General features: G+C 43.4%; 56 protein-coding genes. 26 read left to right on the forward strand and 30 right to left on the reverse strand.

What is annotated here, in order from left to right:
* The first annotated feature begins 224 nt into the window (after positions 1-224).
* Positions 225-1,994: a DUF3732 domain-containing protein gene (locus ANME2D_RS16250; RefSeq protein ID WP_157834184.1), complete on the forward strand. Its 1,770-nt coding sequence runs from the start codon at positions 225-227 to the stop codon at positions 1,992-1,994.
* Positions 1,995-2,287: 293 nt separating this feature from the next.
* Here the strand turns inward: ANME2D_RS16250 and ANME2D_RS16255 are convergent, their stop codons facing one another.
* From ANME2D_RS16255 to ANME2D_RS18900, 3 genes are all read right to left on the reverse strand, one after another.
* Positions 2,288-2,857: a plasmid pRiA4b ORF-3 family protein gene (locus ANME2D_RS16255; RefSeq protein ID WP_048094043.1), complete on the reverse strand. Its 570-nt coding sequence runs from the start codon at positions 2,855-2,857 to the stop codon at positions 2,288-2,290.
* 85 nt (positions 2,858-2,942) lie between these two features.
* A complete protein-coding gene (locus ANME2D_RS16260; protein WP_048094044.1) occupies positions 2,943-3,356 on the reverse strand; it encodes a DUF3024 domain-containing protein in 414 nt (137 codons plus the stop codon).
* A 22-nt stretch (positions 3,357-3,378) separates the two neighbouring features.
* Positions 3,379-3,507: a hypothetical protein gene (locus ANME2D_RS18900; protein ID WP_277812957.1), complete on the reverse strand. Its 129-nt coding sequence runs from the start codon at positions 3,505-3,507 to the stop codon at positions 3,379-3,381.
* 369 nt (positions 3,508-3,876) lie between these two features.
* Here ANME2D_RS18900 and ANME2D_RS18300 point away from each other — a divergent pair, with 369 nt between their 5' ends.
* Positions 3,877-4,038, forward strand: a complete 162-nt coding sequence (locus ANME2D_RS18300; RefSeq protein ID WP_157834185.1) for a hypothetical protein — start codon at positions 3,877-3,879, stop codon at positions 4,036-4,038.
* A 149-nt stretch (positions 4,039-4,187) separates the two neighbouring features.
* Here ANME2D_RS18300 and ANME2D_RS16270 read toward each other — a convergent pair whose 3' ends face one another.
* The 9 genes from ANME2D_RS16270 to ANME2D_RS16310 all read right to left on the reverse strand — a co-directional run bounded on the left by ANME2D_RS16270 (position 4,188) and on the right by ANME2D_RS16310 (position 12,517).
* The gene (locus ANME2D_RS16270) at positions 4,188-6,461 is read right to left on the reverse strand and encodes a type IV secretory system conjugative DNA transfer family protein (protein WP_052369009.1); all 2,274 of its coding nucleotides are present in this window, start codon (positions 6,459-6,461) and stop codon (positions 4,188-4,190) included.
* On the reverse strand, positions 6,462-7,115 hold the full coding sequence (locus ANME2D_RS16275) for a hypothetical protein (RefSeq protein WP_048094046.1): 654 nt from the start codon (positions 7,113-7,115) through the stop codon (positions 6,462-6,464).
* Positions 7,116-7,344: 229 nt separating this feature from the next.
* Positions 7,345-8,445 (reverse strand): tetratricopeptide repeat protein, encoded by a 1,101-nt coding sequence (locus ANME2D_RS16280; RefSeq protein ID WP_048094047.1) that lies wholly within the window; start codon positions 8,443-8,445, stop codon positions 7,345-7,347.
* A gap of 37 nt (positions 8,446-8,482) precedes the next feature.
* The gene (locus tag ANME2D_RS16285) at positions 8,483-9,292 is read right to left on the reverse strand and encodes a hypothetical protein (RefSeq protein WP_048094048.1); all 810 of its coding nucleotides are present in this window, start codon (positions 9,290-9,292) and stop codon (positions 8,483-8,485) included.
* On the reverse strand, positions 9,273-9,506 hold the full coding sequence (locus ANME2D_RS16290; RefSeq protein WP_048094049.1) for a hypothetical protein: 234 nt from the start codon (positions 9,504-9,506) through the stop codon (positions 9,273-9,275). The genes ANME2D_RS16285 and ANME2D_RS16290 overlap by 20 nt, the downstream gene beginning before the upstream one ends.
* A gap of 181 nt (positions 9,507-9,687) precedes the next feature.
* A complete protein-coding gene (locus ANME2D_RS16295) occupies positions 9,688-10,065 on the reverse strand; it encodes a MarR family transcriptional regulator (protein WP_048094050.1) in 378 nt (125 codons plus the stop codon).
* 857 nt (positions 10,066-10,922) lie between these two features.
* Positions 10,923-11,429, reverse strand: a complete 507-nt coding sequence (locus ANME2D_RS17180; RefSeq protein WP_052369010.1) for a type IV pilin — start codon at positions 11,427-11,429, stop codon at positions 10,923-10,925.
* A 49-nt stretch (positions 11,430-11,478) separates the two neighbouring features.
* Positions 11,479-11,988, reverse strand: coding sequence for a type IV pilin (locus ANME2D_RS17185; protein WP_052369011.1), 510 nt, complete (start codon positions 11,986-11,988; stop codon positions 11,479-11,481).
* A 328-nt stretch (positions 11,989-12,316) separates the two neighbouring features.
* Positions 12,317-12,517 carry a DUF5371 family protein gene (locus ANME2D_RS16310; RefSeq protein WP_048094051.1) on the reverse strand — a complete coding sequence of 67 codons (201 nt, stop codon included), beginning with the start codon at positions 12,515-12,517 and terminating at the stop codon, positions 12,317-12,319.
* A 719-nt stretch (positions 12,518-13,236) separates the two neighbouring features.
* Between ANME2D_RS16310 and ANME2D_RS16315 the strand changes: the two genes are divergently transcribed.
* The 8 genes from ANME2D_RS16315 to comE all read left to right on the forward strand — a co-directional run bounded on the left by ANME2D_RS16315 (position 13,237) and on the right by comE (position 18,790).
* Complete coding sequence (locus ANME2D_RS16315) at positions 13,237-13,437, forward strand: protein translocase SEC61 complex subunit gamma (protein WP_048094052.1); 201 nt, start codon at positions 13,237-13,239, stop codon at positions 13,435-13,437.
* Positions 13,434-13,898 (forward strand): transcription elongation factor Spt5, encoded by a 465-nt coding sequence (locus ANME2D_RS16320; RefSeq protein WP_048094053.1) that lies wholly within the window; start codon positions 13,434-13,436, stop codon positions 13,896-13,898. Before ANME2D_RS16315 ends, ANME2D_RS16320 begins: the two co-directional genes overlap by 4 nt.
* A gap of 25 nt (positions 13,899-13,923) precedes the next feature.
* Entirely contained in the window at positions 13,924-14,406 is a 483-nt protein-coding gene (locus ANME2D_RS16325) for a 50S ribosomal protein L11 (protein WP_048094054.1), read from the forward strand.
* Between the two features lie 62 nt (positions 14,407-14,468).
* Entirely contained in the window at positions 14,469-14,804 is a 336-nt protein-coding gene (locus ANME2D_RS16330; RefSeq protein ID WP_048094055.1) for a hypothetical protein, read from the forward strand.
* Positions 14,805-14,852: 48 nt separating this feature from the next.
* On the forward strand, positions 14,853-15,023 hold the full coding sequence (locus ANME2D_RS16335; RefSeq protein WP_048094056.1) for a 4Fe-4S binding protein: 171 nt from the start codon (positions 14,853-14,855) through the stop codon (positions 15,021-15,023).
* Positions 15,020-16,198: an NAD(P)/FAD-dependent oxidoreductase gene (locus tag ANME2D_RS16340; protein WP_048094057.1), complete on the forward strand. Its 1,179-nt coding sequence runs from the start codon at positions 15,020-15,022 to the stop codon at positions 16,196-16,198. Before ANME2D_RS16335 ends, ANME2D_RS16340 begins: the two co-directional genes overlap by 4 nt.
* 151 nt (positions 16,199-16,349) lie before the next feature.
* Positions 16,350-17,675, forward strand: a complete 1,326-nt coding sequence (locus ANME2D_RS16345) for a cysteate synthase (RefSeq protein WP_081810358.1) — start codon at positions 16,350-16,352, stop codon at positions 17,673-17,675.
* A complete protein-coding gene (gene comE / locus ANME2D_RS16350) occupies positions 17,672-18,790 on the forward strand; it encodes a sulfopyruvate decarboxylase subunit beta (RefSeq protein ID WP_241763396.1) in 1,119 nt (372 codons plus the stop codon). The genes ANME2D_RS16345 and comE overlap by 4 nt, the downstream gene beginning before the upstream one ends.
* A gap of 163 nt (positions 18,791-18,953) precedes the next feature.
* Here the strand turns inward: comE and ANME2D_RS16355 are convergent, their stop codons facing one another.
* The 6 genes from ANME2D_RS16355 to ANME2D_RS16380 form a co-directional block, all read right to left on the reverse strand.
* Entirely contained in the window at positions 18,954-19,598 is a 645-nt protein-coding gene (locus ANME2D_RS16355; RefSeq protein WP_048094058.1) for a MarC family protein, read from the reverse strand.
* Positions 19,589-20,158, reverse strand: coding sequence for an archaeoflavoprotein AfpA (gene afpA, locus ANME2D_RS16360; protein ID WP_048094059.1), 570 nt, complete (start codon positions 20,156-20,158; stop codon positions 19,589-19,591). Before afpA ends, ANME2D_RS16355 begins: the two co-directional genes overlap by 10 nt.
* Before the next feature lie 21 nt (positions 20,159-20,179).
* Complete coding sequence (locus ANME2D_RS16365) at positions 20,180-20,800, reverse strand: flavodoxin family protein (RefSeq protein WP_048094060.1); 621 nt, start codon at positions 20,798-20,800, stop codon at positions 20,180-20,182.
* A gap of 18 nt (positions 20,801-20,818) precedes the next feature.
* Positions 20,819-21,205: a 5-(carboxyamino)imidazole ribonucleotide mutase gene (purE, locus tag ANME2D_RS16370; protein ID WP_048094061.1), complete on the reverse strand. Its 387-nt coding sequence runs from the start codon at positions 21,203-21,205 to the stop codon at positions 20,819-20,821.
* 118 nt (positions 21,206-21,323) lie between these two features.
* Positions 21,324-21,581 (reverse strand): hypothetical protein, encoded by a 258-nt coding sequence (locus ANME2D_RS16375; protein WP_048094062.1) that lies wholly within the window; start codon positions 21,579-21,581, stop codon positions 21,324-21,326.
* A gap of 1 nt (position 21,582) precedes the next feature.
* Positions 21,583-21,720, reverse strand: coding sequence for a DUF5371 family protein (locus ANME2D_RS16380; RefSeq protein ID WP_157834186.1), 138 nt, complete (start codon positions 21,718-21,720; stop codon positions 21,583-21,585).
* A gap of 318 nt (positions 21,721-22,038) precedes the next feature.
* Between ANME2D_RS16380 and ANME2D_RS16385 the strand changes: the two genes are divergently transcribed.
* Genes ANME2D_RS16385 through ANME2D_RS18580 form a run of 3 tightly spaced genes read left to right on the forward strand, consistent with a single transcriptional unit; the run spans position 22,039 to position 23,123 of the window.
* Positions 22,039-22,797: a fumarylacetoacetate hydrolase family protein gene (locus ANME2D_RS16385; RefSeq protein WP_048094064.1), complete on the forward strand. Its 759-nt coding sequence runs from the start codon at positions 22,039-22,041 to the stop codon at positions 22,795-22,797.
* Complete coding sequence (locus tag ANME2D_RS18305; protein WP_157834187.1) at positions 22,798-22,950, forward strand: hypothetical protein; 153 nt, start codon at positions 22,798-22,800, stop codon at positions 22,948-22,950.
* A gap of 35 nt (positions 22,951-22,985) precedes the next feature.
* Positions 22,986-23,123 (forward strand): hypothetical protein, encoded by a 138-nt coding sequence (locus ANME2D_RS18580; protein WP_206741782.1) that lies wholly within the window; start codon positions 22,986-22,988, stop codon positions 23,121-23,123.
* An 8-nt stretch (positions 23,124-23,131) separates the two neighbouring features.
* On the opposite strand, the gene dph5 is transcribed toward ANME2D_RS18580, so the two are convergent.
* A complete protein-coding gene (dph5, locus tag ANME2D_RS16390) occupies positions 23,132-23,920 on the reverse strand; it encodes a diphthine synthase (RefSeq protein WP_048094065.1) in 789 nt (262 codons plus the stop codon).
* Positions 23,921-24,013: 93 nt separating this feature from the next.
* Here dph5 and ANME2D_RS16395 point away from each other — a divergent pair, with 93 nt between their 5' ends.
* Entirely contained in the window at positions 24,014-24,982 is a 969-nt protein-coding gene (locus ANME2D_RS16395; RefSeq protein ID WP_048094066.1) for a class I SAM-dependent methyltransferase, read from the forward strand.
* A 34-nt stretch (positions 24,983-25,016) separates the two neighbouring features.
* Here ANME2D_RS16395 and ANME2D_RS16400 read toward each other — a convergent pair whose 3' ends face one another.
* Entirely contained in the window at positions 25,017-27,344 is a 2,328-nt protein-coding gene (locus tag ANME2D_RS16400; RefSeq protein ID WP_048094067.1) for a transglutaminase domain-containing protein, read from the reverse strand.
* Between the two features lie 173 nt (positions 27,345-27,517).
* Between ANME2D_RS16400 and nifS the strand changes: the two genes are divergently transcribed.
* Genes nifS through ANME2D_RS16415 form a run of 3 tightly spaced genes read left to right on the forward strand, consistent with a single transcriptional unit; the run spans position 27,518 to position 29,407 of the window.
* A complete protein-coding gene (nifS, locus tag ANME2D_RS16405) occupies positions 27,518-28,669 on the forward strand; it encodes a cysteine desulfurase NifS (RefSeq protein ID WP_048094068.1) in 1,152 nt (383 codons plus the stop codon).
* 4 nt (positions 28,670-28,673) lie between these two features.
* On the forward strand, positions 28,674-29,057 hold the full coding sequence (nifU, locus tag ANME2D_RS16410) for a Fe-S cluster assembly scaffold protein NifU (RefSeq protein ID WP_048094069.1): 384 nt from the start codon (positions 28,674-28,676) through the stop codon (positions 29,055-29,057).
* Positions 29,054-29,407: a transcriptional regulator gene (locus ANME2D_RS16415; RefSeq protein ID WP_048094070.1), complete on the forward strand. Its 354-nt coding sequence runs from the start codon at positions 29,054-29,056 to the stop codon at positions 29,405-29,407. Before nifU ends, ANME2D_RS16415 begins: the two co-directional genes overlap by 4 nt.
* Positions 29,408-29,426: 19 nt before the next feature.
* Here the strand turns inward: ANME2D_RS16415 and ANME2D_RS18530 are convergent, their stop codons facing one another.
* The 9 genes from ANME2D_RS18530 to ANME2D_RS16460 all read right to left on the reverse strand — a co-directional run bounded on the left by ANME2D_RS18530 (position 29,427) and on the right by ANME2D_RS16460 (position 41,547).
* Positions 29,427-30,662: a hypothetical protein gene (locus tag ANME2D_RS18530; RefSeq protein WP_048094071.1), complete on the reverse strand. Its 1,236-nt coding sequence runs from the start codon at positions 30,660-30,662 to the stop codon at positions 29,427-29,429.
* Positions 30,662-32,008, reverse strand: a complete 1,347-nt coding sequence (locus tag ANME2D_RS16425) for a glycosyltransferase family 2 protein (RefSeq protein WP_081810360.1) — start codon at positions 32,006-32,008, stop codon at positions 30,662-30,664. Before ANME2D_RS16425 ends, ANME2D_RS18530 begins: the two co-directional genes overlap by 1 nt.
* A gap of 157 nt (positions 32,009-32,165) precedes the next feature.
* On the reverse strand, positions 32,166-33,446 hold the full coding sequence (thiC, locus tag ANME2D_RS16430) for a phosphomethylpyrimidine synthase ThiC (RefSeq protein ID WP_048094073.1): 1,281 nt from the start codon (positions 33,444-33,446) through the stop codon (positions 32,166-32,168).
* 616 nt (positions 33,447-34,062) lie between these two features.
* Positions 34,063-35,703, reverse strand: coding sequence for a thermosome subunit alpha (thsA, locus tag ANME2D_RS16435; RefSeq protein WP_052369012.1), 1,641 nt, complete (start codon positions 35,701-35,703; stop codon positions 34,063-34,065).
* A 116-nt stretch (positions 35,704-35,819) separates the two neighbouring features.
* Positions 35,820-37,370: a M36 family metallopeptidase gene (locus ANME2D_RS16440; RefSeq protein WP_048094074.1), complete on the reverse strand. Its 1,551-nt coding sequence runs from the start codon at positions 37,368-37,370 to the stop codon at positions 35,820-35,822.
* 40 nt (positions 37,371-37,410) lie between these two features.
* Entirely contained in the window at positions 37,411-38,031 is a 621-nt protein-coding gene (locus ANME2D_RS16445; RefSeq protein ID WP_048094075.1) for a hypothetical protein, read from the reverse strand.
* 34 nt (positions 38,032-38,065) lie between these two features.
* Entirely contained in the window at positions 38,066-39,031 is a 966-nt protein-coding gene (locus ANME2D_RS16450) for a S1C family serine protease (RefSeq protein ID WP_048094076.1), read from the reverse strand.
* Between the two features lie 193 nt (positions 39,032-39,224).
* A complete protein-coding gene (locus ANME2D_RS16455) occupies positions 39,225-40,538 on the reverse strand; it encodes a tripartite tricarboxylate transporter permease (protein ID WP_048094077.1) in 1,314 nt (437 codons plus the stop codon).
* Between the two features lie 67 nt (positions 40,539-40,605).
* Positions 40,606-41,547, reverse strand: a complete 942-nt coding sequence (locus tag ANME2D_RS16460) for a beta-ribofuranosylaminobenzene 5'-phosphate synthase (RefSeq protein ID WP_048094078.1) — start codon at positions 41,545-41,547, stop codon at positions 40,606-40,608.
* 140 nt (positions 41,548-41,687) lie between these two features.
* Between ANME2D_RS16460 and ANME2D_RS16465 the strand changes: the two genes are divergently transcribed.
* Both ANME2D_RS16465 and trxB read left to right on the forward strand, forming a co-directional pair.
* The gene (locus ANME2D_RS16465) at positions 41,688-42,800 is read left to right on the forward strand and encodes a DUF1264 domain-containing protein (protein ID WP_048094079.1); all 1,113 of its coding nucleotides are present in this window, start codon (positions 41,688-41,690) and stop codon (positions 42,798-42,800) included.
* A 142-nt stretch (positions 42,801-42,942) separates the two neighbouring features.
* The gene (gene trxB / locus ANME2D_RS16470; RefSeq protein WP_048094080.1) at positions 42,943-43,869 is read left to right on the forward strand and encodes a thioredoxin-disulfide reductase; all 927 of its coding nucleotides are present in this window, start codon (positions 42,943-42,945) and stop codon (positions 43,867-43,869) included.
* A 20-nt stretch (positions 43,870-43,889) separates the two neighbouring features.
* Here the strand turns inward: trxB and ANME2D_RS16475 are convergent, their stop codons facing one another.
* On the reverse strand, positions 43,890-44,558 hold the full coding sequence (locus ANME2D_RS16475) for a TIGR00266 family protein (RefSeq protein ID WP_048094081.1): 669 nt from the start codon (positions 44,556-44,558) through the stop codon (positions 43,890-43,892).
* 371 nt (positions 44,559-44,929) lie between these two features.
* Here ANME2D_RS16475 and ANME2D_RS16480 point away from each other — a divergent pair, with 371 nt between their 5' ends.
* The 7 genes from ANME2D_RS16480 to ANME2D_RS17195 are packed head-to-tail and all read left to right on the forward strand — an operon-like array spanning position 44,930 to position 53,206.
* Entirely contained in the window at positions 44,930-48,388 is a 3,459-nt protein-coding gene (locus tag ANME2D_RS16480; RefSeq protein WP_198527465.1) for a molybdopterin-dependent oxidoreductase, read from the forward strand.
* Positions 48,385-49,524 (forward strand): 4Fe-4S dicluster domain-containing protein, encoded by a 1,140-nt coding sequence (locus ANME2D_RS16485; RefSeq protein WP_048094082.1) that lies wholly within the window; start codon positions 48,385-48,387, stop codon positions 49,522-49,524. The genes ANME2D_RS16480 and ANME2D_RS16485 overlap by 4 nt, the downstream gene beginning before the upstream one ends.
* Positions 49,487-50,056 (forward strand): TorD/DmsD family molecular chaperone, encoded by a 570-nt coding sequence (locus ANME2D_RS16490; RefSeq protein ID WP_048094083.1) that lies wholly within the window; start codon positions 49,487-49,489, stop codon positions 50,054-50,056. The genes ANME2D_RS16485 and ANME2D_RS16490 overlap by 38 nt, the downstream gene beginning before the upstream one ends.
* Positions 50,057-50,917, forward strand: a complete 861-nt coding sequence (locus ANME2D_RS16495) for an ethylbenzene dehydrogenase-related protein (RefSeq protein ID WP_048094085.1) — start codon at positions 50,057-50,059, stop codon at positions 50,915-50,917.
* Positions 50,914-51,363: a cupredoxin domain-containing protein gene (locus tag ANME2D_RS17190; protein WP_052369013.1), complete on the forward strand. Its 450-nt coding sequence runs from the start codon at positions 50,914-50,916 to the stop codon at positions 51,361-51,363. Before ANME2D_RS16495 ends, ANME2D_RS17190 begins: the two co-directional genes overlap by 4 nt.
* Positions 51,360-52,772: a 4Fe-4S binding protein gene (locus tag ANME2D_RS16505; RefSeq protein ID WP_048094087.1), complete on the forward strand. Its 1,413-nt coding sequence runs from the start codon at positions 51,360-51,362 to the stop codon at positions 52,770-52,772. The genes ANME2D_RS17190 and ANME2D_RS16505 overlap by 4 nt, the downstream gene beginning before the upstream one ends.
* 23 nt (positions 52,773-52,795) lie before the next feature.
* Complete coding sequence (locus ANME2D_RS17195) at positions 52,796-53,206, forward strand: cupredoxin domain-containing protein (protein ID WP_052369014.1); 411 nt, start codon at positions 52,796-52,798, stop codon at positions 53,204-53,206.
* The last annotated feature ends 200 nt before the right edge of the window (positions 53,207-53,406 follow it).

Here is a 53,406-nt window from a genome sequence, read left to right on the forward strand (position 1 = left end):
GTTACACTATTCACTTTTCGCTATTAAAACTTAGTAATGAGGCAAAATATTAGGAGCTAAACGGATCTAAAAAAACCTGAGTAGATACAATAAATGTTATTACTGGTCAAAGCCAAACAGGAAAATCCGCTCTTATACCCATTATTGATTATTGTTTAGGCAGCGAAAAGTGTGCAATTCCTGTTGGTCCAATAAGAGATAAAACTGAGTGGTTCGGCTTACTGTTGCAATTAGAGAAAACCCAAATGCTTGTAGCTAGATCAGAGCCAGGGGATAAGTCTCAAACTACAGACATGTACATGAATGAAGCTGAGACAGTAGAGATTGTTAATCATCCATATAAGACCTGCAATACTGACGCGCTTAAAAACAGATTGAATCAATTAGCAGGCTTACCAAGCTTGGATTTTGCAGGAGGGGAAGTAGAATCGTCATTTAAATATCGTCCTAGTATACGAGATATGGCTGCATTTGAATTCCAACCCCAGCACATTGTAGCTAATCCATACACGCTCTTTTTCAAGGCAGATACCTTCGACCATAGAGAAAAACTAAAGACAATCTTTCCATTCGTATTAGGTGCAATTACTAATAAAATACTTGCTTTAAGACGAGAACTTAAGGAATTAGTAAAGGAATTTGAATTAAAAACAGAAGAGTTGAATAATAGAAAAGCAGCTGCGAATGCATGGATTATAGATATTAAGGCTTCATATTCCAAGGCACGAGAATTTGGTCTTTTGAGAGAAGCGCCGAATCCTCAGACTGATTGGGATATTAACAATTACATCCAAATCCTTCAGAAGGTTCCTAAATCATCTGAATTGAACCTTCCAAAGATAGAAGAAGGCAGTACGGAGCGCGCTGTAAAGGAATTAAATGCGCTCAAGAACGAGGAAGAAGGTATTTCTCATTCTATTGGAGTACTGCGTAATAAACTCTCCAAACTGGAGAGCCTATCTTATTCTGAGGAACAGTATGGGAAAGCACTAAATTTTCAAACAGAAAGATTAGATAGCGTCGGTTGGTTTGAGGATAAAATCAAGGATAAAACACTATGCCCGTTTTGCGGCTCAGAAAGCAGATCAGCATCAGATGAGATTAGTAAGCTTCTTGAAGTAACAAAGAATGTACAGCGAACATCACAAGCTGTTACGAGTGCACGTGAAGTCTTGGATAAAGAAATTGCGGATATCAAAAAGCAATTACGTGACCTAGAGGGTAGGCTAAATGTTGTTCGTGATCATCGCCAATTACTGGAATCTAAATCTGAGGATTTAAGAGCAAGAAGACAGACATTAAATGAAATATATCGATTTGTCGGTAGGCTTGAGCAATCACTTGATAATTTAAATATAGTTCAAATCGATAGTCGTCTAGTTGAGGAGTTAAAACTACTTGAATCTCGCATTAAGGATATAAAGGTGAAACTTAATCCAGAAGAGGAGAAAAGAAGGCTAGGCAATGCTCTAAATTATATATCATCCTACATATCTCACTATGTTAAGTTCATTGATGTTGAACGTCCAAATGATCCTATTCATCTTGATACTACTAACCTGACAGTTCAGGTACTATTGAAAAATAGATCCCGAAAAGATTATTTGTGGGAAATTGGTAGCGGGGCAAATTGGATGGGATACCATATTTCTACTCTACTAGCTTTACATGAATATTTTTTATCCCTAAATATAAGCCCAGTTCCCAATTTTCTAGTTATCGACCAACCAAGCCAGGTATATTTTCCAGAACGCTGGCCTGGTGACCTAGATCCTAAGAACCCCAGTAAACTTCCTGAGGAGCCGAGCTCTGATGATATTGAACGAGTAAATAAGATATTCAGAACACTCTCAGAAGGGCTTTCTCGTACAAAAAATAAACTTCAACTGCTTGTGATAGAACATGCTGATGAAATTACTTGGCAAGGAATTAAGGATATTAACCTTGTGGATAGGTGGCGTGATGGTAGAGCACTGATTCCGCAGGATTGGTAATAAGTGCATCTACTTTTGAAATCACTTTCCTCACCTACCCCCACTTCAAACCATTCTTTAAAACCGCTCTGCTTTAACTCGTCTATGGCGGCTATTTTCTACTACCAAATCTTTATTAGGCTTCTCTTTTCTTATCCATAGCCCTCAGACCTTTTATCCTTTGTGGCAGATATTGTTTCATTTCTTCAAGGAGAGTCCCACTTCCCTTCTTTGGTTTCATACAGGATTGTATTCCTCTGAAAGATTATAGTTTTATTCCTCTGCGGCTTGATATTCGAATTTCCTATAAGTTTTCATCTGACTTTTCTCAATTCTCGGTTGATTTCATCAAGATCAAAAGCTTCGGGATCAAAACTACCGCCCACCCACTCAAGCATGTGATCATGCTCTGGGTTGTCGGGATCCTGAATTGCCTTTAGGAATTCGTAATAGCCCCAGATTCCGCCGCAATCTTCGGGAGGACAGGCGCGTTTGCCTTTAAGGCAGATAGGATAGTGCTTATCTGGTTCCAGGGGCAGGATCTTTTCAACCAGGATTTTATGATACCAGTAATCTCCAAAATCGTAGATATAGGCAAATTTAGCCCCTTCTTCAAAAACCACTTGACCCAATTTCACGGTTTTTTCATTTCTCATTTTAAAGTCATAATCAGGGCTCGGTTCACCGTAATGCATATCATCGATAATGAATTCGTGAAGATGGTAATCGTTCCATCCCATGACTACCTGCAAAATCTTGTGAAGCCTATATAATGTAGCGGCGCTCGTAACCTGAATCCTTCTCCAGATCGGCGGTTTGCTATCTTCGAGAGTTACCTTCATCTGATAAACGTAAATATCTGTGGGCTGTTTCATTTTAGCCATGTTCGTTTCTCCTATAGATAATTAGCCCACAATCATTAAAACTTTACCAAAAAAAGTGAATAGACACTGGCAAATTATTCTTCCTTCACGGCATGAAGTGAGGATCATCTCTGATAGTTGCCAAACATTCATCTACAGAAAGATCTGTAAAAAGTTCAAGCCATTGCCCTGTGTATCTCATGTATGAGAGGTTAAAAAGGCCGTTTCCAACATACTCCATACGGGCGAACTTTGTTTCAAAAAATGGCGATATGCAATTCGGAGCGGGGCAGCAGTACTTCGCATAGAAGTGAAAGTAGCTGCGATACCATTTTGCGTAAATATCCACTATGTAACTGAAATGCTTATCTTCAGGCGGAGGCTTGATGTAAGTTGGCTTTAGATACGATTCGATAAGCTCACTAGCTTTTGTTTCCACCTCTATCTTGATATTTTCTGGCACCTTTGGCTTGGGAGGTTTTGGTGGACGAAATACCCAGACTTTTTGTCTTCTTTTCATGGTGTTCTTGTCGATATCGAATCTAAGTTCTGATGCTTTTACTCAGGATAATAAAACTGGCTTTCGTGGACATGCCATACCTGTACCTGCCCACAAAAAGGGCAAGCGCCTTTAAAGTTTTGAATCTTAGCAGCTTGTTCAGGAATGACATGACCGCATGCTTCCCCTTCAATCACACACAGCTCGGGTCGTTTATAGTGTTTTGAGACATCGTGACGTTGCATTTCTTTGTAGTGCATATTTTAAATTTCCCTCCTCTCAGATAGTTGATATATTAATAGTAAACCTCCCTGGAATTAATAACTATAGCTTAAATCTGGTGGCAAGCAAGTCATCATTGGATTGGAGGCTTGCTGTAATTAGCAATCTATTAGCTGAAGGTTAAATATCACCATGTAATGAATCCTTCGCTGACCGTATTTTTACGGTTATGGCACCCTCACTTGTTCCCCACCTCATGCCAGTCTTTTAAAAATTTTCTGTTTGAGTTCATTAATCATATTAGGTTCAAAATTGCGAAATGATTTTTGATTTAAAGGATAGGTGGATTTCCCCCTTTTTGCCTGTGGGAACAGGAAAAATAGTTTTTGTGGTGGATGGCGGGGGAAATCCGTATGATTTTTTAGGATTTCATGTATTTAAACAGAGGTGTGAGATAGGTGTGATCTATAATGCAATATGAAATAGGTTTAAACTTTCGCTATTGTCTGTTAACCCCTTTATTTCTTCTGGAAAAATTAAATTATGTTGATGATGGTAATCATGAGAGACCAAATAAAAAAATCCAGTTATGTTATGGTCTTTTCTTGTAGTATGAATGTCTGCTATCGCTTACCTATTCCCCACCTCGAACCAATCTTTGAAGCCGCTCTTCTTAAGTTCGTCTATTGTGGCTATTTTAACCACCAGATCTTTATTGGGCTTCTCCTTCCTTAACCGAAACATTGTCTTCAGGGCAACCTGAATCAGTTTCTTTTTGGCTATCCCGTCGCTGGCTATCTCATAGAGAATATCAGAATATTCAAGGTTCTTCCTGATATTCTTCTCAATTTGTTCTTTTGTTGTGCGGTGCTCAATTTCGATTCTTAGAATCTGGCCATCCTTTTCTGCCACAAGGTCGGTGTATCCTCTTTTACTCAGGTTAAGATCAGTGTCAATCCCGTCTTCCTTTCTCACTTTGTATCCTTCTGGCTCAAGCCAGTTCTTGATGATCTCCAGGGATACTGCCTTTCCAAGTTTTCCCCCGCCTCCAAGCTCGTTTATTGCGCGGTCAGAAGGGACGCTGAATTTCTCGGCAAAAGCCATCTCTCCCCATTGGGAGAGCCAGTAGCAGGAGCTTTTCCCTCTTTTTACGAACTCAACCAGTCCTTTACCTTCAGGAGGGAGCTTGGAAAGTTCATAAAACTTCTTCTTGAATTCGGAGTAATTGCTGGTCGAGGCTCCCAGGGATTTCAATTTCTTGTTTGCTGCCTCATATATGTCCGAGGCCAGATAGTTACCAGTGCCGATTGCCCAGAGCATTGCCTTTTCCAGGTGAGTAAGAGAGGCAGTGATCTCTTCCAGAGTTCTTGATTTTTTAAGCTCATGGCTGGTCTCGCTTTGTGGAATTTCTTCTTTTGGCTCTGCTGTTTCTTCGGATTGGGGTTTCTTACCCTTCTCTTTTGCCTCTTCCAGTTGCGGCTTTCCTCTTGGCTTAAGATACTTGAGACCGAAGTGGTAATCTGCAAGAATTTCATCATATGTTACTTTATTAACTTCGGCTAATTCATGGCCAGGAACGATGTTATCTGTCTGAAGCGGGATTATTCCGCCCTCTATCTTGTGCTTTACGTAAAAGAACCTGTTCGGCAGGGACTGTAGTTCCTGAAAATTCCATTCCCATTCTTCTTGGTAGGAATAGAACTGGGCTTTGCTGGATTCTGGAGAGATTGAAAAGTGCTTGATCTCTGTGCCTGTAGTTTCAAAGAATTCCTTTGCCATTGTTTCCGCGTCTTTTCTTGAGATCCTGAAGCAGGCCTGGATTCCGCAGTTAGTGAGGATAGAGTCCTGGAGATCCTCTGGCAGTTGAGAAAGGTTCTGGTGAGCCAGTACCAGGGACAGGCCATATTTTCTGGCTTCTGAAAGTAGCTCAATGAAAGTTTTGGTGGCAAAGTTCTGGAATTCATCGATGTAAAGGTAGAACCGGGTTCTCTGTTCTTTTGGGACCCCTGAGCGGGAGAAGGCAGCAAGCTTAATCTTGGTCATGAAGAGGGAGCCGATAAGGTCAGCGTTTTCCTTGAGCCTTCCCCGATCAAGCTTCAGGAGAAGGATTCGGCTGTTATCCATTACTTCCCTTAAGGAGAATGAGGATCTCTTGAATGAGAACATCTCCCTCAGCCTGTCGTCTGAAAGAAAGGCATTAACCTTGTTCAGGGTTGATTCCATCCATTCGTCCCTTGTTTTTGGGGAGAGGTTGTTGAAACGCTGGAAATACTGCTTTGTGATTGGGTGTTTTACTTTTTCCAGGGTATTTAATCTAAAGTCCTCGTCTGTCAGGAAACGTGGAAGATCAACCAGGGTGAGTTCGGCTTCTATGAGAGCAATCATGGTGTTCCTCAGGAGATCCTCCATCCTTGCTCCCCAGGAGTCATGCCAGATTTTCTTGAAGGCTTCAATAAGCTCGGCTGAGATTTCAGATGAAGAGATGCCTTCTGTTTTCTCAAGGGGATTGAAGGCTATGGTGTATCCTTCGTTTGCAGGGTCAACATAGACTATCCTTTCCTCTGTTTCTTCTTTTGATAGATATAAGGCAAGAAAGCCTTTGATTTCTTCTACCAGATCGCCGTGAGGGTCTATGAGGCCGAATCCCTTTTGGTTCAGGATATCCTGCCTGATCAGGAACTCCAGGAACTTGGATTTTCCTGCACCTGAGGCTCCTACCACGTAAAGATGGGTACGCCTATCCTTTTCCCTGATTTTAGCCATCTGCAATTCGTCTTTGCTCTCGCTCCAGTACCAGCCAAGATCCAGGGCATCCTCTTCAGGGATAACTTCGGTCTCTTCCTCCTCTAGTATGGTCTCAGCTTCTTCCTTTTTGTTTCCTCTGAGCCAGTCTAAAAGCCACATTTAGGATATGCCAAGGAATCCTTTTGATTTCCTTTCGATCTTGGAGGGGTCTTGATCAAGAGCAAGCATGAGCTTTCCCACTGATTTCAGAGTGGAGTGGTGGCAGACCGTGGTATAGGCAGTCAAGTCCTGCAACTCAAAAAGGTCAAGTTCGCTTAAAGCAATAGACGATGCCCCAGGACGGAACAGGAGAAGCAAAGCCTCAAAAAGTGAGGGTCTGTAGGTCAAATACCAGGAGACATCAAGATTGTTGCCATAGTCCCTTGCATTAATGAAAATTTGATAGGGACTGAGCATTGAGCTTTGTTGGTCTTTAACCATTAAGAAATCTCTTTTGGCGCTAAAGAAACTTCCGATTATTCCTGGTGACATCTTTTCTTTCCTTATCCCAAGAGACGGGGCTTTGCTTTCCTTGATGAAATCCTCGGTATCTTTGAAAATCTCGTTGAACTTGCCCTGACCGTTCTCAATTAACATTCCCCAGCTATCCAGAACCTGCTCTTTTCTTAATATCCCGCCTAGCCTTAAACCCAGATAGAGACCGGCTCCAATGAGGATAAGCCCTAAGTAAAAAAGAATATCGGACACAAAAGAACCGATCAGTAAAAGGAGAGTGCCAAAAACTATCAAAGCCCAGATTTGTGCTTTTGACATCTTATCCTCCTGATTCTTCTACAATTAAGAGATTACAGTTGTCTATTACCTGTTCCTTGGAAAGAATTCCTGTCCCAACCATGTTTTTCACTCACCTATCCGTAGGTACTGGCATTTAAAAAGAAAAGCTTTATTTAAATAGTTTTTGGTTTCTACTTGGCTGTAGATTTCTGCTATTTAACAATTGATTTCTAAGTTGCCGTAGAATTACATATACAGCCAATTCTTTCTATTTTTGTACTACCGTAATTTTATCCATAATAGTTGCGCTAGCAGGTAATGGTATACCAGGATAATTCCCTGTTTTGTCTCCTGTTCTTCTATAATTCCAGAGATATTGATCATCCTTTTCGTTCACTAAAATGATAGCAATATCAACATTGGATGTCGTGTTACCAATCCAAACTTGCATATTCCATTGTCCTTTTTTGGGCTCAACTCGCAACCCTTGTGGCCACCATAAACTAGGGGTTATTTGGGGATTTACGAATACCCACATATATCGCTCTTCTGGCAATTTTCCAGAAAAGGTTCCGCTAACCATGGTAGAAACTGAGACTTTATCACCCTCTCTTGGAGCAATGATTTTTATTTCAGGTAATTTAAATAAACTTTGGAAGCATTCTTCTGCTTTCTCTTTAGATCCTATTTTTCGATATGATACACATTTACCATACCATGCAGAATATTTAATTTCTACTATCGGTGAATCTTGTCTATATGAAGAAGTATCATCTATAACAGTCACTACTTCTTCAAACTCTGAAATCGGATTATAACCGGAAGAATTAGAAAGATAAAGGCTAGCTATCCCTTTGTAAAGTAAAGCTTCAAAATCTTTTGGATTGCTTTTATATGTCTGATCAAAAGAATAGTATGCATTCTCAAAAGCATCTTGGTTTATAATAATGGAGTCATCAGATGAATTATAAAATTCTATTAGCGATCTTGCGTTGCTATATGCTCTGGTTAGATTAATTATTAAACTTTCGTTGTTAATCCCTATATTAAGATAAGCAAAGCCCTTCTTTCTCCAAGCGTTTCCATTTTCCTTATCAATATCCAATGATCTACCATAATTTTTAACGGCTTCTTGATAATCTCTCTTTTCATAAAAATTATTTCCTCTCTCTACTAGCTCATCACTTGAATATGGTAGAGGTGGATGAATGTAAGTAATTGCTCCTAAAAATAAAATAAGCGCTGTACAAATTGCTACTATTCTGTTGCTACTAACCCCACGACCAATTTGATTACAAACTTTGGTTATCTTATACGAAAAACTCCTCAAAAATCTCGACACTATACCAATTACTAGAGTAATTCCCATCCAAACGCCTACTAGTATTGATTTTAAATGTTACATATTACTCGTAACTTATATCATCTAAGTAAATAATGCTACCTTGTGGATTCTGTTCTTTGTTTGTGACCCATAAAAATCCCCCGATGACATGACTTAAGTCCTTGCCTTTTAAATCAATAGTGTATTGTTGCCATTTATCTGACAAAGAAATTATACCTGTGGAAACTGGTGGTTGGATTGAGTCTGGATATTGACCAGTTATACCGCCTACTTTGAACTCTGCTTTTTCTCCCCCTTTCTCGCCTCTTGCCCAGAATGTTAGTTTGGTTGCTCCAGTCAAGTTCATGCCCTCAGGTTTGTCCCCCCAATTCTTAGCCGGATATTGCCAATAAATTCCAGCCCATCCTTCTCCTTGTGAACGTGCTGCAGAGTAGTTGATTTTTATACTTATTGGCTTTGAATAGAAGTCTTCTGTTGAGCTTTCATCTAACTTTATATCACCCCAATCTCCCATCCAGCCAGAAGGATAAAAAGCATCAGGAATATATATCGGAGTGAATGAGTAGGTTTGTGTTATTGTAGATGTTGGTGTTGGCGTAATTATAGGAGTAGATGAAGGTGTTGGTGTAGGAGTTGGAATAGATGTTGTTATTGGTGTTGGCTTAATCTCAGGAGGTAGGAATATCCCTATGGATGGCGCGATTAATCCAAGACCAAGGAGACTAACACCGACTATTCCGAGAAATTTAGCTTGATTTTCGTCAATTGATGTTTCGAGCTTACCGCTAATATTTCTAACTATTGCTATAAAAAGGAATATTAACCCAGCTATAACAAGTATAGTTGGAATATCAGATATATTTAAAACCATATCTTTTTTCCTCCATTTTTATCGTCTGATTTCTATGCTTTGGATTAATGGAAAAACTGAAATCAGGCAGAGGTGGATTTAACCAAAATGCCCATATAGCCCTTACTATAACTGCGAGTGTTGTTGCTGCTGTAGGAGTTACTATTGTAGATCTTATGTACCATGTTGTATTATAAGACATTTTTAGGATATTCTTCTCACCGACACTTTGCATGGACAAATATTACCACCGTCCAATCCGTAGCTTGCTATATTTAGTAACACGGATAAACTTTTCGATTGCGCCTTACAAATATTTACTTAGAGGGATGGGGGAAGAGCAGAAAGAATTGGGAATTGGCTAGAGATTAATTACATAAATTTTTATAAGGTAAAAGGATCGGTTCATGTTCGTCTTAATATCCCTTTAATATCTTCAACCGCTCAATCTTTTCCTGCGATTTATCTACAACCTTTTTCTGTTGCTCTTCAAGCTGGGCTACTATCTCGTTAAAACCTATTTTAAGTGAGTATATCTTATACGGCCTGCCTTTGCCTGTTTTCTTCTCATCACGCTCGTTTATCCAGTCACGTTCCTTTAGCTCTCTCATAGCAATGCTGACTTCAGGCTGGCGCAATCCGGCTCTTCTCTCAAGCTCTATCGCTGTAGCCTCGTTCACACCTTGAAGATAGCCTAACGCCATAGCAACAGGTCTGCTTATTCCCAAGGAAATAAGAGTATCTGCGATTTCTTCTTCCTTCTTGTTGAGTTGTTTGACAGTAGTAGTTATCATTATTAACTCCCAAGCAATGTTATGCATTGTTATTATTTTAATCTTTTGATGGCAAAACCTTGAGTGAACTACATGTCGCTGTTAGCTAAATGAAGAGAGGAGGATAAAACCACTCCCACCCCCTCTATAACCACTTCCCAACCTGCCGATCTGCCAGGTACATGTGTACAATCTATGTGTACGATGCATATGTACGATCTACATAAATATATATTTATCCATGTAAATAATAATCTTAAGCATTATGATTATCATGTAATTTTTGGGTATACAATCAATTGGGTGGGGTTTGAGATCCCGTGCCTCTTTCATATAAAAGCTCGAATTCGTATATTAATAGAATATCAAAGCGAGCCCGAGCGCAAGCGAGGGCGAGCGAGAAGGGTACACCATATATATGGTCTTTGAGATATTTGGCAATTCTCACTGTTGTAAATATGGAAGCAAGAATGAATGGGTGGGGGGTGGAAGGTTAGAGAACGAAAGGCAAAACAAGCTTTCATATTCTTCCATATCGGTATTGGAGTTTTCATATTATTCTATATTCTTTCATATTGCTTCCATTTTCTTTTATATCCAAAAAATATCGTAAAAACCCTGGATTTTGGTATGCGGTAGCTAAGTATACCTTTATAACCAATTAGCTCATAACTGAAATTACCACGCTTCAAACTTCGAGTTCGGCGTGAATCAAAATAGAGGTGAGTTGTAAAAGGCAAATAAATCAAAGCTATCCAAAAACATGGAGGTCTATAGACACCATGATGTAAAATAAGGCTTTCATTTACAAATAGTGCTCAGCAAAGCTTCTGTTAACGACACAAAAATAAAAAGATGCCTCTGGTATCCAGCCTACCCTACCTTACTTCGACCACGGTATCAAGCACCATGTTCTTGAACGGGTACACGATTATCTTAACATCGTACTTCTGACCCGCTACAAGTCTCGTCACAGCAGGGTCATCGCCAGCCGTTATATTGACAACAGAATTGGTCACATTATACACAGCGTTTGGATGATTGGTCACGTTCATGGTCATTATCTGATCCCCGACCTTGAGATCAGTAAGTGAGCGCTGATATACAGGAGGCTGTCCGACAGGGACTATGGATAAACTCCAGTCACCTCCTACCAGCCTGTCCCCGCCTTTATGCTGTATCTTCAGGTCAGCAACCCCGATTGTATCAGGAGCATTCTCAACTGTAATGGCCGCAGTCGGTCCTTTTGATTCTGTTGCGCCAAAACTGAACCCGAACACAGCGACCAGTGCTGCAATCATAACAGTAATAACCACTGTCAGGACAACGCCTATGATGGGTGATACCGCATCCGCATTCTTGAGAAAAATGCTTATAAGTTGCATTTTAAAAAGGAAAAGACCCCTGAAAAAGGGAATGGGGCCTTTGATAGCTCTACCTTACTTCAACGACTGTGTCAAGCAGCATGGCGTTGGATGGGATGTGAACCAGCTTAACGTCGTACTTGGTATTTGTTAATAGCGATCCACCAGGAACAGTAAGTATTGTGTTGTTTACGTCACAGGTGGTAGAAGTACATGGAGTTGTTACATTAGTTATTTTGATCTGGGCTCCAACTGATAATTCACCAAATGTTGAATTTGAGATTACAAAAACCGGTGCGGTATCAGATCCACTTGCGTTGACTACGGATAATTTCCAGTCTCCACCTTTCAGTGTATCTCCGCCTTTATGCTGTATCTTCAGATCGAATTCATTGGGTGTATCTGGGTTGTTTGATGCTGTTATGCTCGCTGTCGGTGCTTTTTGCTGTTCGCCGCCTATCTGGAACACAAATACAGCGATCACAGCCGCAAGTATGACAGTGATCGCCACCATCAGGATAACACCGATGACGGGCGATACTGCCTCTTCATTTTTAGTTATTCTTTCCTTTATTCTCATATCAATTCACCTTCTTTTTATTTTTTGGTGTCCACATCCCCTGGATTATATTGAATCGTCAGCTCTGACGTAAATCTGACTGCTTCCTGGTCTGTAGGACACTAAATCAACGACTGATAAAATGCGCACAAAGGATATAATCATTATCCTTATGATAATGAGGTAATTATGTTAGGACAGGGGCGAATGTAGAAATTTAAAAGTGCTACTATCATGTACTGCAGGGACTGCAGAAAATTGCTCACGGAATGCACCGCAGGTGTAGCCTTCAGGAGTGTCTGGCTGGAGACACGATGAGGCAGGAGGCCCCGTCCTTAAGTGTTGTAGTTCACCTTTCTTCCTGTTTTCGTCTCACAACATTTTCAATCTTTTTTGCCCACATATCTTCTACGTGTGTGTACTGGCATTCAAGAAAATGATGAACGGCTTTTGCTAGAGCTTCTTTGGTGCTTCCCTCTCCTGTCTTCTGCTTTAAAGCCTCGATATCTTCCATTGAAAGAACTGTCTGCACATGCATTATTTTTGCCATTTTCCTTTTCCATCTCCTTATTTGAGATGATGCCCGCACAACATGAACTGCAGTACAACCATCTCATCTTATAATCATCATATGATTATGATAATCAGTATTTAAAGGTTGCGGGTGCAAAAAGCCCATCCACTAATTCAACATACGATCTTCATTGAATAAATCACCGCAAAGTCGGCTATGAACTGGTTCATAGATAACAATAAAAAGGACGATTAACAACGAACTCAAAACGAACTTAAACGAACTCCAGCCCGAGTTCGTATCGAGTTCGTACCAGTTCGTTGTTTATATTAGCTCAACCACATCCGAGTCTAAGATGCGATATATATTGAACTTTTTCATACCAGGACGCAAAGTCGGCTATGAACTGGTTTATAGATGACAATGAAAAAGACGATTAACAACGAACTCAAAACGAACTTAAACGAACTCATAAGTCCGAGTTCGTATCGAGTTCGTACCAGTTAGTTGTTTATATTAGCTCAACCACATCTGAGTCTAAGATGCGATTCCGTGTCATCCTTGCAATCAGTGTTCAATCGCATTTATCCTGCCAGGCATGTATGGATTCCTATGATGTCTAATTGCTCATGTAAAGACTGGATGGGTTCAATTAAGGCGAAAACTATTTTTATATTGAGTATAATTGGGGACTGCTATTATTTTGGGATAGCTTTTATCACTTATTACTACCATTTAAGTGGATGTGAAAGATATTGTTAGAAGACAAGCAAATACCAGGGAATATACCTTTAAAATTCAGTGAGTACCTCAGGATACTCAAGTTGACAAGGAAGCCCACAAGAGAAGAATTTACCGTGATCGCAAAAGTCGCGGGAGCAGGTATACTATTAATAGGATTTATCGGATTTATCATATATTTACTTGTGACTGTAATGCCAGGATGGTTTAAATGAATGATGAATCTGCTATCTACGTTGTCAAGACGACAGCAAATCAGGAAAGAGCTGTGGCTAACCTTATTGAGAAGGTAGCAAGAAAAGAACACCTTGATATCCTCTCGATCCTTGCGCCTGATGAATTAAGAGGATACATTCTTGTTGAGGCGGCAGGCCCTGAGATAGTGGAACAGGTTATCCATACCCTGCCTCATGCACGTACCGTGGTGAAAGGCAGATCCAGTTTTGCTGAGATCGAGCATTTCCTTACACCAAAGCTTACAGTTACGGGTATCACTGAGGGCAGTATAGTAGAGCTTATATCCGGTCCTTTCAAGGGTGAAAAGGCAAGAGTAAAACGGATTGATGAGGCTCGTGAAGAGATCACGGTTGAACTCTTTGAGGCGATGGTTCCTATCCCTGTTACAGTTCGTGGTGACAATGTAAGAGTATTGAAACGAGAAGAGATCGAGAAATAATCATTATTTAATATAGGAGATAAAAATGGTAAGCGTTGTAGAAGCACTGGTTGTTGGCGGTCAGGCTACCCCGGGCCCACCACTGGGTCCAGCACTTGGTCCGCTTGGTGTAAATGTAAAAGCGATCATAGATAAGATCAATGAACAGACAGCGGACTTCAAGGGAATGCAGATCCCTATCAAGATCATAGTTGACGATAAAAAACAATTCACAATCCAGGTCGGGACCCCGCCTACATCCGCGCTCATTAAGAAAGAAATAGGAACTGAGAAAGGCTCAGGAACCCCTGGCACACAGGTAGTTGGTAATCTTACTGTGAAGCAGGCCGTGAAGATTGCGCGCATGAAGAAGAACGGTACCCTCTCAAAATCATTAAAGAATATAGTAAAAGAGGTCATTGGCTCATGCGCTCCTCTGGGTGTGACTTTTGAAGGTATGAATCCCAAAGAAGCTACTGCGGCTATTGACAGCGGAAAATTCGACTCGGAGCTATCCGAGCCGCTTTAATTTATTTTTTTTGATTATTTGTAAGCGTAAATTTAATATTGTTCAGGATGTATGATTTGACTATGCAGACCCGGATAAAAAGATACAATATCTTATTACCGCATATATTCAGCAGGGTGGCAACTGATAATTATTATGAATTTAGTAAAAAATTTGATATTGGTATAGACCTGCTTGATGGAATAAAAGCAGATACCGGGGAGATGAAAGGTACGCTTGGAGAGATGAGTGGTACGCTTGGAGAGGTGAGTGGTACGCTTGGAGAGGTGAAAGGTACTCTTACTAAAATGAACACAACGCTTGAAACGTTTGTAATAAATCAAGACGAGCACAACCGGTGGATGAAAGAGCATAACCAGCGCCTTGAGAGAATCCTTGAAAAACTGGCAGAGAAATAGCAACTTAATAAAATTTATATGTGCTAACTGCGTTAGCAGCAAAGACCTATGAGCCTTAATGTAAACCGTTATAAGTGTGGATACTGCGGGGCATGTGTTGGTGTCTGTCCCGCAGGTGCGCTTGAACTGATAGAGACCTGGGTAGAGGTGGATAATACCTGCACCAGTTGCGGTATCTGTGCAAAGATATGTCCTGTGGGTGCGCTGGAGGTTAAATGAGGGACAGGTATGACGTGATCGTTGTTGGGGCAGGGCCTGCAGGCTCGATAACTGCAAAAACCTGCGCTGAGGCAGGGCTGGATGTCCTGCTCATTGAAAAAAGGCAGGAGATAGGAGACCCTGTAAGATGTGCTGAAGGGGTGGGGAAAGATGCCCTGAAAAAGCATATAGAACCTGACAATAGATGGATAGCTGCAGAAGTAAAAGGTTCCTTGCTGATTGCTCCAGATGGGACTGAGATTAAGATATCTGAAGATACATCCAGCATGAAAGCGGGTTACGTGCTTGAGAGAAAGGTCTTTGATCGCGCATTAGCCCAGATGGCCGCTATGGCAGGTGCTGAGGTCATGGTGAAGACAAGGGCGACAGGGTTACTCAGATCAAATGGAAGAGTTGCCGGGATCGAGGCCATGTATCTGGGGGAGACTTATAATATTAAGGCTGATATAGTCATAGGAGCAGATGGCATAGAATCAAAAATAGGAAGATGGGGCGGGATAGACACCTCATTAAAACCTGCTGATATTGAGACCTGTGCACAATTCTTGGTCTCAAACATTGACCCGGGTGAATACAGTACGTTCTATCTGGGCAATAATTATGCCCCTGGTGGGTACTTATGGATATTCCCAAAAGGCGGGCATATGGCAAATGTTGGGATCGGTATTCTCGGAAGCAAGTCCGGGGATGTAAGAGCAATATCACTCCTCCAAAGATATATACATAATAACATGCCTCAGGCTAAAATCGTGGAAATGGTAGTCGGCGGCGTACCTGTCAGCGGACCGATAGAACAGACAGTTACCGATGGTCTTATGCTTGTGGGTGATGCGGCCAGGCAGTCCGACCCTCTGACTGGAGGCGGCATTACCAATGCAATGGACGCAGGGAAAATGGCAGGAGAAGTCTGTATAAAAGCAAAAGAAATAGGAGATTATTCTGTTAATACTTTAAAGGAATACGAGGATAAATGGCGCGCCACTATAGGAAAAGAACTCGGTAAGTCCCTTCAGGTCAAAAACCTGCTTATTAAACTAACAGATGAACAGTTAAATAAGCTTGCATACTCGCTTAAAGGTGTGGATGTCAGTAATATGGCATTGCCATCGTTATTGTTTATTCTGTTTAAGAAGAATCCTAAAATGCTCTGGGAACTCAGGACGTTGTTCAAGTGAAAGTGAACTATCCCTCACTTATGTGTAATATTTAGAAAACAATTTTTAAGACGGACAAAAGTATTATGAAAATAATTTTGTATCCTGTTCTGGAAAAAAATATGCTTTAAATGGAAAGACATAAATACTCACCTAAGTTAAATAATTAATTATGATATATAGTAGATCTGCATGTGGTGATCATATTTTACAATTGCACTCAGGGATTCTATCCGGGGATTCAAAATATAACCTTGTCTGCACAGGCTGCTCTGGCATTTATTCTGATGATCGTCTGAAATGCCCGACAGACAGCGCACTGCTACGGACGAATTACAGTAACAGGCAGATCATATTAAAAGACGTTCCTGGAATGGGAAAATTCCATGACTGGCTGCCTGTACATGAGATAATAACATCAAATGCAGGTTCGATTACATATAAAAGCATAGATCTTGCCTCTGAACTGGGATTAAATAACCTGTATATCTCTTTTAATGGTTACTGGCCTGAGAGGGGGGCTTTTATAAAAACATGCAGCTTCAAGGAACTGGAAGCTTTCCCGACTATCCAGAGACTTAAGAATTCAGGAGGCTCACTTGTACTGGCATCGGCAGGGAACACAGCGCGCGCTTTTGCCCATGCATCGGCCCTGACAGGGATAGAGGTCTATATCATAGTTCCAGAGAGCGGAATACCAAGGATGTGGCTTCCAGAGGAGCCCTCTGATTCTGTACATCTTATACAGATGGGAAAGAACTGCGATTATACAGATTCGATCCATCTTGCTGAGCGGCTTGCATCCCTTCCGGGCATGGTGGCAGAAGGCGGTGCGAGGAATGTGGCACGCAGGGATGGGATGGGGACTGTAATGCTCGATGCTGCATTTCATATGAAACGAATGCCTGATCATTATTTCCAGGCTATCGGCAGCGGAACAGGCGGTATTTCAGCATGGGAAGCATCACTGCGGCTTATCGTGGATGGACGGTTCGGCATGAGATTGCCAGAGCTTCATCTTGCCCAGAATTTGCCTTTTACTCCCATGCTCAACGCCTGGAAGGCGGGAAGGCGCGAGATAATCAAGGATATCGATATGCCCGATCCCAAGAAACTCATCCATGAGATGTATGCTGATATCCTCTCAAACAGAGAACCGCCGTACTCCATAGGAGGCGGTGTGTACGATGCACTGTGTTCAACAGACGGGACAATGTACGGGATCTCAAACAATGAAGCAAAAGCTTCCCAGAAGCTGTTTGAACATCTTGAAGGTATAGATATTTTCCCGCCTGCAGGTGTGGCGGTCGCATCTCTAATAAAGGCTGTGGAGAACCGGCAGGTGGAAGTTGATGACCATATCCTGCTGAATATAACAGGCGGTGGTGTAAAACGTCTTGAGATGGATTATTCCCCATACAAGATAGAGCCGACAGCATATGCAGAGAATGCAAATATCCCGCTTGAGGAAATAATCTGCGAAAAGGTACTGGCTTGATAGATAGTCCTGAACACAGGGTAGTTGAGATCCTCAAAAACAACAGCATCGATATTGCCGCAACGCTGCCGTGCGACAGGATAAAAGTGCTTCTACCGCAGATCAGCAGAAGCATAAAGACTATTCCCCTTACACGCGAGGAGAACGGCGTTGGGATCTGTGCAGGCGCGTACCTTGGGGGCAAAAGACCTGTAATGGTTATCCAGAGTACAGGTATCGGCAATATGATAAACGCGCTTCTCTCCCTCAATCTCACCTATGGCATCCCGCTGCCTGTACTTGTAAGCTGGCGCGGTGTTTATAAGGAGTCAATAGAAGCCCAGGTGCTGTCTGGAGAAAGGATGCCTGCTATCCTGGACGCTGCAGGTATAAATCTCACAAAGATCGAATCAAGGGATGAACTTGATAAGATAGATCCTGCAATCAGGGATGCTTTTAAAAATGAGAGGCCGCATGTTGTTCTTATATCCCCTGCTGTGTGGGAGGGATCTCCAGGCGAAGTTCCTGCACCTTTAGAGATAATCCCGAGGGTCTCAGAATTGAACCTTGCAGCAGAAATTAAAGAACCTGTGATGACGCGGTACGAGGCGATTAAGGTATTAGCATCCACAGCAGGTGAGGATATTATACTCTCAAATCTTGGTATCCCTGCTAAAGAATTATATGAGATCAGGGACAGGGAGCTTAATTTCTATATGATGGGTTCTATGGGACTGGTATCGCCTATCGGGTTAGGGCTGGCTATGGCACAGAAAAGGCATGTGTATGTGATCGATGGCGACGGAAGCCTGCTCATGAACCCCAATGCTCTGAGCTGCATCGGGGCTTATAAACCGGGGAACCTGAGTGTAATAGCGGTCGATAATGCAGCGTACGGCTCAACAGGAAACCAGGAGACCTGTACACGCACACAGGTTGATCTTGAACTTCTGGCAGTGGCGAGCGGGATAAAAAATACCGCAAAGGCAAATACAGAAGAGGAATTGAAGCAGGCCTTACTGCGTAAGGCGAATCTTATTCATGTGGTTGTAAAGCCTGTAAATGCTGCTTGCAGGGAGATCCCTCTTTCTGCCAGGGAGATCAAGCAGAGGTTCATGAAAGCGATAGGATCGTGATCAAGCGTACACATTGAGAATTGATTTAATGAGTGGATTTTCCCCCCTTTTTGCCTGTGGGACAGGAAAAATAGTTTATATGGGTGGAGTGGGGAAAATCCAGGCATCTTTTTAAGGTTTTATGTATATAAACAATGGTGTGAAAAAAGTGTGATGTTTTTCCCTAAACCTGAATCCTCGGACTTATATTTATTATTGCCTCTTCGATCCCGGCGATAATGAACTGTACAGATATGGCTGCAAGAAGTAATCCCATTATCCTGACAATGACCATCGTGCCTGTGTAACCCAGGATTTCAAAAGCCTTATCAGATCTGGACAGGATATAATATGAAACAAGATATACAAGAATAATACTTACAAAAAGGAGAGCCTGATCTGTTACTTCTTCTGCCGTGTTGAAGAGAACTATACTGGTTGTAATAGCCCCCGGCCCTGTGAGAAGGGGTATCGCAAGCGGCGTAACGGCTACATCCTCCTTATGTATAGCCTCTTCTTCCTCTTTGGCAGTGCTCTTGGTGCTTGGTCTCATGCCGAAAAGCATCTCGAGGGAGATTATAAATAAAAGAAAACCCCCTGCTATTCTGAAAGAGTACATCTCTATACCGAGGTAGCGAAATATCGCATTTCCTGCAAGCGTAAATATAATCAGGATAATAACTGCAATAATTACTGCTCTCTTCACCATAGCCCTGCGTTTCTTCTTGCTGAAATCAGCAAGAATTGCCATGAATATCGGCACGTTTGCTACAGGGTCCACTATTATGAAAATTGCAATAAACGAGTATAAAGCGAAGTTTAAATCCACGATGATCTCTTGCCCTCGATATGCTTTTTAACGATTTCCCTTATTTCATCAGGATGCCCCATCACAGTTATCCCGTGCATTTTTCTAAGTTTATCCACAGCCTCGATATCTATATCCCGCATTGTGAGCGTGAGTTTTTTGCCACCAGGCAGATCCGTGGTGATTTCGCCTTCTCTCTGGTCTGCTGGAAAAATATAGACCGGCACTTTTGCTTTCATGGCCAACGCTGCCGCATTCGACAGAAGGGTATCCGAAATTCCGGCAGCGATTTTTCCCACTGTGTTGGAGGTGGAGGGCAGGATCAGGAGAAAATCGTATTTGCCAAGCTGAAGGTCACCCGCCAGAAACGGGATGTTCGGTGATTTTTCAACAAAAGTCCTGGGAAAACTGGATTTTAGATCATTAAAGAGCTTATACCATTTTACGACCATCTCACCTGCCTGTGAGAGAAATACCCTTACCTCAAGGTCATGCTCTCTAGTTACCTCTTTCATTATCTCAAGGCTTTCTTTTAGATAATCGCCGCAGCCTGTAATTCCCCATGCGATTCTTAAAGTCATAGCATTACCAGTGGTTATATCTCAATCCTTTATGCTCTTTAGCATTAAAGCCATTTTCATCAATTTATTTACAGTCCTGCGCATGCTCTTCAAGCCTTCCTCATCATCTCTAACGCCATTCGCTCCCAGGTCTTTTGACCACAACGTACCGCCCAGATTCGCCCCGAAGGAACCGCCACCCACCGGGATTGCCCCGTTTATGATATAAAAGTTGAGTATTGCCTGTATAGAAGGCTCCTGCCCGCCTATCCTGTCTCCCCCGACTGCGATCGCGCCACCCGGTTTATTCATGATAAAATGCGGATACTGCGCAGCTATGGCCCTGCACCTGTCCATTATCACCTTTATCTGGCCGCTCACCATCCCCTGATATACGGGCGTGCCGATTATGAGTGCATCAGCCCATTTAAGTTTTTCATAGACCTGCTGCATATCATCGTTATGGATACAGCCGCTCTTTTCTCGTATACAGTAATCGCAGTGGATACAGAAGTTTAATTTCTTTCCCTGGGCAGAGAAGTATTCAGTTTCTACAGGGTATTTTTCTGAAGCGTATCTCAGTGACTCTCTCACTATGTAATCAGTTGAGGCTTTTCTTGGACTGCCTGAGATCCCGAAAAGTTTTATTCTTTCCACTCCCAAAATGTTCACCTGCTGAGTTCACTTCGTACCGAGTATCCTGAGGGCAAGGTGTGCTGCATTCTCACCATTGTCTATCCCTACGCAGGCTACAGGGACGCCTTTTGGCATCTGGGCTATGGATAAGAGAGCATCAAGACCTCCGAGTTTAGAACTTACAGGAACGCCGATAACAGGTTTTTTTGTTCTTGAGGCAATTGCTCCAGGAAGTGCTGCTGATAAACCTGCAATTCCTATAAAGATCTCTGCATCACTGTCTGATATATAACTATCTAACTCCAGTGGATTCCTGTGCGCAGAAAGTACACGTATCTCATAATTCACTCCCGCCTCATCAAACACATTCGCTACTCGCTCTGCAATGTGCCTGTCTGACTCTGAACCAATCAATATTGCTACGGTCACCATAGTTCATTAATAGTTAATTAATACTTAAAACCTTTTTAATTCCAGGTTCTAAGTGGAGAGGTGTGGGGGATGACCGGTCCCCCAGCTTTATGGCTCCTTATTGGTTCATTGTTGCCATTTAATCATCATCTTCAAATGCCATTTTTATATGCCTTGAGAACATGGATAGCCACATCGAGTATTTCCCGCTTGCCAGCAGTCCACTGTTGGGAAAAGCGTCATCATTCATATAATTTGAACTCTGCTCAAGTTCGACAGAGTCTCCAAAATATATACCAATTGCTCCATTTTTATCAGAACCCAGGGATATATTTATATATCCTGTTTGCTGATTTTGAATTGGAATTGATGTAATATATCTGGGAGCATACTTCATATTACTCCTCCTTATTACATTTTAAATAATGATACACTGCCTTTGAAATTGCCTCTTTAATGGAGGACTCACGCGCCTTTTCCTTCAATGCAACTACATCATCCTGTGGAAGTACAGATTGAACATGGACTATTTTCATTTTGTTATCTCCTCTGTATGCCAATAGAACCATAATAATGATGATTATAATAATTCGCATTATGTATATACTTTTCTGTTTTTAAACTATTATTTAATTTATATATTAATTTACTAAAATTAAGATTACCGTACGGATGGTGTTACTAAGCATAATAATATTAATATGCATGATCATATATACATTAAGAGACTTTGAAGGCGATCACTTAAACAGTATTAAATAAGAGTGTCGTCTTCATGCCTATATTTATATGATATACATTAATTAGTGGCATGATAGTACATAAAGAACATATAAATAAGAGGATATGAGTTTATGATCGGCAGATTCAAACACGGTAATGAGATATTCGATGGTGAAGTGAGAGGCAGCAGTGTTGTTGTTAACAGGGGATTGTACTCTGATACATATCTACTTTCAGATATACTATTATTACCACCAGCACAGCCCAGTAAAATAATATGTGTGGGACTTAACTATAGAGATCACGCCAGAGAGCTAAATATGCAGATACCTGATAAACCAGTACTCTTTTTGAAGCCTCCATCTGCGGTTATAGGTAATCTTGGGAAGATCATATATCCTGATTCAACCAGCCATGTTGATTATGAGGGAGAGCTTGCTGTGATAATCAGTAAGCGTTGCAGGAATATCCGCGCAGCCGATGCCGGCAGCGTGATAATGGGCTATACATGTTTTAATGATGTAACCGCAAGGGATCTTCAAAAGGAGGATATACAGTGGACGCGTGCCAAGTGTTTTGATACGTTCGCGCCTGTTGGTCCTTATATTGCAGATCCGGGGCTGGATGTAAGCAATCTTGCTATTAAAACAAGGGTGAACGGAAAACTGCGGCAGGACTCAACGACAGCCAACCTCATTTTTGATGTGCCGCAGCTAATTGAGTTTATCTCTGGCATCATGACCCTTGAGCCAGGTGATATAATATCTACCGGTACACCGCCCGGGGTGGGTAAACTGTCAGTAGGGGATGAAGTAGAGATAGAGATAGAAGATATAGGTATATTGAAAAACACTGTAGTTGCTCAAGATTATACTGAGAAGGTGAATTGAATGTCTGATGTATATGAGAATATCTGGGAAAACCGAAAACATAAACCTCCCAAGAGAGAAGAGAAAAAGCTTCCTGAAGCAAAAATGCCATCCAGTGACCATGATAGGTTAAAGGATTCAATAGAAAGAAGAAGAAAGAAGTATATGGGTTAGATAGTTTAAATATTTTCAATTAAGAGGTATAGAACATGTCAATGTCGAAAAAGATTATGGAAAGAAAAGAGCGTGAGCGTAAGGAAAAAATAACAGAGCTTGAAAAACTGGCAGCTTCAGGAAGCGGTGATGCAAAAAAGAAGCTTGCAAAAGAAAAAAGAAAGATGAAATAAATATTATTTCATTTCATGATGTCCTGGGGTGCACCGCACAGTTTCACCAGCGCTTCAGCCTCAATAAAATGGAGTTGAGCAGGAATAATAAGAGTATGGAGAGGCCTGCCAAAATCATAATCTTTTAGTTTTTCAAGATAATCAGCATGTGCTACAGGAGAATCCGACCCTGCCCTTGCGATACCCACAGCCAGCGCATTTACAAGTACGCCCTCACCCCGTCGCTCTTCCATCTCCATCAGTATTGATACAGCTTCTCCGATTCTCATAAATCCCTTCTCCCTGTCTATATCAAGAAAAACAAGTGTATGGAGGTTATTTCTCCTGTTCATTTTGATAGTATCGTATGGAGCCTCTGATATGATGGTCTTATCTCTCCGTGTGTAGGGGAACGGAATAGTTGTTGATTTGCCGAACCTGTAGTTCTGTAACCCGCTCAATCCCGAGACTGCGGATGAGATCGACGGAGCATGTATAATCGCTGTATCAATACCCATATCGATTGCGCGAAGACGCAGGTCTATATGTGTGGTCGCCACCATGGCATCCCCGCCTGTCAGGAACACCACGTTCTTTTCTTTTGCAAGAGAAAGCCATGATGTATTCTGCTCAACATCTTCTCTTGTGAGTACTGTCACTTTCCTGCCGTAGAGTTCTTCCATTTTCTCTATGCTGGTACCCATCAGGTGCGAGGTATAGAATTCAGCATAAACTATATCTGCTCTCCTTACAGCTTCCAGTCCTTTTACTGTTATGTCTTTCTCATCGTATAATCCAAGTCCAATAAACGTAAGCACATTGCAGTATTAGTCGGCAATATTTGTAAGCCTTACTATCGAGGTGAACAAAAAGCTAAAATATTATATCCTTATAACGATTATTTTAATAATATGGAATCCCTGTGCATAAGAATCCCTAAAAAAGCCGCAGAAGAGGCAAGACGAAAACTCATTGAACTTGACGCTATTGATAAGAGCCTGAAAATAAGATCCGAGGATGATTACCTTTTAATTCCGATCACCAGGCCAGTCCAGGGATACGATATCGAAAAGAGGGATTTTGAAGTATTAGAGAAAGAAAAATCTCCTGCTGAAATACTGGGATTCGCACCTGCGTATGAGCAGATAGGGGACATCGCGATTATAGACAGGCATGAGCCTGAAGCACAGCGGATTGCAGAGGTCCTGATACGGCAGAAAAAGATAAAAACAGTCCTTCAGGCTGAAACCTCGGTAGGCGGAGAGTACAGGACGCGTGGATTATCAGTACTGGCAGGGGAGAGGAAGACAGAGACGCTCTATAAAGAGAACGAGTGCAGGTATAAGCTTGATATCGCCAGGGTGTATTTCACTCCACGCCTTGCAACTGAGAGATTGAGGGTTGCAAACCAGATACATGATGGTGAGAAGGTGGTGGATATGTTTGCAGGCGTCGGGCCATTCAGCATCCTGATCGCAAAAAAGTTTCCTTCTGCGCACGTGATCGCTATTGATAAGAATCCGGATGCGATCCACTACCTGAGAGAGAATGTGAAACTTAATAAGGTAAGAAATGTTGAAATAAGAGAGGGGGATGCAAGGGATGAGATCAAAGGGATCTCAGGGGTTGATCATGTCATCATGAACCTGCCTCACAGCAGCCTTGAGTTTCTGGATGCTGCACTGGGCATAGTAAAAAAAGGCGGGATCATTCATTTCTATGCCATAGCGCACGAAGATGATCTATTCGATGGGGTACTAAAGAAGATCGAAGAGACAGCATCACATCATGGTATGAGGATAGTACCCCTCAATAAAAGAATAGTGAGACCTTACGCCCCGTACCAGTATAACATATGTATCGATTTTCAGGTATTTTGACCTGCTGTTGTGATACTTTAGAGACTGCACAGTATCAGGTTTTAATACGCGCATAAATAATGCCTGATGCAGTATGGTTTGCATCATCAGATGCAAGTACATCGATAACAAAATCCTCCTGTCCGGTGAAAGTAATGCTGGTATTAAATGAGGTATTTTCCCCACTGGCTAAATTGCTGATGTTCCATGCGGTTTCTGTTGCAGTGACATTTTCTGGAAGCAAAACACTGACATTTATATTACTGGCATTTAAACTACCTACATTAGATACAGTGAAATTCAACAGGGCACTCTTACTGATACCAGAAGATACTGGAGGCTCTAATGTAATAAAATTATTATCTACGGATAATATTGCTGGTATTGTGACCATGTGATGATCATTTAGCGTCTGGTTACCTCCATCATCACTTTCTATCTTAAAAGCACATCTTATCCTGGGTTTATTTCTAATTTCATTGGGAGTGACATTCCATGATATAATCTGAGACTCCCCTGCAGACAGGGAATTTACGCTTCTTATAAGAGGACCGGATATATTATACAAGGGATGGCTGAACTCTACACTCAAATTATTAATGGGATAATCAACAACATTCGTCAGGTTTAAAGAGACAGTAAATGATTCATCCGGTAAAACCTGTGAAATAATTGTCTGAGCCTTATATGCCGGCACCAGCTCAAAATTCTCAAGATCCATTGCTGATAAGCTTATAGGTTCGTTCTTTAGGATTGCCTGCGCAATGTAGGTATCTGTGGAATAATAGGTCTCATTTACGAAAAAGATGTACTCTTTTGTGAAGGATGAGTTCGGAAGAATTTCTATCGTCTCATTAATACTTGCTATGGGGCTCCCTATAACACCAGTTCCATTCGTATTCAGTTCTGAATCTCCAAAAGCATCCCTTCCATCCTCTCCTGAACCAATCTTATTAATAGTAACATTAAGGTTAGCTACCAGACTTGTGGAGTTCGGATTACTAACTGTAATATTTGCTCTGATGGGCTCTTTAACTCTATATTCTGACCTGTCCAGTACCAGATCAATTATTGGTGGATCGAAAGGTGGATCACTGGCACAACCTGCAGTATCATAGTTTTTATTTTGACACTTTTCTAAAAGAGAATCAAAAGCATTTCTGTTCCCTCTATCTACATATGAAAAAAGATAATTAAGCCTCAGGTATCCATCATCAAATACCCATGTCCGGTTCCCAACTGCGATTTCATATGCATTGCTTCCATAATGTGCACTTTCTCTTGGTGAAGAACCTGTGGCAGGATTGGCCAGATCCTTTTCAGGCGTATGGGGCTCATCAGTATAATCCATGGCATCAAAGATATACCACTTATCAATGCCTGCAGGGGGATACTCCAGGTAAGCCTCTGTCCATTGATGATAAATAAAACCACCGTTCTGTATGTTGGTTGCAACCCTTGCCGGTATGCCTATGGTCCTGTAGATTGCTGTCAGGCCATTTGCATAATCTAAACACTGTCCTGTTATTATCGGGCGCTCTATACCGGAGTAAGCATCCCTGAACTGCCTGACCGTAACCCGGGAGAACATCACATCAATATCAGCACCGTTTGGGCTGTCATAGTATATTACATTTGAAACCGCATTCATCAGCTTCTCAGCGGTCGTTGATTCATTGATTTCACCGTCTGTCGCGTTTATTACAATCCCGAAGAGGTGTTCATCGAATGGATTCAGTACCCGGACACTCTCATTCCATTTCAAATATCTTTGAGCAGCGACACTCCAGTTACTGTAGTAATTATAATTGATTGACTCTTCATCCCTTGTTTCAAAAATATTATCATCGTAAAGATAAGCTTTTAGATCTGCATCATCTGAGCTTTGTGGTTTTTGAAATATAGCATAGAAATTCTTTTTCTCTGAACTGGCTAATTCCTCTCCATTCTCTGATACGATTTTTGCCTTTGCTTCGTATTCACCTACCGGGATATCATCCGGTATCTTACTCCATGCGTTACTCTTCCAATCCCATGTAGCACTATATACACCTCCAGGTGCATTCTGTACTGTATCCAGTGTTGCAAGCGTAGTCCCCCCTCTAAGAATATCAACCATTATCTTAGAACCGGCAGGCAATATGGCTGTTACCTCGAATCTTATTGGTTCATCACCTCTTCTGAAAACTATGTCCTTGTATCTACCTTCATACTGGCGCAATCCCCCGGCAACGCTTATATCAGGCAGTCCGGCGTGAGATGAATTATCAGAGTTAACGCTGAAGGCTTCTGCCTTAACTGTACTATGAAAAGCCATGCTATGAAAAGCCATGAACGCCAGTATCACTATCCCAAAAACAAGGATTCTGAGCCGAATCGTCATGTTCCTCCTTCATTTTGATCTAACCCGCAATGAGTAAACAGCTATTCAAGAGTCGGTCATGATAACACAAAAAGCTTGTGGACGACAGGAGACCATACAATAATTCCAGCATCTAAACCTGGTTGACGCTATAGTTAAGTATATTCTAATGATGCGACATACCACACACTATTATGAAACAGGTATATATGGATCACAGTGCCACCACTGCAGTAGATCCTGAGGTCACAGAGGCCATGCTTCCTTATTTCTCAGAGAGATTTGGCAATCCCTCAAGTCTATATACTATTGGAAGACAGTCAAGAAGAGCCATAGAGGAGGCACGGCAAAAAGTAGCGGATCTTATCGGTGCTAAAAAAGAGGAGATAATATTCACAGGAAGCGGCACTGAATCAGATAATCTTGCCATAAAAGGAACAGTATATAAAAACAGGAAAAAAGGCGATCATATAATAACAAGTTCGATCGAACACCATGCTGTCCTGAATACATGCAAATATCTTGAAACACAGGGATTCAGGGTCACCTATCTCCCTGTAAATAAGGACGGACTTGTCAACCCTGATGATGTTGAAAATGCGATCACGCCACAGACCATACTCATATCAATTATGCATGCAAACAACGAGATTGGCACAATCCAGCCCATAGAAGAGATTGGTAAGCTCGCAAAAGAAAAGGATATTCCCTTTCATACGGATGCTGTCCAGACCGGAGGAAAGCTCCCGATCAATGTGGATGCAATCGGTGTTGATCTTCTGTCCATATCAGCTCACAAGATGTACGGACCAAAAGGTGTCGGAGTGCTTTATATGAGGAAAGGAGTTCGCATAGAACCCCTGATACATGGGGGAGGGCATGAGAGAGGTATCCGCTCAAGTACAGAGAATGTCCCCGGAATCGTTGGTTTTGGGAAGGCGGCTGAGCTTGCAAAGAAACGCCTGCCAGAAGAGGCAGGAGTAGTAAAACTGAGGGATTCGCTTATCAGGGGTGTACTTGAGATTGATGATTCATACCTTAACGGCCATCCCACAAAACGACTTCCAAATAATGCAAATTTCAGGTTCAGTTATATAGAAGGTGAATCCATGGTACTGAACCTGGATATGAGAGGAGTCGCAGCATCGACCGGTTCTGCCTGTTCGTCCACATCCCTTGAGCCATCTCACGTCCTTTTAGCAATAGGCTTAAGACCTGAAGAGGCGCATGGCTCTCTCAGATTGACTCTTGGGCTTGATAATACGCAGGAAGATGTGGATTACGTCGTTTCAATATTACCCGAAATCGTGAATAAGCTTAGAATGATGTCACCACTGGCAAGGTGAGATAATGACTGACGGATACAGTGAAAAAGTTATGGAGCATTTTGCCAACCCGCGCAATGTTGGTGAGATAAATGATGCTGATGGTATCGGAAAAGTAGGGAATCCAGTATGCGGCGACCTTATGTGGATATATATAAAGGTAAAAGACAACCGGCTTGAAGATGTGAAATTCAAGACATTCGGATGTGGCGCAGCGATTGCCACAAGCAGCATGATTACTGAAATGGCAAAAGGCAAGACTATTGAGGAGGCGCTTAAAATCACGCGTAGTGATGTGGCAGAAGCGCTTGATGGGCTGCCCTCTGTAAAGATGCATTGCTCGAATCTTGCAGCAGATGGCTTGCATGCTGCAATAAAGGATTATTTTGAAAAATCAGGGAAAAAATGAGACCGCCATGTGAAATAGTGGTACAGAAAGTACTTCCTGCGATCCGTGCAGAACTCGCCAGGATAATGCTTGAGTCAGGACTGCCGCAGCAGGAGGTTGCAAGCAGGCTTTGTCTCTCAAAAGCCGCAATCTCACAGTATGTAAGTGCAAAGAGAGGAAGATATATGCCATTCCCCCCTGATACCGAGGAAAAAATAAAAGAACTGGCAAAGAGCCTTGCGGAAGACTTAGAGGTGAATGATGCTGTAAGCAGTCTGTGCGCTGTGTGCAGGGATATCCAGTCATCTGGATGGCTATGCAAGGAACATATGCAGAAGAACAATCAGTGTACTTATTGCCTCAAGAGATAATTATTGACATCTTGACTACCTAATCTGCTACTTCCAGATCGCCTCCTTCCTCAGTTTGTGTGGGCGTTGGGGTTACAGTTGGTGTTGGAGACTCAGTTTGTGTGGGTGTTGGGGTCTCAGTTGGTATGGGCGTTGGAGTCTCAGTTGGTGTAGGTGTTGTAGTTACTGTTGGTATGGGTGTTGGAGTCTCAGTTGGTGTAGGTGTTGGGGTTACTACCGGGGTTGCTGTGGATTCTGGAGTAGTTGTGGGTGAGGGTGTTGCTGTTGCTGTAGGCGTGGGTGTTGGGATCTCAGTTGGTATGGGCGTTGGAGTCTCAGTTGGTATGGGCGTTGGAGTCTCAGTTGGTATGGGCGTTGGGGTTACTACCGGGGTTGCTGTGGGTTCTGAAGTTGTTGTGGGTGAAGGTGTTGCTGTTTGAGTTGATGTTGGTGTAGGTGTGGAAGTATTGGTCGGTGTAGGTGTTGGAGTTGCTGTTGGTATAGGCGTTGGAGCCATTGTTGCCGCAGGTGCAGGAGCAGGAGGTGCTGTAGGCCAAAAATACCAGGGAGGTATTGTTGGCCATGGATTTAATGCTGGTTCTGAGGATGGTGTTGATGCTGGTGCAGGGGCTGGCGTAGATGAAATTACTATCGGCGCAGATGAAGGTACAGCAGTTTCAATAATATTGATCTTCATGCTCTCGGATACAGGGTCTATATCACCTGATTGCAGCACCAGTGAGCTCTCAAGCATGGTAGGCTCTGATGGTGCTTTCAACTGAAGGTAGCCGCGTGTTTCACCAGGCGATATATTCCCTAATTTTAGGGTATCAGAGTCGATATTAAAGTTGGATTTTGCCTCAGAGAGGTTCAATCCCGCTAATTTAATTGTTGCATTATGTATTGTTCTTGAGGAGGGATTGTATATCCTGAAAGAGACCATGTAGCTATCATCGGTCTTGATATTATATGGATAGTACATATAAAGAAGTACGGAACTGTTTGTTTCTGGCACCTCAGGTTCTATTGCTCCAAAGGCATTAGTGCTGCTCCCAATTCTCTCAGGCAGGTACATAGCCTGGGCAAAGAAGTAGAACATCCCGCCTGCTAAGAACAGTATTCCGATCAGGAAACCTGTCTTTGCGATCTGGATTTTAAGACTCTTCTCTTCCCTGAAGGTCTCTTTTATTCTAAATGCAATGTATAGTGTTATAGCTGAAAGGGCTATTATTGTGAATGCAACCGCAATTCCAATCCCAATTATGCTAAAATTCATTATCCTAATTCCTCCCGTTTTGGTTTTTCCCATCTCATAGTAAGGTTCAGTGACTCTTCAACGAATGCCATAATGCCTACTCCATCATTGAAGACACTATAGAACAGGTACAGGGGACTTACAAGTATCTCCTTAATACCTGGCTTTGGATCTATCAGCACAGCATAGATAGAGACTCCAACAGTTAATACCCAGTATACAAGCATCCCTGAGGTAAGTGAGTTCATATCTGCGCCGTAAAGACTTGATATAAGCAGTGTGAAAAGCAAAACCATGTTTAGCAAGGATGAGCCTAACTCAAGCCACATGTACGGTACTCCAATTATCCCGGCTGTACCGTATCTCGGATTGAGGTACATCTTCTGGTACTTTGCCAGAACCTGGGCCATACCGCGATACCATCTTCTTCTCTGCTTCATGAAATCTTCTATGCTCTCAGGTGCCTGCGTGAAGGCTATTGCCCGGGACTCATACTCCACATGATAGCCTGCCTGCAGGATCTTCATGGTTATATCAAAATCCTCAGCAAAGGTATCCTGCGGGAAATAGCCTATCTCCTTGAGAACCTGGGTTTTCAGAGCTGCTATAGCACCTGGCACTATCATAACGCAGTGCAGGAGAGATTGCGACTTTCGTCCAAGGTTTATGGCTGTAGTGTACTCAAGTGATTGCAAGATTTTCAATAGACCTGTTGGTTTATCTATCTTTACATTGCCCGCTACTGCGCCAAGGCGAGGGTTACTATCGAAGCGTCTTGAGATCCACTTAAGGGCATCAGGATGCAGCTTTGAATCAGCATCAACTGTGATCACTACGTCACCCGATGAGTTCCTGATGCCTGTGTTAATGGCACCTGGCTTTCCCGTATTTTTCTGACGTATGACTTTTACTCCTTTATCCGAATGTTTTGAGGCCTCATTAAAAGTGTTATCCGACGACCCATCATCAACCACTATAACCTCATAGGATGGATAATTTAGATCCAGCATTGATTTTATGCAACTGGATATTGTGACTTCTTCATTATAGGCCGGAACGATTATAGAGATCTTAATGAACTCATCGATTTCCTTTTTCTTTTTTATAACACTTGAGATAAATGGGGCCACAAAAGTATAGATAAAAGAGAGAGAGCAGAAACTGACAAGGCGGAAAATAAGAATAAAAAGCGACCCATAAAAAAATGCTTCAATCAAAAAAGCATAATTAAATATGGAACTATAATCCGGAACCCTGATCTGAGTCAATATATCTATGGCTGAGGCATAAGCAGGGGTTACCAGTACCAGTGACTGTACCAGTGCAGCTGCAAAGAGCAACCGCACAGTACCTCTCATCAGTCTCATCAAAGGCCAACATAGCCACTAGAAGCATAAACACATCGATAGTTTGTTTTGGATTTCTTTTATCTTTTAGTATTTAATATGGTTTATTCTGGTTTTTTATGGTTTACAAATGGTTTTTTAGATTTAAAATTATCCCATTAACATAGAATCTAATTTATCACCGCTCAAAGTTAAAATTCTGCTTGACAATCTTAAGGGCACAGTAATTACCGCACATGGTACATGCCTCTTCATCCTCTGGCGAGCGGCTATTCCGAATGGATTTTGCATGTTCAGGGTCAATCGCAAGCTCGTACATCCTGTCCCACTTTAGATCACGCCTTGCTCTCCCCATATCAAGATCACGCTCCCTATCCCCGTTCTTCACCATATCACCGATATGGGCTGCAATCCTCGCTGTCATTACGCCCTGCCTCACATCCTCTATGTTTGGAAGCGCCAGGTGCTCTGCCGGGGTCACATAGCAGATAAAATCAGCACCACAGGCGCTTGATATGGATGCGCCGATGGCAGCCACTATATGGTCGTACCCGGGCGCTATATCTGTAACCAGGGGTCCGAGCATGTAGAATGGCTTTTCCCCGCTTAAACGCTTCATGAGCTTCACGTTTGCATCTATCTCATCTATCGGGATGTGGCCAGGCCCTTCTACGATTGTCTGAACGCCTGCTTCGTGAGATCTATCTGATAGCTCAGCGTTCATGATAAGCTCCTGGATCTGTGCCCTGTCGGTCGAATCGTGTATTGCGCCCGCGCGCATCCCGTTGCCCATGCTGAGCGTGACCTCGTGCTCCTTCATGATCTCAAGCAGATAATCGAACTCACTGTATAAGGGGTTCTCTTTCTCATTATGCAGCATCCATGCTGTCATGAACGCACCTCCCCGGGAGCAGAGACCCCCGAAGCGCCCCTGTATTTTGAGCCTCTCGACTGTCAGCAGGTTAATGCCTGTATGGATTGCCATGAAATTGGTCCCCAGCTTTGCCTGCTCTGCTGTGATCCTGAACAGTTCATCCTCTTTCATATCAACGGCAGAACCGTATCTGCGGATTGCCTCTATAAAAGCCTGGTACAGGGGCACGCTTCCAACAGAGAGGGTCGTGGAATCAATCACCTTTTTCCTGATCTCATAGAAATCCCCGCCAGTTGAGAGCTCCATGAGCGTGTCTGCGCCTGCCGCCTCAGCTACCCTTGCCTTCTCTATCTCCGTATCGATATCGACGATATCCGAGGATGTTCCTATTGATGCGTTCACTTTTGTATGCAGCCCTTTTCCTATCCCGCAGGGCTTTGTATAGCGGTATGGACTAACCGGGATAACGATGCGGCCATTTGCTATCCCGCGCCGTACGAACTCGGGTTCAACGCCCTCGTCCTCTGCTACCTTTTCCATCTCTTCTGTCAGATTGCCTTTTTTTGCTTCAGTTATAAGACTCATAATTGATGCAGAAAGAAGGATAATTGTATTTAAATATGCTTAATCAACAAAATTGAATTGAGATCAAGTTTACTTGAGAAGATTTAACCGCAGATGCAAGAAGATGGACGCAGATCAATGATAGATACGGCTATCCTGTAAGATATAATGACCATAATAGAACTGCTACGATTGTTATAAATGTAATCAGGTTCGCAGGAATCAAATCAACCATAACAGAAACTACAACCACCAGGATAAAATAGAACATTAGCATAAAAGCTACGATCAGGAGAAGTAAGCGTTCAGAAAATGCTGGTCTATAGTTTAGTTTTTTTAATGGATATGATTGCCATCCCATGTCACAACGCCCCGGTTGAAATGCTCTTATCTCATATAAATGGTTTGTGATATGTTTCTGAAAGGCTCCTGGCTTCACACAGATATCACACCCTTATTTATATATATGAAACCTTAAAAGCTGTCCGGATTTCCCCCCCACTTCCACAAAAACTATTTTTCCTGTCTTAGCAGGCAAAAAAAGGGGGAAATCCACCTATCAAATCAATGGTTGAAAACGGTTCTAATTTTCACGGTCATGGCAAAACATAAAGGGGAAGTCCCTCTGTTCCAGAGTTCAATACCCCCCAGGACCTGGTGGTGGTGCTCCAGGCATTCTCTCCCTGCCTGCTGATATGACATCATCTATTCGCAGTATCATGGACGCAGCCTCGGTTGCTGAGTCTATAGCCTGGATCTTTACACGCAGGGGTTCGATTATACCCGTCCTGGCCATATCCACTACCTTACCAGCGTAAATGTCTATGCCTGCATCTTTAACTCCCCTCTCGTGCTGACCCCTTAACTCCACGAGCATATCTATGCTGCTGAGACCTGAATTCTCTGCAAGAGCTTTTGGGACTATGTCAACAGCCTCAGCGAATTTATACACTGCAAGCTGCTCCCTGCCCTTTAGAGAGGCAGCATACTTTCGCAGCCCCAGGCTGACCTCAATTTCAGGTGCGCCGGCGCCTGCCACATATCTACCATCCTCTATAACCGTGCCTACCACTCTGATGGCATCGTTGAACGTTGTTTCCATGCTCTCCACCACATGCTTTGTCCCTCCGCGCAGCAATACTGTAACAGATTTGGGATTAGAGCACTCACGCACAAAGATGAGTTTTTTCTCGCCTATCCTGACCTCCTCTGCTATACAGGCTCCACCCAGGTCTGAATCAGAGATCGCTTCAAGATCAGTCAGTATTTTTGCTCTTGTCGCTCTTGATAGCTTCTCCATGTCTTTTTCGCTTACATTTTTCACTGCCAGAATATTAGATTTTGCAAGGTAGTACTCAGCTACATCATCTATTCCCTTCTTGCAGAATACAACATTCGCTCCGCTGTTCTCTATCTTATGAACCATATCTCGAATTAGATCTTCCTCCTGGTCAAGGAACAGCATCATCTGCTCAGGCGTGGTTATATCTATCCTGGACTTTGTCTCTGTCTTCCTGATCTCAATTGCTCTATTGAGCAGTAGTATCCTGGCATCCTCTATTATCCGGGGCATGTTGATACTTGCACGCTCTTTATCTATAACAACACCAAGGATCAGCTCTGAATCCTCAACACTTCCTCCCTCCAATTTCTCTATCTTTATCTCATCAGGGTCAACTTTTCTCCCATCGCTGACATCAGTGACAGCTTTTACTGCTTCCACTGCAATCTTAGCAAGCCTCGTTTTCATGGAGTGATCTTCCCTGCCCTTGATCGCTGTGGTGGCTATATTCATGAGGATATCCTCCTGCTCTGGTGAAACATGTTTTGCGAGCGACTCCAGGATCTCCTTGGATTTATCTACCGCAATCCTGTAACCTTTTACGATAATGGTTGGATGCACTCCCATATCAAAAAGCTCTTCAGCCTTTGCCAGTAGCTCTCCAGCCAGGACAACTGCCGTTGTCGTACCGTCTCCAATCTCTTCATCCTGGGTTTTAGCGACTTCTACGATCATCTTTGCAGCAGGATGCTCGATATCCATCTCCTTCAGGATATATGCGCCATCCCCTGTTATAATCACATCTCCCAGTGAGTTTACCAGCATTTTGTCCATGCCCTTTGGGCCAAGCGTGGTCTTTACTGCGGCAGCAACAGCCCTGGCAGCCGTGATATTGGCACTCTGGGCGTCCCTTCCTTTTGATCTCTGGGTACCTTCCTTCAGTATCAGTACAGGAACTCCGCCCATCTGCCCTGCAGAGCTGACCTCTCTCCTCATCTCACCTATATTTCTAATAATTTATCCCTCCACTAATAGTAAAACCTGATTGTTTTCTATTTGTAGAATTGTTTTGTGGCTCTATTAATAAGTATCGCTCAGCTCCAAAAAAAAATTTACAAAAAACCCCTTTTAATTAAAACACCTTTAATTTTCTCTTCATCTCTTCCTGAATAAAGTATCTTATTGGCTGTGATAATGGCCTCAGCACCGTCTATGAATTTTGAGAGCGGATTGAGAAAAAAATGACTCTCAAGTACAAGCCTTATTGAACGCTCTCTTGCTTTGATCCTGTTATCTTTTTCCTCAGAGTTCCCTCCTAAAGTGAGATATAGATCCCATAAAGCTGAAGACCAGATCTCTCCATCAGCATCGCATGATATCACTCCAAGAAAATTTTCTGGATAATATTTTTGACTATCTACTCTGCGAACGCAGCGCAGTACATTGCCTATGCCGTTCCAGTCGCCCACTGCCTCGCGATTAAATCCAGCACTCTCTTCTGCAAAAAAACATGCGGCAAGAAAATCCCCAAAACCTTGCTCCATGGCACCGCCTTCTTCCGTTAAACTTAAAAAAGAAACCTGGTCATCCATTATGGCATGGGCATATTCATGAATAATAATATCAGCATCCTCTGCATCTGGTATTCCAATTGCACCAAATGTAATGTCTTTGGTATCACAATCAAAATAAGAACCGCGTTCTTCAGCGTAGGCATTTACTTTTATCTGTTTATTGCAAATGTTTTTAAACCCAAGTTCCTGGATAAATCTCTGGCATGAATCGATATGGTAATAAGCCATGACCTCACAGAACCTGCTGTCCCCACGTTTATAATAGAATAAATGGGAAGGTTCGTATGCTCTGCTCGGTGTGTTGACTGTATCTACATATTCTCCTCTTAGAAAACCTGAGCCGTCAAGACCTTTTAAAACCACTGTAGTGTAGGCATCTTCTGTAATGTCTGATTCAGGTGTAAGATTCAGATGTCTAAGAGCCACCACAGGGTTAGGAATAAAAACTCTGCCTTTTCCAATTGTTTTCCTTCTAAAAACACCCATCTTTTTAATTATTTCCCCATGTCTAACATCGACATAAATATGATGTCCTTCTGACGGATTTTTTAATGCAACACTTACTTCCCATGTTAGATAAAATTCATCTTCTATTGGAAGAATCACAAGATCCACAGTGGAATCTCGCTTCAATCTTGTTTCAGCATTTAGATCTAAATGTACGATTTCGATTGCCTTCTCTTTTGATATTCCTCCATTTAGAATGGCTTTTGTATCTAATGCTATTTCGGGATGGTAATTATTTTTAACCATAATGATTTTAGATTCTTCGTTTAAATGGACTGATATAAAGGCATATAGAACAGGAATTTCTTCGTAAAACTGTTGGTATCTTATATGGTATGTATTTAGGCTATAGGTCTTAGTAATAAATTTCAGATCTGAAAGATCTTTCTTAAACCCAAAGAGAGCACTGTATTCCATTAAGAAATGACGAATAGATTCATCAATATCTTTTGTTACAGGAATTGTAATAAGACCATCTATCAGAGTTACCAATCCTTTTCCGCTCCACAGTATTTTGATATTTTCATCCAGAATTTTTAATTTTTCTGCAAGTTCTTTTTGTTCTTCAGCAGGTTCAACCATGATCAACACCAACTAAACCTGATATTTATTTACTTACTTCCTATGCATTTTTAACAGCTTGATGGAAGGCTTTCATAGATTCATCATCGATTAATTTCAATTTTTTGGTTTTCAGAAATTCTCTTGCCTCTCTCATTTTTTTAGCATATATGTACAACCATCCTTCATTAATAAGAATAGCCGCATCTCTTATTGTCTCTTTATTCAATGTTCCTACTCCAAATTCCTTGAGTAGTTGTATTACTGCTATAAGAGCAGCAACATGTTCGTCCATGTCTTTATTCTCAGTAGCAATATCATAAAGTAGCAATTTAAAAAGATCTCTAAATTTAGTGGGTACTATACGAACTCCTTCAGTCATTTCAAGAACATTGATTTCAGTAAGTTCATCGATTAGTTTGTCTATTTTATCATTTTCCCATGCATCAACAGGATATTCAGTTTTTTTATAAACCCCAAATATACTTTTCAGAATTTCGTCTATTTCATCTTTGTCTTCAAACCTTTTTAATTCATAATCTTTCGACTTTAATTCAGGTATGGAAGATAGATAATATCTGTAAAGATTTCTTAATTTTTCTCCATCTTTCCCTTCTATCTTTTCCAATGAATTAAGAATTTCAAATTCTTTATCAGTTAGATCTACCTCAATTTTTGGCATTTATGTCACTCCTCGGTTTTCTGAGTATTCTAATCTATTTGGTCCTTTGCGGGATTCGTGCAGTCGGTGCTTTTTCAAGCTTCGTCTCAAGTTGTACTTTCTCTTTTCCCCGGAACAATTCCATAGTAATTTTATCACCCACCTCATGTTTATTTATAACTTTCATAAGGTCTCTGACATTATTGATCTCTATATCGTCGATCCGAATCAAGATATCGTCCACCTGTACACCTGACTTATCAGCCTCTCCTCCTGGTAATACATTGGTAATCACTACTCCTTTATCAGTCGGCAAGTCAAAGTATGCCACCAATTTTGGATTGATATCTACCGCACTTATGCTAATCCAGGGTCTGGTTACTTCGCCAGACTTAATTAATTGCTCAGCTACCCACATGGCTGGTTGTATCGGAATAGCAAATCCGATGCCTTGGGCAAACGGTATGATTGCACTATTGATCCCTATTACAATACCTGAACTATTTATCAGAGGCCCCCCGCTATTCCCGGGATTGATGGCTGCATCTGTCTGTATCAGTCCTTCCATAAACGTTACTTCGGTCTGAATAGATCGGTTCAACGCGCTGATAACTCCTGCCGTGACCGTGGGACCTCCTACTAGACCCAACGGGCTGCCTATGGCTATGGCCATCTGCCCGATCTTGAGATCGTCGCCCCTAGCAATCTCAGGTACTGGCAGAGATTTTGCTTCTATTTTGATTACTGCCAGATCCGTTATAGTATCGATCCCTCTGATTTTTCCCTCAAATAGCCTACCATCTTCAAGTGCTACTTTTATCTCATGGGAGCCGTATACCACATGGGCATTGGTCAGTATGTAGCCTTTGTCATCTATTAAGAAACCAGAACCTACTCCAGGAACTGGATGTATATTCAGATACGCATCCCTGATCAGTTTCACTTCACTGATATTCACAACACTTGGTATCACCTTTTCTACTGCGTCGGTGACCATCTCATCAAAACCCAAATTTTTCATACTTATTCACCTTCTTATTTATTTTATCATTTTTTAGTTCTGCGAGAATTTCATACCCCTTTTCGCTGAGATCTACGCAAACTTTGGGCATTTCTATATCACTCCTGGCTGGCTACCCTTTTTATTTCTCTTTATCGCTTCCCAGTATTAGAGAACTAGGCTTGCTAGCTATATATTTATATCGGTTAGCTTTCTATCTGTTTCCCCAAAAGAAGTATATTATCACTGGCAGCAATATTACTCCCATAGCGTGTGTCTTTCTTATCTTTGCAAACGATGAGATCATGCCGATGGGCGTGGAGATCAGGAATATCATAAATCCGAACAAGCCTGTAAATATCGTAACCATCAGGGTAAGTCCTATCAGGACTGCCGTGCACAGCTTTGAATAATCAATCCTCGACAGGAACCCTGCTATCCGGTCCCCAAGAAAGATGGTGGCATAATAAGAGATTATTGAGATAAACAGTATAATGATTAATAAAAGAATGACTGTTGAAAATCCCCATTCATTTATATTAATTAATCTATCAATAGCAACCATTGCACCGCTTCTTGTCCTGTCAATGATGTACAGGGCAACTAAATTGAAAATCGCATTCGCAGTATTGGTACCGCTTAATGCTATGATAAACTCCCTGGGCGAATCACCGTCTTTTTCCTCACGGACAAGTAGCCTGGCGATCACCGTGCCAACGCCAGATGACACTCCGGGGAGCCACGCCACAAGAGAGCCTGCTGCGCTTCCTGTCACCATGCCTCTTACAATCCTTTTCTGAGAGAGCGCAAACCCGCATGATTCCTGCTGCACAGGTACTTCTGACCGCGTCATAAGGCTCAGCAAGAGCATGGACGCGCCGAATAACCCGGAGAGAAGAGGAAGGAGGATAGAGGGCTCGCCGAACCTGACCAGAGGCGACATCCTGCCCTCATAGTCAAACGCGAACACTCCCAGAAGACCGGATATGGTAAAAAGGATGATCGCATATGCCTTGAATTTAAGATGCACAAGCGATCCCTGGCCCTGGATTACCTCCCCCTTCTCTGTGGCGATCATCAGTACGACGATCAGGATAAGGATCCATCCTATATAGGTATATATCGTGTCATATATATTCAGGAAGAAAAGACCCAGGGGAGCTGCCATTATCAGTGCGATCACCACAGCGCCGGCGCTTCCTATTGCTGAGAGGCGAACAGCCTCCGCACCTCTTCCCTCCATCAGGAGCGCATGGCCTGGAAGTACCGAGAGCGCGGTATCCGCCTCAGGTGCACCGAGGAAGACCGAGGGGATAATATTGATAAACGTATGCGTGATCGAGTTTGAGAGGATTATCACAGCGATATAGAAGGGTGCAAACCCCATCTCAAGAAAAAGCGGGGATAATGCCACGAGGATAAGGGCGAAGTTATTGACATGGATGCCAGGTGTGAGACCTGATATTATCCCGAGGATGAAGCCAAACAGCATAGAGAAAATAAGTAACGTTATTGAGACCTCTATCATCAGGTGCTTCTACTCAATTATTATATATAATATATGTGCTTATTTGGGAATACTAAACAATCTTTGTCTATCGGCTTTCGATCCTGGCTCCCTCATTCCTTGCCTTTGTAATAAAAACCTCTCCTTTCCCATCAATAAACTCACCTGCTATTCTCCTGAGGTTGTCCGCATCCTCTCCAAATGCGTACACAGCGGGGCCGAATGAACTCATACCAGCGCCGTAAGCGCCCTGGTCTCTTAGCATATACATCAATTCCCTTGATACTGGCTGAAGTTCTATCTCCTTTTTCTTGAAGCCTGTATCCTGGATGGCATTGATGCTGCTGCCAAAGGTTACAATATCCTCCTCAGCAAGCGCAGGAAGCAGTTGCATCAGGATGATATGGGATAGTTCTTCAACCTCCCGCAGCGGCACCGGACACTCTCTCTGGAATATACTTATCTCTTTTTCTCTTGATGCACCCCTCTGATCGGGTATTGCGATTAAGATATCCCAGTCCGGGAAATCATTTCTTAGTAAAACCGGTGCAGGTGGAAGCCTGCTTGCTGAGGAGGGAAGAAAATCCTTCTTATCGCTGAATCTATGGCCGCAGTCAAGAATGAATCCACCGCTCTCAAATGCTGCCACACCAATACCGCTTGTCCCTCCACGCCCTATTCTCCTGGCAACTTCATATACGCTCAGGCCAAGGGAGTATAACCTGTTAACAGCCATGCCTGCTGCCAGAGAAGCCTGTGTTCCTGAGCCCAGGCCGATATGCGAGGGGTACTCCTCCCCGATAGATATATGCACGCCCGCTCCCTCTGGCAGAAGCATCAGTGCACTGTTCCTCATGCGCTCAAGATGCTCACTGTTCCCTGTTATCTCGATCGTGTCTGATGTCTCTGCATCAATGCTGATAACAGGTTTATCAAGAGTAAGTCCGATACTGCCGTCAACACGGCCCCTGGAGGCGTTCATATCAATCAGGGTTAGATGCAGTCGCGAAGGAGTCGTTATCTTTAACATGTAAATCTGTCTTTTAAAGTTGTTAATTTAGCTTTTTAACTAAATAGTTTATCTTTTTCACATTTCTGTAAAATTCTGATTTTCACCCAACGAAAGTATTAATAAAATGGAAAATAGAACAATAGATGGGGATGGATAACATGAAGAAGAAGATATTAATAGGATTATTAATAGCAGTCGCACTTGTCAGTATTCCAGCAACTGCATCTAACGTGACCGGGGCGGATTCAACAACACCTAAACCAAGTGAAGGCTGGACGCTACATGTTGATGCCAAGGGGCATTTTCCAAGCGATCCAGATCTAACCGCGCACCATTACTGCAAGACCGGCGCTGGTGGCCTGGTGGCACAGTGCCAGCTATACGACAGTGATAGCCCGAATGCCAGTCTGGTAGGCGTAGAGGTGGTCGTGGATGCGGAAACCTATAACTCATTCAACGAGATTGAGAAAGCTCTGTGGCATTACCACAAGGATGAGCTTTCCAGGGTAGAAGTAACGTTTCCTGATCTCCCGCCAGAGGAGGCAGCTAGTGTTCTAAAGGACATAGAAGATACCTACGGCAAGGTCTATACCCTGTGGGACCCGGGCATAAGCAACCTTCCGATAGGAAAACCAGAGATAACCCTCCACGATTCAACCCACGGCCAGGCGCAAAAACCGACTGTAACACCGAATATAACACCGGCTATAACGCCAACGATAACGCAAATATCTAAACCAAGTGAAGGCTGGACACTACATATTGATGCCAAGAGGCATTTCCCGAGCGATCCTGATCTAACCGCGCACCATAACTGTAAGACCGGTGCTGGTGGTCTGGTGGCACAGTGCCAGCTATACGACAGTGATAGCCCGAATGCAAGTTTAGTAGGCGTAGAGATGATTGTGGATGCGGAAACCTATAACTCATTCAATGAGACTGAGAAAGCTCTATGGCATTACCACAGGGATGAGATTCTAAGGGATATAACGCTTCCTGACCTTTCTCCAGAAGAGGCAGCTAGTGTTCTAAAGAGCATAGAAGATACGTATGGCAAGATCTACATCCTGTGGGATCCGGGCATAAGCAACCTTCCAGTAGGAGAACCAGAGATAAGTATAGCCTATCCGGGCCCGGCACAGACACCAGCCGTAACACCGACCATAACACCAGTACCACCAACCATTATTCCAGAGTTCCCTACGCTCGCCTTTCCTATTGCAGCGGTAATGGTTCTAATATTGCTATTAGCCAGGAGAAAAAGGGATTAAAATAAAAAACAGTAAATCTGAACCGGATTAGCAGGGTTGACAGGATAAGACTTTGTTTATATCCTGTTATCCTGTTATCCTGTGAGAACAAAGCTATTAAGTTTATTCAGTATCTTATAGGTAGACCACAGGATGAAAAATTATGATCTATGATGTGGTTATAATCGGAGGAGGTCCGGCAGGTCTCACCGCAGGGATATATGCAAAACGTGCGATGTTAAAAGCGCTACTTCTTGAGAAAATAGGCACGGGCGGCCAGATAATCATTACTGATCTTATTGAGAATTACCCCGGATTCACTGAGATATCAGGTGCAGAGCTTGCACAAAAACTGGAGGAACACGCAGGGAAATTTGGCCTTGAGACAAAGAGCCTGGCTGAAGTCACAGGGATTGAGGACAAAGGAAAAACAAAAGTTGTGAAAACAGCGGATGGCGATATAGAAGCAAAAGCTGTGATAATAGCATCAGGCACCACACCCAGGAAATTAGGAGCACGGGGAGAACTTGAGTTTACAGGCAGAGGGGTATCTTACTGTGCTACGTGTGATGGCTTTTTCTTCAGGGACAAGGTCGTTGTTGTGGTAGGAGGAGGGGATTCCGCAATTACTGAGGCCATCTTCCTGACCAAGATGGCAAAGAAAGTAATTATCGTTCACAGGCGTGATAAGCTTAGAGCCGAGAAAATAAATCAGGAACATGCCTTTGCGAATCCGAAGATAAGCTTTGTATGGGATTCTGTGGTTGAAGAGATAGCAGGTAAGCAGGTAGTCGAGAAGGTGATTGTAAGGAACGTAAAGACGAACCAGATCTCGGAAATAAAAACAGACGGGGTGTTCATATACGTGGGTCTGATCCCGAACACTGGTTTCGCAGATGTCAAAAAAGACGACTGGGGTTTCATAATCGCAAACGATAAAATGGAAACATCTGTCAGAGGCATCTTCGTGGCAGGGGATTGCAGGAACACACCGCTGCGCCAGATAGCCACGGCTGTAGGCGATGGGGCAATCGCAGCAGTATCTGCAGAGAGGTATATAGAAGAATCACAGCAGTATCTGCAGAGATAGAAGCATAAGCGAATTATCCTCTACCCGCTCTTTGGCAAAAACGGTGTAAGCCAGTCAAGGAACGAGTTCATGCTCCGCGTCTGGAGATAGAGCGTCCCTGTACCCCTGAACTCCGCTACAAGACCTTCGCCGCTGAGCAGGGTTGATTTCAGGCCGCCGACTCTTTTTACATTGTAATCAAGCCCTTCTGTGAAGGCTACCATGTGTCCTGTGTCAATGGTGAAGCTCTCATTATTTAATCTGACCTCATGTATGGCACCAAAGCTTGAGATATACGCATCGCCCTTTCCACTCATCTTCAGGAGAAAGAACCCTTCACGTGAGAAGAACGATCTTGCCCCGCCCCACCTGGTATCAAGGCTAAGCTCCGGAGAGGATGCAATGTAGCTCCCGTTTTGAATATACAGCGTCTCACCATTGAGCCTGTGGTGGGTGATATCGCCCTGATATGGCGGCGCAAATCCCACCACACCTTTTGAATTTGCGGTAAAGGTATTGGTAAAGAAAGATTCGCCTCCGAGCAAACCTCGCGTGAGCGCTCCAAAGACGCCACCTTTTGTCTTTGTACTGATCCCGATCCCCGGGGACATATATACCATGGCTCCTGCCTCTGCTTCAATACGTTCTCCTGCCTCAAGCCTTATCTCAAGAAGGGTATAGGCTGGCTTATACATGATCTCGTGCTGCATGATAAGGATAATTGTTATATCTGTTCTTAAACCTGGCGTTTAATTGAGATATTTGGTTCTTCCTTTGCCTGATTTTATAAAATAAATAAATATATAAATTAGCAATTATTCTGCCTATAGGTCATAACCGGTTTTGAAATAATAATTATAATATATAATAGATAAATTTATAAGATATATCTACATAAAATATGATTATTATTCGTATGTGTACGAATAATATGAGCAGATAGTTATCGATATGATAGGAGATCATTCATGATATCAAGAAAAAAGTTTGCGGCTTTGAGTCGCACTGCTGCTGATTATATATCAGGAGTTCACTGGCAGAGAATAAGAACACCAACTGGTTTTGATCCGGGGTATGTAGCATGAGTCCCGCAATGGAAACCAGTGCTGCTCTGACCAGAGGAAAGATCACGCGGAGAGATTTTATAAAAATCTCTTCGGCTGCCGTTGCAGGCCTCAGTATGAGCAAACCTGTGCTCTCGGCTTTGAATTTTATTCCTCAGATTGATAATCCCCTTGATTATTATCCTGAAAGAGACTGGGAAAAGATATACCGTGACCAGTTTAGATACGATTCTACTGTTCACTTCCTGTGTGCTCCTAATGATACCCATAACTGCCTCCTCCGTGGGTATGTTAAGAATGACATAATCACCAGGATCGGGCCTAGTTACGGTTACGGGAAAGCAGAGGATGTTTACGGGAATAAAGCATCCCACAGATGGGACCCGCGTTTGTGCCAGAAAGGGCTTGTGATGGTTCGCAAGATATACGGGCCAAGAAGAGTGAAGTACCCGATGGTCAGGGAGGGTTTCAAGAAATGGATCGATGATGGGTTCCCAAGGGATGAAGACGGGAGGATGCCAGAAAAATATCTAAAGCGCGGAAAAGAATCCTTTTTGCGGGTTACATTTGAAGAGGCATGCGAGATTGTTGCAAGGTCAATGGAAAACATCGCAACCACGTATTCAGAGAAGAAAGGGGAGGAGCTTCTTAGAAAGCAGGATTACGATGAATCAATGATCGAGACGATGCACGGTGCAGGGACCCAAACACTGAAATTCCGCGGCGGGATGCCGCTTCTTGGTGCAACAAGGATATTTGGAATGAACCGTTTTGCAAACTCACTTGCCCTCCTGGATGATAGAATCAGAGGGGCAGGAGAAGAGAATGCCTTCGGTGGCCGGGCATTTGACAGTTACTCCTGGCATACTGACCTGCCTCCAGGACATCCAATGACATGCGGACAGCAAACAATAGATTTTGATCTGGCCACAGTGGAAAATGCAAAAATGGTGATCTGCTGGGGAATGAACTGGATTGCCACAAAAATGCCTGATGGGCACTGGCTCACAGAAGCCCGCCTTAAAGGGACAAAGGTTGTGACAGTGGCATGTGAATACCAGTCAACATCCAGTAAGGCAGACAGTGTTATAGTGGTCCGTCCTGGAAGCGATCCAGCATTTGCACTGGGGCTTGCTCATGTCATTATCAGAGATAACCTCTACGACATAGATTTTGTGAAAGGGCACACCGACCTGCCGCTCCTGGTGCGGATGGATACTCTTAAACTTTTGAAGCCACAGGATATAACTAAGGATTATAAACCGCACGAATTGAGGAATACACAGATACTTAAAGAAGGAGAGAAAGCGCCTCCAAACATAAAACAGGATCGCCAGATAGTAACTGAAAAACTGCGCAATGAATGGGGAGATTTCGTTGCCTGGAATCAGGATACCAGCAAGGCAGAGGTCGTTACGCGGGACGATGCAAGCACGGTAAAAAATTTTGCTCTTGAGGGTGAATTTACAGTTGATACCATTGAGGGTAAAAAAGTCACTGTGAGACCTGTGTTTGACCTGATGAAAGAACATGTCTCCTACTTTACTCCAGAGGTGGTAGGCGATATCTGCCGTGTAAATCCGGCCGCAGTCATCGATCTTGCCCGGGAGATCGCCAATTATAAATCAGAAACCCTGATTCCGGTTGGAATGGGTCCGAACCATTTCTTTAATAATGACCTGAAAGACCGCGCTATATTCCTTGTTTGCGCCCTGACTAAGAACATAGGATTCCATGGCGGAAACATTGGCAGTTTTGCCGGTAACTACCGGGGCGCCTATTTTAATGGGCTTCCCCATTATATCGATGAGAATCCTTTTGATATCGAGCTGGATTCATCTAATAATTCCCGCATCAAAAATTACTCAAAAAAGGAATCGGCACATTATTATAATTACGGCGACCGCCCCCTCAGGGTAGGCAACAAGCTTTTTACAGGACAGAGCCATCTTCCTACTCCAACCAAGTTCTTCTGGTTCAATAACGGGAATTCAATCCTGGGGAATCTGAAATGGCATCATGATTTTGTGATGAATACGCTTCCCAGGATAGAATGCGTGGTGGTGAATGACTGGTGGTGGACAGCGTCCTGTGAATATGCTGATGTTGTTTTCGCTGTGGATTCATGGGCTGAGTTAAAGTTCCCTGACATGACAGCAGCAGTCACCAATCCTTTCTTGCAGATCTTTCCAGGGACTCCCCTGAAAAGGCTGCATGATACCCGCGGCGATATAGAAACATTTGCCGGCGTGGGCAAGGCACTGGCCCGGGTTACAGGCGACAGCCGCTTTGCTGATTACTGGAAGTTTGTCGATGAGCACAAGGTCGAGGTTTATCTTCAGAGGATCATAGATAACTCCACTGCTCTTCGTGGTTACAATATAGAGGATCTGGAAGCCAGGGCAAAGGAAGGCATACCTGCGCTTCTTATGACGCGAACCTATCCCAAGATCATGGGCTGGGAGCAGTCCAACGAGAACAGGCCTCATTACACAAAATCAGGAAGAATGGAGTTCTACCGGGATGAGGATGAATTCTTAGAGCATGGCGAGAATATCCCTGTTCACCGCGAACCTGTGGATGGCACTTTCCATGAACCCAACGTGATCGTTTGCGGTGCAACGGGTCTGATAAGGCCAAAAGGCCCGGAGGACTATGGATTATCCAGGGATGATCTCTCTGTTGAAGTAAGGCAGGTGCGCAATGTGGTGATACTGCCTGCAGACCTTACAAAAACCGTCCATCCACGGCGTAAGGATGGATTCACCCTGGTTTATATAACGCCCAAGTACCGCCACGGGGCGCATACAACGCCTGTGGATGTCGATCTTATGTCCCTGTGGTTCGGTCCTTTCGGGGATGTGTACCGCAGGGATAAAAGGATGCCCTGGGTTGGAGAAGGATACATAGACCTGAACCCTGAGGATGCAAAAGAGCTGGGAATAGAGGATGGGGATTATGTCTATATCGATGCCGATCCTGAGGACAGGCCGTTCCGTGGATGGCAGGAGAAGCCGCAGGATTACAGGATCCACCGTGCCATGATGCGGGCGCGCTACTACCTGGGGATTCCAAAAGGCATAGCACGCTCATGGTTCCATATGTACGTAGCCACCTATGGTTCTGTAGAGGGTCATGAGACCAATCCCGATAAGCTTGCAAATAATCCGCGCACGGACTACCAGGCGATGTTCAGGTACGGCTCCCATCAGTCGGCTACGCGGGCATGGTTGAGGCCCACTTTAATGACAGAATCGTTAGTGCGCAAGGAATATTTCGGGCAGGTGATCGGAAAAGGATTTGCTCCGGATATCCACTGTACGGTCGGGGCTCCAAAAGAATCGTTTGTGAAAGCCAGCAAAGCTGAGCAGGGCGGCGTGGAGCAGCCACTCTGGCGGCCTGCTCAACTCGGTTTCCGTCCTGGCTACGAGAACGGGGCTATGAAAAGATTTATTAAAGGAGAATTTTTATTATGACCAGAGTATATAACTGGCAGCTAAAAAGAGAGATGGAGTATAAATTCCAGGATATACCTCCCGATAAACAGGTTGCCTGGATCTTTGATACGAATAAATGCATTGCCTGTCAGACCTGCACCATAGCATGCAAGAATGCCTGGACTGCTGGTAAAGGACAGGAATTCATGTTCTGGAACAACGTGGAGAGCAAGCCCTGGGGATTCTATCCTCTCGGCTGGGATGTAAGGCTTTTAGAAGAACTTGGCCCTCAGACGTGGAGCGGCGGTAAATACACAGGTAAGACCATCTTTGAAGGAGCCCCCTATGGTGAGGAGATACTGGGCTACCACCCTGATGAGAAGGACTACTCATACCCCAACCTGGGAGAGGATGAAGTAAACCTGCAGGTTAAAGATGGGGATTACATAAAAATCCCGCACCAGCCCTGGATGTTCTATCTGCAGCGGATATGCAATCACTGCAGCCATCCCGCATGTCTTGCAGCCTGTCCGAGAAAGGCCATCTACAAGAGAAAAGAAGACGGCATTGTTCTTATAGACCAGGATAGGTGCCGTGGCTACCAGGAATGCGTGCGTGCCTGCCCTTATAAAAAACCGATGTTCAGGGCATACACAGGAAAATCAGAGAAATGCATCTCCTGTTACCCTGCTGTTGAGCAGGGCAAGCAGACTCAGTGCGTCCAGAACTGTATAGGGAAGATCAGGATGTTTGGCTATATAAGCAACTTGAAAGAGCCAAGACAGGATAATCCCATTGATTATCTTGTCCACATCAAAAAAATTGCCCTTCCCCTTTATCCCCAGTTTGGGACCGGGCCGAATGTGTACTATATACCACCCATACATGTGCCCGAGGGATTCAACAGGCAGTTATTTGGTCCCGGGGCCGGGGATGCGGTTGAGCAATATAAAAAAGCGAGTGAAGATGAAAAACTCATCGGTCTTTTAATGCTTTTTGGCTCAACGGATGACATAATCCACTCATTCAGGGTTGAAGGCGATGCAAATGACCGCTACTGTGCCGGTTATGACGATAACGGCAAGGAGCTTATCAGGGTACCATTAAAAGAACCGATTATAATCAGGGAGGAATACGATGCACAAAGAGATGTACGCAGATTCAGTGTTACCTGATAGGGAGCGGATGCTTATGTATAAAACATTTGCTACAGCGTTCTCTTATCCGGATGACAACCTGTTCGGGTCCTTTTCGCTTGCAGATGAAGAGAGGAAGGAACTGGTATTGGAGTATGACAGACTTTTTCGGGCAAACAACATCTGGCTCTATGGGACAGAGTATAAAGCCCTGAATGAATTCCAGAGGGTGCAGTACCTATCTGATATCATGGGGTTCTACAGGGCATTTGGCCTGGAGCCTGATAGAGATAGACCTGATTCACTGCATATTGAGCTTGAATTCATGTATTATCTTATCTTTAAGAAGCTTCATGCACTTAATAAGGATAATACAGCGGATTCAAAAGAGAAAGCCTTTATCTGTACCAGTGCCCAGAGGAAGTTCTTTACTGAGCACCTTCAGCCTGCTGCAGAGAAGATAGCCGGGGCAATTATTTCTAAAAGTAAAAATAGTTTCTATATACAGACTGCAAACGAGATGCTTGAGTTTTTAGGGTCTGAAGAGGAACTCTTCAGGAGGAGTACATAAATGAATAGAAAAAACGTTATCTTAATTGCCATTATAGTGCTATCTTCAGCAGTACTTATTTACGGACTTGAGATCTCAAGAGGAGTACCTGCTGCTACTCAGGAACATAGTATGTCTATGGGCATTGAGATACCCTTTATTGACAAAGATATTGATTTAAATAAAGGTATTTCACCTGATATCTGGGATTCGGTTCCCTCAACAGAGATAGAGATGGAATACCAGGTCATGGTGTTGCCATGGGGAAAGAGCCTGATATCCCCTGTTACTGTAAAGGCGTTCCATAATGAAAGGGATATTTACTTCTATATGGGCTGGAAGGATGATACTGAGGATAGGGTTCTGGGAACGAACAGGTTCTCTGATGCAAGCGCAGTCATGTTCCCTATGGGAGATAATGTCCAAAACTCATCGATCATACTGGGCTTTATGAGTGGAGCAAATGTCTGGCAGTGGAAGGCAAGCCAGGATAAGGAATACTGGCTAAAAGAGACACCAGAATCCGGGGCTTATTCAGATTTCTATTATCCTTTTGAGGAGAACGAAACCCTCGCTGTCTCAAAAGTTGTGCCAGGATCGGCGGTCAATGATGTATTTGCTATAAGAGCAGGCACGCTTACGCCCAAAGAATCACAGAACGTGGAGGGCAGAGGCTTGTGGGATAATGGAATGTGGCATGTAGTGTTCAAGCGCTCCCTTAAACAGGCCGACCCTGAGCTTGATGCCAGATTTGATGCCAGTGGAAATAAACTCGTTGCCTTTGCTGTCTGGGACGGAGCAAAGGGTGACAGGGGAAGCCGAAAATCGATCTCTCATGACTGGACGACATTTGAGATAATACCAAAGGGGGCAGCAAGATGAAGAAGGATAAGCTGCTCATGGGCATACTTGTTTTCATCATGCTGGCCGGCCTCCCGCTCATGCTAGCCCAGTCTGAGGAGCCAAAGGAGTATGTGATACCCATAGAGGCTAAGCAGTTCTCCTACACCCCGAATATAATCGAGGTGAACAAGGGAGACAGGGTGACTATCAGGTTCATCAGTACGGATGTACACCATGGATTATATATCGATGGATACGAGCTTGAGACCAATGCACGGCCAGGACAGGACGGGAGCATTACTTTCGTGGCAGATGAGACCGGGAAATTCGCGATGCGCTGCTCGGTCACATGCGGGTCTTTCCATCCATATATGATAGGTTATCTCAAGGTCAAGCCAGATTACCGGCTCTTTGGTTCAATCTGGCTCGCACTGGGCATACTCATAGGTTCTGTAATACTTGTCTCAAGGAGGCAGAAGCCATGAACGACAAAAAAGACAGGATACTTGGATTAATCCCCGTGGACTGGAGGTACGATCTTACCTCGCTTCCCTATGTACGCAGGATGTTTAAGAGCAGATGGATGCCGTTTTTGCCCATTGTGTTAAACCTGTTCGTCTTCACTGTAATACTGATGGCAGGACTGACAGGTGGAGTTTCAGCAGGCAACTACAACTTTGGTATAATGTTCGTCTGGATAGTCTGGTGGGTACTGCTGATGATGGTCATGGTACCTGTTTTTTCCAGGATATGGTGCATGGTATGTCCGCTCCCGGCTTTTGCAGAGTGGATGCAGAGGGGGAGCTTCTTAGGAGTAAGAAAGAAGCTCATAGGGCTTAACAAGAAATGGCCAAAGCCCTTGAAGAACATGTGGCTTATGAACTTCCTGTTCCTTGCCACAACATATACAACTGGGTTCATAACCACACGTCCCCTTGCTACCTTCATACTCCTGATGTCTATTATCGTGGGCTCTATCGTTCTCTCCATGATCTATGAGCGTAGGAACTTCTGTGTTTACGGCTGCCCTGTCAGCGGCTTCCAGGGATTGTACTCCAACCTTGCCATGACAGAGATACGCGCCAAAGATCCTGAGGTATGCAAGAACCACAAGCTCAGGGAATGCGTGATAGGGAACGAGAAAGGCTATGCCTGCCCCTGGATGCAGACCCCATTCTCTATGAAGAGGAACACTTACTGCGGCATGTGTCTTGAATGCTTCAAGACATGCAAGTACGACAACATGGTGTTTAACCTTCGCGCTCCTGGCACGGATCTTCTTGTGGATGAGAAGCGCGGGCTTGATGAAGCATGGAAAGCCTTTATCATGCTTGGCATATCTGTGTTCTTCTTCCTGATTATGCAGGGGCCGTATGGTATATTAAAGGACTGGGCAAATGCAAATACAATAGAGGGTTACCTCTCATTCGTGGGAATACACTCTGTCTTCAATCTCCTGCTGCTCCCCGGAATATTCCTTGTATTCGCCTATGCATCTCAGGTTCTCGGAAGAAAGGACGTACCGCTCAAGAAGGTGTTCATCAACTTCTCATACACGCTTGTACCCCTGGGGCTCATGGCATGGATAGCCTTCAGCTTCGGCATTCTGTTCCCCAACAGCAGCTATGTGCTGCATGTGATCTCAGACCCGTTTGCCTGGGGCTGGGATCTCCTGGGTACAGCAAAATTCCCGTGGACGCCGTTCATGACCGGAGTTATGCCCTATTTCCAGATAGGGACACTGCTTCTCGGGCTTGCCCTGTCGCTTGATATTGGCTTTAAGATCTCAAAACAGACCTTCCAGAACAGGGAAGAAGCAGTCAGGGGCTACTATCCTATCGCGGTATTCCTGACCGCTGCGACCATGTTCCTGATATGGCTCTTTACAGGATAAAAAAATACTAGAGAGGTGAAATAATGCAAAGTAAACATATCGCTGAGATCGTGGCCGGGCTGCTCGTCATTCTGGCTACAGTCGGCACCATTGCAGGTGCCCTCATCTACGAGGATAAGCTGACCCGGGAAAATACCATCGAGCTCATAGCGCGTGCCCCTGAGCGGGGTAACTGGAATCTGCCTGATATAGAACTTATGCAGGGAGAGACGTACCGGATAAAGATAAAGAACATAGACACTGTGAGCCATGGCTTTGCCATACCCGGGCTTGGCATTAGCTTAAGTGGAAACGGAGAGATTAAACCTGGCCAGGTTGCTACCATAGAGATCACGCCTGAGAAGACGGGTAACTTCATGTACACCTGTACGACGTGGTGCAGTGACAGGCACATGCAGATGACAGGCAGGGTAGTGGTTCTGGAGAAGAGATAGATCAATCAAAATCAGCCACAGAGTCGACTATAAAAGACGATTAACAACGAACTCAAAACTAACTTAAACGAACTCATCAGCCCGAGTTCGTTTAAGCTCGTACCAGTTCGATGTTAATATTAGCTGAATTACATCGAGCCCATTTTCCGCACATTTTAATACAACTCCCTCCCGAATCAGTATTTAGAAAATGGACTACA

Origin of the sequence: Candidatus Methanoperedens nitratireducens (genome assembly GCF_000685155.1) — an archaeon.
GTDB lineage: Archaea > Halobacteriota > Methanosarcinia > Methanosarcinales > Methanoperedenaceae > Methanoperedens > Methanoperedens nitratireducens.

Bases quoted from the DNA above. Each gene is read 5' to 3' on its own strand.
- ANME2D_RS16255 (WP_048094043.1), bottom strand. From the start codon at position 2,857: ATGGCTAAAATGAAACAGCCCACAGATATTTACGTTTATCAGATGAAG.
- ANME2D_RS16260 (WP_048094044.1), bottom strand. From the start codon at position 3,356: ATGAAAAGAAGACAAAAAGTCTGGGTATTTCGTCCACCAAAACCTCCC.
- ANME2D_RS18900 (WP_277812957.1), bottom strand. From the start codon at position 3,507: ATGTCATTCCTGAACAAGCTGCTAAGATTCAAAACTTTAAAGGCGCTT.
- ANME2D_RS18300 (WP_157834185.1), top strand. From the start codon at position 3,877: ATGATTTTTGATTTAAAGGATAGGTGGATTTCCCCCTTTTTGCCTGTG.
- ANME2D_RS16270 (WP_052369009.1), bottom strand. From the start codon at position 6,461: ATGTGGCTTTTAGACTGGCTCAGAGGAAACAAAAAGGAAGAAGCTGAG.
- ANME2D_RS16275 (WP_048094046.1), bottom strand. From the start codon at position 7,115: ATGTCAAAAGCACAAATCTGGGCTTTGATAGTTTTTGGCACTCTCCTT.
- ANME2D_RS16280 (WP_048094047.1), bottom strand. From the start codon at position 8,445: ATGGGAATTACTCTAGTAATTGGTATAGTGTCGAGATTTTTGAGGAGT.
- ANME2D_RS16285 (WP_048094048.1), bottom strand. From the start codon at position 9,292: ATGGTTTTAAATATATCTGATATTCCAACTATACTTGTTATAGCTGGG.
- ANME2D_RS16290 (WP_048094049.1), bottom strand. From the start codon at position 9,506: ATGCAAAGTGTCGGTGAGAAGAATATCCTAAAAATGTCTTATAATACA.
- ANME2D_RS16295 (WP_048094050.1), bottom strand. From the start codon at position 10,065: ATGATAACTACTACTGTCAAACAACTCAACAAGAAGGAAGAAGAAATC.
- ANME2D_RS17180 (WP_052369010.1), bottom strand. From the start codon at position 11,429: ATGCAACTTATAAGCATTTTTCTCAAGAATGCGGATGCGGTATCACCC.
- ANME2D_RS17185 (WP_052369011.1), bottom strand. From the start codon at position 11,988: ATGAGAATAAAGGAAAGAATAACTAAAAATGAAGAGGCAGTATCGCCC.
- ANME2D_RS16310 (WP_048094051.1), bottom strand. From the start codon at position 12,517: ATGGCAAAAATAATGCATGTGCAGACAGTTCTTTCAATGGAAGATATC.
- ANME2D_RS16320 (WP_048094053.1), top strand. From the start codon at position 13,434: ATGAATGATGAATCTGCTATCTACGTTGTCAAGACGACAGCAAATCAG.
- ANME2D_RS16325 (WP_048094054.1), top strand. From the start codon at position 13,924: ATGGTAAGCGTTGTAGAAGCACTGGTTGTTGGCGGTCAGGCTACCCCG.
- ANME2D_RS16330 (WP_048094055.1), top strand. From the start codon at position 14,469: ATGCAGACCCGGATAAAAAGATACAATATCTTATTACCGCATATATTC.
- ANME2D_RS16335 (WP_048094056.1), top strand. From the start codon at position 14,853: ATGAGCCTTAATGTAAACCGTTATAAGTGTGGATACTGCGGGGCATGT.
- ANME2D_RS16340 (WP_048094057.1), top strand. From the start codon at position 15,020: ATGAGGGACAGGTATGACGTGATCGTTGTTGGGGCAGGGCCTGCAGGC.
- ANME2D_RS16345 (WP_081810358.1), top strand. From the start codon at position 16,350: ATGATATATAGTAGATCTGCATGTGGTGATCATATTTTACAATTGCAC.
- afpA (WP_048094059.1), bottom strand. From the start codon at position 20,158: ATGACTTTAAGAATCGCATGGGGAATTACAGGCTGCGGCGATTATCTA.
- purE (WP_048094061.1), bottom strand. From the start codon at position 21,205: ATGGTGACCGTAGCAATATTGATTGGTTCAGAGTCAGACAGGCACATT.
- ANME2D_RS16375 (WP_048094062.1), bottom strand. From the start codon at position 21,581: ATGAAGTATGCTCCCAGATATATTACATCAATTCCAATTCAAAATCAG.
- ANME2D_RS16380 (WP_157834186.1), bottom strand. From the start codon at position 21,720: ATGAAAATAGTCCATGTTCAATCTGTACTTCCACAGGATGATGTAGTT.
- ANME2D_RS16385 (WP_048094064.1), top strand. From the start codon at position 22,039: ATGATCGGCAGATTCAAACACGGTAATGAGATATTCGATGGTGAAGTG.
- ANME2D_RS18305 (WP_157834187.1), top strand. From the start codon at position 22,798: ATGTCTGATGTATATGAGAATATCTGGGAAAACCGAAAACATAAACCT.
- ANME2D_RS18580 (WP_206741782.1), top strand. From the start codon at position 22,986: ATGTCAATGTCGAAAAAGATTATGGAAAGAAAAGAGCGTGAGCGTAAG.
- ANME2D_RS16395 (WP_048094066.1), top strand. From the start codon at position 24,014: ATGGAATCCCTGTGCATAAGAATCCCTAAAAAAGCCGCAGAAGAGGCA.
- ANME2D_RS16400 (WP_048094067.1), bottom strand. From the start codon at position 27,344: ATGACGATTCGGCTCAGAATCCTTGTTTTTGGGATAGTGATACTGGCG.
- nifS (WP_048094068.1), top strand. From the start codon at position 27,518: ATGAAACAGGTATATATGGATCACAGTGCCACCACTGCAGTAGATCCT.
- nifU (WP_048094069.1), top strand. From the start codon at position 28,674: ATGACTGACGGATACAGTGAAAAAGTTATGGAGCATTTTGCCAACCCG.
- ANME2D_RS16415 (WP_048094070.1), top strand. From the start codon at position 29,054: ATGAGACCGCCATGTGAAATAGTGGTACAGAAAGTACTTCCTGCGATC.
- ANME2D_RS18530 (WP_048094071.1), bottom strand. From the start codon at position 30,662: ATGAATTTTAGCATAATTGGGATTGGAATTGCGGTTGCATTCACAATA.
- ANME2D_RS16425 (WP_081810360.1), bottom strand. From the start codon at position 32,008: ATGAGACTGATGAGAGGTACTGTGCGGTTGCTCTTTGCAGCTGCACTG.
- thiC (WP_048094073.1), bottom strand. From the start codon at position 33,446: ATGAGTCTTATAACTGAAGCAAAAAAAGGCAATCTGACAGAAGAGATG.
- thsA (WP_052369012.1), bottom strand. From the start codon at position 35,703: ATGAGGAGAGAGGTCAGCTCTGCAGGGCAGATGGGCGGAGTTCCTGTA.
- ANME2D_RS16440 (WP_048094074.1), bottom strand. From the start codon at position 37,370: ATGGTTGAACCTGCTGAAGAACAAAAAGAACTTGCAGAAAAATTAAAA.
- ANME2D_RS16445 (WP_048094075.1), bottom strand. From the start codon at position 38,031: ATGCCAAAAATTGAGGTAGATCTAACTGATAAAGAATTTGAAATTCTT.
- ANME2D_RS16450 (WP_048094076.1), bottom strand. From the start codon at position 39,031: ATGAAAAATTTGGGTTTTGATGAGATGGTCACCGACGCAGTAGAAAAG.
- ANME2D_RS16455 (WP_048094077.1), bottom strand. From the start codon at position 40,538: ATGATAGAGGTCTCAATAACGTTACTTATTTTCTCTATGCTGTTTGGC.
- ANME2D_RS16460 (WP_048094078.1), bottom strand. From the start codon at position 41,547: ATGTTAAAGATAACGACTCCTTCGCGACTGCATCTAACCCTGATTGAT.
- ANME2D_RS16465 (WP_048094079.1), top strand. From the start codon at position 41,688: ATGAAGAAGAAGATATTAATAGGATTATTAATAGCAGTCGCACTTGTC.
- trxB (WP_048094080.1), top strand. From the start codon at position 42,943: ATGATCTATGATGTGGTTATAATCGGAGGAGGTCCGGCAGGTCTCACC.
- ANME2D_RS16475 (WP_048094081.1), bottom strand. From the start codon at position 44,558: ATGCAGCACGAGATCATGTATAAGCCAGCCTATACCCTTCTTGAGATA.
- ANME2D_RS16480 (WP_198527465.1), top strand. From the start codon at position 44,930: ATGAGTCCCGCAATGGAAACCAGTGCTGCTCTGACCAGAGGAAAGATC.
- ANME2D_RS16485 (WP_048094082.1), top strand. From the start codon at position 48,385: ATGACCAGAGTATATAACTGGCAGCTAAAAAGAGAGATGGAGTATAAA.
- ANME2D_RS16490 (WP_048094083.1), top strand. From the start codon at position 49,487: ATGCACAAAGAGATGTACGCAGATTCAGTGTTACCTGATAGGGAGCGG.
- ANME2D_RS16495 (WP_048094085.1), top strand. From the start codon at position 50,057: ATGAATAGAAAAAACGTTATCTTAATTGCCATTATAGTGCTATCTTCA.
- ANME2D_RS17190 (WP_052369013.1), top strand. From the start codon at position 50,914: ATGAAGAAGGATAAGCTGCTCATGGGCATACTTGTTTTCATCATGCTG.
- ANME2D_RS16505 (WP_048094087.1), top strand. From the start codon at position 51,360: ATGAACGACAAAAAAGACAGGATACTTGGATTAATCCCCGTGGACTGG.
- ANME2D_RS17195 (WP_052369014.1), top strand. From the start codon at position 52,796: ATGCAAAGTAAACATATCGCTGAGATCGTGGCCGGGCTGCTCGTCATT.